This is a genomic window from Streptomyces altiplanensis (assembly GCF_053591575.1).
Genome location: NZ_JBSFUB010000003.1, coordinates 1 through 57341, shown reverse-complemented (window position 1 = coordinate 57341; position 57341 = coordinate 1). Strand labels below are relative to the sequence as shown.

Sequence of the window (57341 nt, the reverse complement as noted above, 5' to 3'; positions counted from 1 at the left end):
TCGGCGAGGGCCGCACCGCCGAGGACGTCCTGGGCGTCGCCGTCTACTGCGCCCTCGTCGGCGAGGACGTCCGCCACGGCCTGTGCCTCGCCGTCAACCACGGCGGAGCCTCCGAGGCGACCGGCGCGCTGTGCGGCAGCCTGCTCGGCGCCCTGCACGGCGAGACCGCGCTGCCGCCGGGGTGGCTCGCCGAGCTGGAGGGGCGCGGCACGGTCCTCGAACTCGCCGACGACTTCGCGATGGAGATGACCCAGGGCCCCGCCCTGCACGGCCCCGCGGTCAGCGCCCCCGGCTGGCTGATCCGCTACCCGAGGGCCTGAGCACGTCCGCACTCCGGCCCCCGGGTCCCGGGCCCGCCCCTGCTCCCTGCCTCAGTCGGCCGCCCCTTCGCGTGCCTTCGCGTCCCCGGCGGACGCCGGAGCCGGGACCGCCGCGCCCGCGACCGGACCGTCGCCGTCGCCGTCCGAGTTGATGCGCGCGAGCACCGCGTCGCGCTCGGGGGTGTCCTCCGGCTTGACGAAGCCGATCAGGATGTACAGGACCAGGGAGACCGCGAGGGGCACCGACACCTGGTACTGCGTCGCGACGCCGTCCATCCCGTAGTTCAGCAGCCAGAAGGCGAACAGCCCGCACGCCCAGGAGACCAGCGCCGCCGTCGGCCCGGACCTGCGGAACCGGGGCAGCAGCCCCAGCATGAACGGGATCGCGATCGGTCCCATCAGTCCCGCGACCCACTTGATGACGACCGTGATGATGTCCTTGAACGCCGGCGAGTTCACCTGCGTCGCGATCGCCATCGACAGGGCCAGGAACGCCACGGTCGACAGCCGCGCGGCCACCAGACCGGTCCGCTGCGACCAGCCGCGCGCCTTCTGCGACAGGGCGGGCGCGATGTCGCGGGTGAAGACCGCCGCGATGGCGTTGGCGTCCGAGGAGCACATGGCCATGGTGTGCGAGAAGAACCCGACGATGACCAGGCCCAGCAGGCCGTGCGGGAGCAGTTGCTCGGTCATCAGGGCGTACGAGTCGGACGCGTCCGGCTTCTGCGCCTCGACCAGCAGCGGCGCGCACCACATGGGGAAGAAGAGGACCAGCGGCCACACCAGCCACAGGATCGCGGAGAGCCGGGCGGAGCGGGTGGCCTCACGGGCGGTCGCCGTGGCCATGTAGCGCTGGGCCTGGTTCCACATGCCGCCCGAGTACTCGAAGGTCTTGATGAAGAGATAGGCCAGCAGGAACATCAGGGTGAAGTCGCCGGTCAGCGGGTCGTTGTGGCTCTCGGGGAGCTTGTCCCACACGGTCCACAGCGAGCTGAACCCGCCGAGCTCGGCCATCACCGCGAACAGCATCGCGAGACCCGCGAAGAGCTGGATGATGAACTGCCCGAGCTCGGTGAGGGCGTCGGCCCACAGCCCGCCCACGGTGCAGTAGATACCGGTGACGACGCCGGTGATGAGGATGCCCTGGTTGAGCGAGAGGCCGGTGAAGACCGACAGGAGGGTGGCGATCGCCGCCCACTTGGCGCCCACGTCGACGATCTTCAGCAGGACACCGGACCAGGCGAGAGCCTGCTGGGTCGAGATGTTGTAACGGGTCTTGAGGTACTCCAGCGGCGAGGCGACATGCAGCTTCGACCTGAGCCGGTTGAGCCGGGGAGCGAACAGGCTCGCCCCGATCGCGATGCCGATCGCGATGGGGAACGACCACGTCACGAAGGACGTGACGCCGTACTTGTACGCGATGCCCGCGTAGCCGGTGAACATGACCGCGCTGTAGCCGGACATGTGGTGCGAGATGCCGGAGAGCCACCACGGCATCTTTCCGCCGGCGGTGAAGAAGTCGCTGACGGTCTCCACGCGTTTGTGGGACCAGACGCCGATCGCGACCATGACGCCGAAGTAGCCGATGAGCACGGCCCAGTCGAGACTGTTCATGCCCCCTCCAGGGGTCCGCCTTATGCTGCATGCTGCGTTCAACTGAATGAACCGGATCGTGCTTCGTCAGTACGTTCCATTGGCGGAGTCCCCGTGCGGGAGCGGGGACTTCGGGGATTGAACCGCTCGTCGCGGGGGCCGGTCAAGACTTTCTTCGGTCAGGAATGTGAACGCAGGACACAAAGCAGAACGTCTTTACCTTCCCTTGACCCTCCGGGCCGTTGTCGTGAACGCGGCGGCGGCCACACCATGGGCGGGCGCTTCGTCAGGCGCCGTACACAGAGCCCGGATACGCGAACGACCGCACGGGATGCGGGTCCCGTGCGGTCGGAAGAGGGAGGAGGGGGAGGAGGGGGAGAAGAGGGAGGAGACGCGTGACTGCTGCTCCGGCGTGCCCGGAGGCGAGCGGGTACGCCAGAGCCCCCTCGGCCAGGACGGCGAACCGGTCGAGAGGGCTCACTGCGGTCTTGCTCCGCGCGCCTTGACGGCGCGTCGTGACGTGCGCGGGCCGGTCAGCCGAGGTCGAACGTCCCCTGGCCGACGCCGCCCACGAACGTGGTCCAGGACCCGGGGGCGAAGGTGATCGACGGGCCCTCGGGCACCTTCGAGTCCCGCACCGCGACGGCGTGCGTGACGGGGGACTTGACCTCTACGCACGCGCCGTTGCCCCCGGAGTACGAGGACTTCGTCCAGGTGTCCGTAGCGCCCTGATGGATTGCCATGTTCGCTCCGATTTTGCTGGTCGTGGAGTGAGACACCAGCGTTCTTGCCGGCGGGAGCGACGCTACTCGCGAACGCCCCCGCCCGAAGCGGCCGTTCACTCGACCGGATGGCATATCCCATGAGGGCCTTCCGCTGCGGGACGGCCAAGGTGTACCGTTCCGATTCCTCCGGCGGGCCCCCTGGTTCAGCGGGCGTACTCCTTCGCGATGTCCGCGATGAACTGCCGCGAGGCCTCGACGTTCAGCGCCTGGGCGCGCAGATGCTCGTACATCACGCTGTACTTCTGGACGTCGTTCGCCTTCTCCAGGTAGAGGTCGCTCGTGACCCCCTCGATGTAGACCACGCTGGAGTCCGCCGCGTCCGGGAACTCCAGGATCGCGTAATGACCGCTGATGCCGGGGTGCGCGCCCATGTCGAACGGGAGTATCTGGACCGTCACATGGGGGAACTGGGACTGCTCCACCAGGTGCTCCAGCTGCTCCCGCATCAGCTGCCTGTCCCCGACGACGCGGCGCAGCGCGGCCTCGTCGATGACGGCCCACAGGCGCAGCGGCTGCTCGGCGGAGAGGACGCGCTCCTGCCGGCGCAGTCTGACGTTGACCCGCTTCTCGACGTCGCCGGCCGCCGTCTCGGGCAGCGCGCCGGTGATGAGCGCCTCGGCGTACCGGGGGGTCTGGAGCAGGCCGGGAACGATCTGGGGGTCGTACACGCGCAGTGAGGCGGCGTCCGTCTCCAGACCGATGTAGACGCTGTACGGGATGTCGCCGAAGGCGTGCCACCAGCCCTGCTGGCGGGAGTCCTTGGCCATCTGCATCAGCGAGTCGACGATCCGGTGGTCCTCGACCTCGTACACCCCGCACAGGTCGCGCACGTCGCGCTGGCTGATGGAGCGGCGACCGTTCTCGAGGCGGCTGATCTTCGACTGGGAGACCAGCAGGCGCTCCGCGACCTCCTCGGCCGTCATGCCCTTCAGCTCGCGGAGCCGGCGGAGCTCCTGGCCCAATCGGCGTCGCCTGACGGTGGGATTGACGTTGGACGCCACGGGAACTGCACCTCCGGCTGAGTGCGTTGTGCGTATGTACGGCTGTACCGCTTGCACGCTCTACTGCTCAGCAGACTGCCACCATTGCTCGCCGCCGCGCTGGGAAATGACCACAAGCGGTGCCGACGCGAACGCGCGGGGTGGCGGCCCGTCCGGTCCAGGAAGGTCTGGACGGCCGGCCCACCACCCCGCGCGCTTCGGTGCGGCTCCCGAACCGGGTCTTGGGGACGTCGGTGCGGCATCGGTGCTGGTCTTGCGGGTGCTGCCCGGGCGGTGCTGGTACTGCGGCCCGGCTCAGTGCGCCGCGAGGCGCGTCATGCCGTCGCGGCGCGACTGCGCATGCGGCGGAGACTGCGATTGCATCGGTACGGACGGCTGTGGCCGGCCTCCCGCTGCGGGTGCTCGGCGGGGCTGTGCGGCCGCACCGTTCTGGACGTCCATCACGGCGTGCGCCACGAGTCCGCCCATGGGGTCGTGCCTGATCAGATCCCGGAGGCGGGAGCGTGATGAGCGCCCCTCGTTGCCGGGGTAGAGGTGCTTGCCGAGTCCCACTGCGTGAGCGAGCGCGGCGAGCGCCGCGGTCCGCGGGTCCGGCGGTACGCCGGTGCGGATCGCGTTGTCCAGCCGGGTCCTGATCTCCCGGCAGATCACCGATTCCGTCGCCTGGTAGCGAGTCGTCGGCAGCACCCCGCACATCTGCCCCGCCACGGCATGCACCATGCCGCACCGTTCCAGATGCGAGAGATACGTCTGGCGGAGCCCCAGCCGGGGCCCGCCTATCCAGTGGACCGCCCGGACCGGGCTGCCGCGCCTGCGCAGCAGCTCCAGTGCGGAGTCCAGTGTCGGATCTCCTGTCGGCCGTGCCATCACCACGGCGATACGATCCCCGTCTGGGGCTATCCGTCCTGCCAGAGCCAGCTCTACTAGCTGTGCCCCGGCCAGGCCGAGGTCGAGCGACTGCGGCTGCGCTGTGGTACCCGTGGTCGGGTCCAGAGCGAGCAGCAGAAGCTCCTCCGGAAGTGTTCTGCGGCTCCTGCCCATCCATGCCTCCCCGCGTGGATGAATGACAGGGTGACCCCTCTCACATTCATCTGTCGAGAGCGCCTGGGTGCTATGTACGGGAACCGGAAGGTATGTCGTTCTCGTCTAGCGAGGAAGTCCGGGTCTCAGACAGGACACTGGTACATGGTTCGGACATCGGACAGCGGGCGTATGCGCAAGCGCGTATGAAGGAGGCATCGGTGGCGGGCGAGTCCCCCGACAAGTCGGAGCAGCGGAAGTCGTCGGTGGGTACGGCCCCGGGCGAGCACGATCCGCGGCTCGCCGTTTTCCGGGAACCGGCCGGTCCGGCCGAACCGGCTGCGAAGCCGGAGCCGGAAGGCCGCGGCCGCGTGGACCAGCCGACGGCGGTCTTCAAGATGCCCACGAAAACGGAACCGGAGGAGCCGAAGGCTCCTGAGGAGGCCGGAAAGGTTTCCGCGGAGGTCGAGGAGACCTCCGAGGAGGCCCCGGGCAAGGCCCTGAAGGGGGCGGAGGGCGCGTCGGACGCGCCGGGCGGCCCAGAGGTGCCGGACGCCTCGCCGGACGCGCCGGAGGGCGACGCACGCCTTCGGGCGGCGGTGGCGGCGTGGGTGGCGACCGAGGACGCGGAGGACAAGGACCCGTCGGGTGCGGCCCCGGCCGCCGACGAGGCCGAGGCCGAGGGGGAAGCCGAAGCTGAGAGCGAGGCCGAGGCCGAGGCCGAGGTCCACGGTGGCGAGGCGGCCGACGCGGACGAAGCGGTCGCGGCAGCAGGCGGCGACGAGCCGTCGCGGGCCGAGGCCGAGGGTGACGCCGGCGAGGGCGACGAGGGCGACGCCGACGAGCCGCCGGTGGACGAGGGCGCGCGGGCCGGTGTGGACGCCGACGAGCCCACGGCCGACTCCTCCGAATCCGACACACCCGACACACCCGACACACCCGACACACCCGACAAGGACGGTAAAGGCGATAAGGCCGTTAAGGCCGGTAAGTCCGGAGAGGTCGAGCGGGACCGGGCGCCGGAAGGAGCCGAGGGCGGTTCCGGCGACGGGACGGACCAGGCGACGGCGGTGTTCAAGGCCGTGCGGCCGCGCCAGGCCGTGGACCAGCCGACCACCGCGCTGAAGACCGTCAGCAGGCCCGAGTCCGCCGCCGAGCGCACCAGCAAGTTCGTGCCGCTGAAGCCGGACACCGTCCGGCCGCCGGCCGGACGGCCGCGCAGCACCCCGGCCGCGCCGGCTGCCTCCGCCGCGCCCGCCGCACCCACCACGCCCGCCGCGACCGCGCCCCTTCCGGAGGCCGAGCGCACCCGGCAGCAGCCGTTGCCGCCCAGGCCGCCGCTCGACCTGCTCGCCGAGCTGACGAACACCCCGCCACCGCCGGAGACGCCGGTCAGGGTCGCCGTGCGGCGGGTCAAGATCTGGACGCCGCTGGTCCTCCTGCTGGTGGTCGTCTTCGCCGTCGTGCAGGCCGTGCGCCCGCTGCCGGAGCCGCAGCTGACCATGACCGCGGAGCAGACGTACACGTTCGACGGCGAGAAGCCCTCGCTGCCGTGGCCCGAGAAGGGCCAGGCGTTCATGGCGGCGTCGGGGGCGGGCTCCCTGGGCTCGTCCGGCGAGCAGACGCCCGTACCGATCGCCAGTGTGACGAAGGCCATGACGGCGTACGTCATCCTCAAGGAGCACCCGCTGAAGAGGGGCGAGAACGGCCCGTCGATCGAGATCGACGCGAAGGGCGAGTCCGAGGGGCAGCTGGACAAGACGGACAACGAGTCCACGCTCAACACCGTCAAGGAGGGTGACAAGCTCACCCTGCGCGACGCGCTCGCGGCCATCATGATTCCGTCCGCGAACAACATCGCGCGCCAGCTCGCGCGCTGGGACGCGGGTTCCGAGGAGGCGTTCGTCGAGAAGATGAACGACGCCGCCAAGGACCTCAAGATGACGAACACCACGTACACCGACCCGTCCGGTCTCAACGCGACGACGGTGAGCACGGCCGAGGACCAGGTGAAGCTCGGTCTGAAGCTGGTGGAGATCCCGGCGCTCATGGACATCACCAAGCTGCCGTCCTGGACGGACCCCTCGGGCAAGAGCTGGCCCAACTGGAACGGTCTCGTTCCGTACGACGGCGCGCTCGGCATCAAGACCGGCAGCACGACGAAGGCCGGCGGCAACCTGCTGTTCGCCGCGCACAAGATGGTCGGTGAGACCGACCAGCTGATCGTCGGTGCGGTCCTCGCCCAGCACACCCCGTCGATCCTCGACACCGCCATCGCGGCGAGCAAGGAACTGATGCTCGCCACGCAGGACGCGCTGACCTCGCGCACGCTCGTGAAGAAGGGCGACGTGGTCGGCACGGTCGACGACGGGCTGGGCGGTACGACGCCGGTCGTCGCGGCCAAGGACGTCAAGGCGGTCGGCTGGGCGGGCCTGGAGGTGAAGCTCGAACTGTCCGACGGCGGATCGGCCGTTCCCCACTCGGCCGCGGCCGGGACCGAGGTCGGCATGCTGACCGTGGGCGAGGGGGCCAGCCAGGTGAAGGTCCCGGTCGAGCTCCAGAAGGACCTGGCCGAGCCGGACTTCGGCGCCAGGCTGACCCGCGTCGGCTGACGCCCGGGCCATGAGTGAAGCGCTGCCGCCGGTCGCGGGAACCGGCGGCAGCGCCACGTGCGCTCCGTGTTAGCGTCCGGGCAACTGCGGGACGCGGGGACGGCGTCCTTGTGCACGTCGGGGGTTTTCGGTACCCGGGAAGACTGGGGAGAGCAGTAATGACCACCGCTGAGCCCACGCGCGCCATGGGCGAGGACGAGGACAGCAGAAACTCCGGCCCGCGGAGCGGCGGTACACGGAGCGGCACACCGGACGGTGCGGCACCACGCCGCACACCGGTGTCCACGCCCCGGAGCACCGGCCCCGGCCCCGGCCCCGGTCCCGGTCCCGGACCCGGGCCCGCGTCCCCCGCCCGGGACGACGACCGCCTCCGCCACGTCCTCCGGCACCCCGTGACGATCGCGACGGCCGCCGCCGCTGTGGCCCACGTCGTCTGGTTCTTCTTCTTCGCGAACAGCGGCGGCGACCTCGCCGCGCAGGACGCCTGGGCCGAGTTCGTCGGCCGTCACCCCGACTCCGCGTACAACCTCGCCTGGTACGGCGGGATGCACCCCGTGTCGTACAGCGTGGTCTCGCCGTACCTGATGTCGGTCCTCGGCGTCCGTACGACGATGATGATCGTCGGCACCGTGTCGGCCGCCCTGACCGCGCTGATCCTGGTCCGCGTCAAGGCGGTCCGCAACCCCCTGTGGTGCTCGCTCGCCGGGGTCTTCGCCTTCCTCTGCAACGCCCTGTCGGGGCGCGTCACCTTCGGCCTCGGCATGATGTTCGCGCTCGGCGCGGTCGCCGCGGTGTTCTGCTGGCCGCGCCGCTGGGCCGCGAACCGGTGGGCGAAGGCGGCCGTCGCCGCGCCGCTGGCCGGTCTCGCGACGGCGAGCAGCCCGGTCGCGGGCCTGTTCCTCGGTGTCGTCGCGGCGGCGCTGTTCCTCAACAAGCGGCGCCCCGGTGCCTACGCGCTCGGCCTCGCGCCGGTCGCCGTCGTCGCCCTGTCGTCCTGGCTGTTCCCGTTCTCCGGTACGCAGCCGATGTCCTTCGGGACGGCTTCGCTGCCGTTCCTGTGCGGCGTGCTGGTCCTCGTGCTCGTGCCCGAGGACTGGAAGACGGTACGGACGGGAGCCGCCGTCTACTCCGTCGGAGTGCTCCTGACCTGGCTGATCGACTCGCAGATCGGCAGCAACGTGTCGCGCCTGGCGATGGTGTTCGGGGGCGTCGTCCTGCTGGCGGCGCTGCCGTTCGCCGTGCCCCGCACCGCCAAGTGGTACGCCCTCGTGGTCGCCTTCGCCGGCTTCAACGCCTGGATCGGCTTCAAGAGCGTCGACGACATCGTCCGTACCGCCCCGACGGCGTCCTGGGCGCGGGAACTCGCGCCGCTGGTCAACCAGTTGCAGGAGGCCGGCGCGGAGAAGGGCCGGGTCGAGGTGGTCCCGGCCAGCAGCCACCGGGAGGCCTCCGCGCTCGCCCCGTACGTCAATCTCGCGCGCGGCTGGAACCGGCAGGCCGACATGGAGCGCAACCCCCTCTTCTACGACGACACGCTCCGCTCCGACACCTACCGGGAGTGGCTGTACCGCTGGGCCGTGCACTACGTCGTACTGCCCGAGGGCGCCCCGGACCGGAGCGGAGCCACCCAGGAGTACGAGCTCGTGCGCTCCGGCCTGCCCTACCTGAAGCAGGTCTGGGGCGACGCCAACTGGCGGCTCTTCCGGGTCGAGGACCCGACGCCGCTGGCCGACCCGCCCGCGACGGTGGACCGCGCGGGCGCGGGCGAGCTGACGATCCGGGTGAAGAGCGCGGGCCGGGTGCTGATCCGTATCCCGTACTCGCCGTGGCTGGGCCTGGTCGACGCCGAGGGCGAGCGCGTCGAACCGCCGGCCGAGACCCCGGAGTCGAAGGCCCGGGGAGATGCGGCGGACCGGACGTTCACCAACCCGAACGGCTGCCTGATGAAGGCGGACGAGGACGCGGCGGGGGACGAGTGGACACAGCTCCTCGCCCCCGCTCCCGGCGTGTACCGGCTGGCGGCCCCCTACGGGCTGACGCGGGGCACGGCCTGTCCGGAGGAGCTGCGCTGAGCGCCGCCGGAGGAGCCGCGCCGGGCGCCGGAGGAGGAGCCGAGCCGGGCGCGGACCGGGCCCGCCCCTAGACGCGCTTCGCGCTGCGCAGCGTGCTCGCGTAGTAGCCGTTGCCGTCCAGGCGCGACGTGCCGCCCTTGTCACCGATGGTCGGCCCGTTGACCTCTTCGCGGCTCGACACGAAGATCTTGTGCCCGTCGGTGTCGTGGCCCATGAAGATGCCGACGTGGTCGAGCCGGTCCTTGGTGCGCTCGTCGAGCTTGAAGAAGACCAGGTCGCCCGGTTGCAGGACGTCGATGGACTTCGGCCGGGACCCGGCGTCCACACCCTTCAGTCCGATGACGTCCGCACCCAGCTCGGAACGGGCCATGCCGTTGGCGGTGCGCGGCAGGCCGTCGCCGAGCTTGTCGGTGGCCATCAGCGGGAAACGGCCCCGGTAGCCGAAGACGGTACGGATGAAGCCCGAGCAGTCCATGGAACGGGCCCGCATCGCTTCGGGCTGCATCGTGGTGCCGTTGCGGAAGGTGTACGGGATGCCGAGGTAGTCGTAGAAGTCGGACTCCTCCAGGCGGTAGTCGTTGCCCGGGGTGCCTTCGGGGTTGATCGGGCCGAAGCTGGCGTCACCGGCGTACGAGATGCCCTCGGAGTCCTTCTTCACGGGGGCCTGGTCGACGTACTGGAAGGCGATCGCGAAGAGGTCGTCCTCCTTGCTGCCGAAGAACTCCTTGAACCAGTCCTTGAACCACTGCTCCTTCTCGGCGCCCTTGTGCCACGGCTCCGGCATCAGCCGCACCCAGTCCTCGGTGACGATCCGGGACTTGGTGGTCGTGGGCTCGGTGAAGGTGCGGCTGGGGCCGGTGAGCGTGGCGGTGCGGGCGTCGTCGGTGAAGGTGGCCAGGACCGCGCCGGCCTCCCCGCGCAGGACCGTGCGCGCGGGGCTCTGCAGCCGTTCCCAGGTCTGCTTGCCCGACGACGTCAGGCCCGCGCCCGACGACTTCAGCGCCGGTGTGTCGGTGACCGCCTGGACGGCGGGGGCCTTGGCCTGCTCCTCCTTGCGGAGCTCCACGGTGAGGTACGCGCTGCCGGCGAGCAGCGCGATCACGGTGGCGGCGTGCAGCACCCGACGGGGGCCGCGCTTGGTCTTGGCACTCATGAGGTTCAGCTCCGAGGGGGGCGGGGGCGGCGGTCAGACGGACGGCAGCGCGCCGAGGAGGATTCCGGCGGTGAGGACGACGTACGCCATGAGCGTCACCGAACCGGTGGCGAGCAGGGTCGCGCCCTTGGGCTGGCGGACGAGCTGATAGGCGATCAGGCCGGGGACGATGAAGCCGAGCGTCTGATTGGTGTACATCAGCGGGAATTCCATCGACAGGATGATCATCAAGGTGCCCTGGAAGAGGACGCCGGTGAGGACGACGGTGGAGAACAGCCGCTTTCCGTAGAGGATGACGACGCGCTGGACTCCGAGGGTGGCGACGTACGTCAGGACGGTGACGCCGACGACCATGGCCGCGCGCTGGAGGTCCTCGACGAGCGTCAGGGCCAGCCAGCCCGGGGTGATCATGCCACCGGGGGAGAGGTTGGTCGTCAGGTAGCAGACCAGCGAGAACATCAGGCCCAGCGCGATGCCGATCGCGGCGATCTCAGGCGTGAGTACGGACGGGATCAACGGGGTTCTCCTGGGTTCTGCTGCTGGGCCTCGGTCACCGGCCGGACCGGCTCGAACATGCCGCGCTGGGGTTGTGGCCGCGGTGTGGTGGGTGGTGCGGTGGGCGCGGGAAGGCCCGGCGTGCCGTCGTCGTCGCCGTCGGGGCGGCGCCGCTGCGGTACGGGCCGCTGGTGCGTGGGCTCCGGCGGCGCGGACTGGTACAGGGCGGACTGCCGCGGCTCGGACGGGTGCGACCCGCCCGCCGGGTACTGCTCCGGCGGATACGGCCCGGACGGGTACTGCTCGGACTGGTACGGGACGGGCGGCAGCTGCTGCTGCTGGTAGCGCGCCTCGTACGCCTCCGAGTAGGGCTGGTAGGGGTCGATGTACGGCTGGTACTGCTGGAGGGCCAGCGTCTCGTCGTCCCGGACCGGCTGCTGCCGCGCGGGCGTCCGGGCGGCGGCCGGCGTACCGGCGGAGGGGCCGGCGGGCGTACCGGCGGAGGGGTCGGCCGGCGTCTCGTCCGCCGGGAGCTCGGCGAGGTGCTCCAGGAGCACCTCGCCCTGCCCGTGGATGTTGCCGATCGCGACCAGCGAGGAATCCGGGCCGAGCTCACCGAGCAACTGGCCCATGAACTCGTCCGCCGCACGCCGGTCACCGCCGAGGTCGACCGCCCGGTCGCGCCACTGCGCGGGGATCGCGTCGATGGCGCTCTTCGCCGGGTGGCCGATCACGAAGACCTTGTCCGGCTGGAGGTCCGGGATGATCGCGCCCATCTGGCCGTTGCGCTCGACCCGGTCGGGCCGGCAGTTGATGACCACGTTCAGCGGCCGGCTGATGGCGTCGAGGTCCAGCAGCTGGTTGATGTTCATCAGCGTCGACTCGGGGTCGTTCGCCGCGAAGACGTTCGCGAACCGCAGCCGCTTGCCGTCGGGGGTGACGTACCGCTCGACGGAGAGGACACCCGGGTCCGGCGGCGCGTCGTACATGCCCTTGAGCGCCGTCTCGCGCTCCACGCCCAGCAGCTCGGCGACGGTCAGCGCGATCGCGACGTTCTCCTTGAAGGTGAACCAGCTGAAGCCGCGCAGCTCCTCGTCGGAGACCGTCTCCGGGTCGGCGTAGACCAGCTTGCAGTCACGCGCGTCCGCCTCCTCCTGGAGGATGTGGAAGCGGTCCTGCTCGGCCGTGACGCAGATGCCGCCCTCCGGCATGGAGCGCGACAGCGAGCGCGCCACGTCGTCGAGGGTGGGGCCCATCTCGGCCAGGTGGTCCTCACGGACGTTGCACAGCACGCCGATGGTGGACCGGATCAGCTTGGACTGGTTGATCTCCTGGAGGGCCGGCATGACGGCCATGCACTCGATCACCAGGGCGTCCGGGTTGTACGCCGCGGCGCGCCGCACGATGCCGATCTGCTCCACCACGTTCGCGATCCCGAACTTGCGGTAGACGGGCTCCTCGGTGGCGTCCGGGTGGATGAACCGGGCCGCGGTGCCGGTGGTCTTGGCGACGGTGACGAGGTCGCCGCCGCGCAGCGCGCCCGCGCACAGGCGGGTGATGGAGCTCTTGCCGCGGATGCCGTTGACCAGCACCCGGGACGGTATGCGCTCCAGGTTGATGAAGTGGCGCCGCTGCTCGACGATGCCGGCGACCAGCAGGACGCCGCAGCACACCAGCAGGACGGTGTAGAGGAAGAGCACGCCGATCAGTTCCTTCCGGCGGTGGTAGTCGCGGTCGCCGTGGTGGCGGCGCCGTCCCGCTTGCGCTGCTCCTGGAGCTGCTGGCGCAGGAGTTCCAGGCTGCGGACGACCGCGCCCACCTCGTCGTGGTGGCGCGGGTAGAGGACGGTGCGGCGGTCCCCGCCGGCGAGTGCCTCGGACTGCCGGGCGAGCTCCCGCAGCGGCCGTACGACCACGATGTGCAGCCAGCCCAGGCAGGCCGCGGCCGCGGTGAGGCCGAGCAGTCCGGCCAGGACGGTGCGGTTCTGGAGGCTGTACTCGGGGATGGCCAGGCCGGAGGCGGGCTGCCAGCTGACGACGGTCCAGCCGAGCGACTTCGCCGCTCCGCCGCCCACGAACGGCGCGGCCGCGGCGAGCTCCACGCCGTCACCGCCGCCGTCGCGGAAGAGGACACCGCTGGCGCGGGCGCTCAGCCCGGCCTTCTGGTTGGCACCCGCCACGAACGAGTCGAGCCGGTCCTCGGGGAGCTCGTCGAAGGCGCGGTACCCGGTGTTGCCACCGATGATCCGCCGCTTCTCGTCGACGACCCTGACCTGGCCGAGACCGGGCCGCTTGAGCAGGGAGTTGATGAAGTCGATACGGAACTCACCGACCACGCGCGCGCCGTCACGGCCCGGGATCTCGGCCTGTCCGGCGACGACGGGTTCCTTGCCCGAGTCGTTGAGCACGCCGAGCTGCTGCTCGGCGAGGCCCTTGGTGGACTCCGCCCGCGGCTCCTCGCCGGCACTGGTGAGGACCTTGCCGTCGGCGGACAGGACGTACAGCGACTCGTAACGGAGGTGCTCGGTGCGGGTGCGCTCCAGGACCTTCCTCATGTCCTCGGGCGAGGTGCGGTCACCGATCAGGGACGCCACGGACACGAGGTCCGCGTGGCCCTCGTTGAGCGCGCGCCGCACCCGGTCGGTCAGGGTCTCGGTGCGCTCGCGCTGGTCGCTGACCATCTGTTCGGGTACGACGACGGTGGAGCCGGCGCGGTTGAGCAGCAGCAGCATCGGGCCGGACCAGACCAGCAGCAGCACGGCGCAGACCGCGATGAGCGCCCGGCTGCCGAACCGGCCGCGCCTGCCCGGGCGCTGGTCGGCGGTGGAGTCGGCGGTCTCGCCGAGGAGCTGGCGCCGTATCCGCTCCAGGGAGTGGCCGATGCGGGAGGCCTCACCGTGCGACGGGACGGTCACCGGCCGGGTCAGGTCGCCGCGCGTCAGGCGGCGGCTCTCCAGGAACAGCCGGATCAGAGGCCGCTGGACCGTACCGAGGAGAAGGGCCACCGCCAGGGCGCCGATCACGAACAGCGCGCCGGCGGCGAGCAGGCCGAACAGCGGTCCGGCGGAACGGGTCGGGTCCTCGGCCACCTCGACCATGGCGACGACGGTGAGGCCGAGGCCGGTGGCGACGGTGCTCTCACCGGCCTCGGGGCCGGCCAGCGTCGCGTACCCGGCCACGGCGCGTTCGCCCTGGAAGGACGAGCCGCTCATGCTGCCGCTGACACCGAGGAAGCCCCCGGAACCGGGTTCCTTGGCCTTGAGCGGATGCTGCGCCGAGCGGAGGGCGGCGGTCTTCGCGAAGGACTCCAGCTGGTTGTTGGACCGCTTCACGCCGTCGCGCTGGAGGTCGGTCAGGACCTGCTCGGGCTCCGGGATGCCGTCGCTGCTGAGGATGCGACCCTCGGTGTCCACGACGGCGATGGCACGGAACTGGCCGAGCGCGATGCCGGGGAAGCGCAGGCTGTTGGAGGCGATCAGCAGCTGCTGGGGCTTGCCCTCCCAGGACAGCAGCGCGAAGGAGAGCAGCCGCGTCTCGCCGTTGCGCAGCCGGATCATGCGGGGGCTGAGCCCGTCCTTCTCGCGGAGCTTGGACGTGTCGATCGCGGTGACCGGCACGTTCTCACCGCGGGCGGCGAGCAGCTTGCCGGACTTGATCTCCAGTACGGCCGTGCCCGTCCACTTCTGGTAGACGTTGCCGATCTTGTCGAGTACGGCGTCGGGCGATACCGGCTCCGAGGCGCTGAAGAGCCCGGCGGTCCGGTTGAGGTCCGTGACGCTCTCGTCGATCGAGGCGCGCAGCGCGACGGCGCCGTCCTCGGCGAAGTGCTTCTGGGACGTCAGTACGGCCTTGGGCACGCGGTCCTGGTCGGTGTTGCCGAGTCCCAGGGCGGTGATGCCCGCCAAGGTGAGCAGCAGGGCCGAGAGGGCCGCGATGGGCGGGCGTATGCCTCCCAGGAGCGACATGTCGGCCCGGCGACGGACCTTGCGCCGCCGCGTCGCGGGCGAAGCGGCCATGAGTGTTCACCTTCAGATTCTGGGCAACAGCGGGTACAGGGGAGAGCTGGGTGTGCTGGGCGCGACACGTGGGTCAGGCGTGACGCCGTACAGTCCCAGCCGAAGCGTCATGACCCATGAGGCCATGCGGAGGTTGTACGAAATCCGCCCAGTGTGATGCGCGTTACGTCTGCGTTTCGTCAGCCGGGCAGTTCCTGGAGTGCTCTCAGGCCGTCCTTGGAGGCGCCCCGGTTGAGCATGGTGCCCTGGGTGCGCTCGAACGCGAGCCGGTAGCGGGCCCGTTCCTCGTCCGACAGGTCCTTGCCGTCGCGCAGCGCCTGGGCGACGTCGACCAGGCGGTGGTCCTTCACGCCGGGGACCTCACCGGCGCCCTCGGCCGCCTCCGTGCCGGCTCCGGCCGACTCGTCGGGGTCCGGCGGGATGGTCACGAACGTCGGCACGTAGCGCGCCTGCACGTCCCAGTCACCGTCCTTCTTGCGGAACTCGAACCAGCCGATGGCGCCTTCCTCGGTGAGGCCGCTGGGCACGTCGTGGCGCGCGAGCTGATTGCCGAGGCCGTACGCGACCCAGGTGCCGTCGACCTTCTCCATCGGCTGCACCACATGCGCGTGGTGGCCGATGACGAGGTTGATGCCCGTCTCCCGGGCGAGCCTGCGGGCCAGCTTCAGCTGCGGGGCGCTCGGGTCCGGGTGGTGCTCACGGCCCCAGTGGATGCTGAGGATCACCACCTCGGCGCCGGCCTCGCGGGCCGCCTTCTCCGCAGCCGCGATCTCCTTGAACGAGTTCTGGTTGACGATCCACGGTTTGTCCGCGGGCACTTCACGGCCGTTGAAGCCGAACGCGTACGACAGCTGCGCGACCTTGACGCCCTTCACGTCGAGGACGAGGGGCTTCTCGCCCTCCTCGCGGTTGCGCGCGGACCCGGTGTGCTTGAGGCCGGCCGCGTCGAGAGCGTCCAGCGTGCGCTTCACGCCGGCGGGGCCGTGGTCGAGCGTGTGGTTCGACGCGGTCGAGCAGGTGTCGTAGCCCGCGTTCTTGACCGCGGTGGTGATCTGCGGCGGTACGAGGAAGTCCGGATAGCTCTGGAACGGCCCGTCCGGCTTGCTCACGACGGGTTCGAAGTGACAGATGCCCAGGTCGGCCTTGCTGATGACGGGCTTGATCCCGGCCATGATCGGGTCGAAGTCGATACTGCCCTTGCCGCCCGCTTCCTTGGCGTCCTTGCGGGCCTGGTCCGTCAGCTGCGGGTGGATGAGGATGTCACCCGCCGCGGCGACGGTGAACGCGGGCGGGCCCGCCGGCCCGGCGGCGTCGTCCGTGTCCAGGAGGCCGCACCCCGCCGCTGTCGCCGCCAGGAGGCCAAGAGCGACAGCGCGGGTTATGCCGGGCAAGTGGGGATGTCTCATCACGATGGTATTTTCGCCGCCCTATGACACGGATCCCGACCATGAAGCTAACGATTCTGGTAACTCTGCTGGTCGCAGCCGCGGCTGTGACGGTTGTCACCATGAATACTTCCTCGCAAAAGGGCAATTCCGGCGCCGTCGAGAGGGACTCCCCCCGATCGCCGCGGACCGGGATCGACCTGGAGCGCCGGATCGGCACCTTCGCCTCGGACGTCGTCGCGGACTCCGGCTACCGCCCGCCGAACCGGGTGGAGCGGCGCACCGTGGCCGAGGGCGTCGGCCTCCTCGTCGACGGGCGGCACGCGGAGGCGGACCGCAAGCTCGCCGAGGTCGATTTCGCAGTCCGTACGCTCACCGACAGGGCCACCGGGCGGCGGTACGCCGAGGTCGCGGACGCGGCGGGGGAGGCGAACCGGGGCTGGGGCCGCGTGTACGTCGGCCTCGGCGCCCCGGCCCGCTGGTCGGTGCAGGTTCCGCACCCCGTGGCGGACCTGGGCACCGAGCGGCTCGGGGCGGCCGTGCTGACCGGGCAGCCCGGCGGCGTGCTCGTGGTCGCGGGTGCGCACCGGGACGCGGGCCGGGGCGACGCGGCGGATGTCGCGCACCGGCGGGACACGGTCTTCCACGCGGTCTGCTCCGAACTCGCGGAGCGCCGCCTGCCGGGCGTCCAGCTGCACGGTTTCGCGAACAGCACGGAACCGGACTACGACGTGATCGTCTCCACGGGCAGGGGCACGGACCAGGAGGACCACGAGACCGGACGCCGCCTGGCGCGGGCGCTGGGAGACCGGGACTTCGAGGTGTGCCGGGCCTGGGCGCGCACCTGTGTGCTGGAGGGCCGGACGAACATGCAGGGGCGCAGGGCGGGCGAACTGGACGTGCCGTTCCTGCACGTGGAGTTCGCCCGCTCGGTACGGTCCGACGCGGCGAAGGCGGACCGGGCGGTGGCGGCGGTGCGCGGCACGGTGGCGGCCTGGCGATAGGACCACGCCCGCGGCGGGCCCGCCTCCCGCCGGCCCCCTCCGCCGGGCCCTTCCCGGGCTTCCCCGGGCCCTCCCCGGTCCGGGGTCAGGAGCCGCCCCCCACCGGTGCCGCGCACACCGACGGGACCCACGGGGTGTTCTGGGCGTGGTGGCGCTCCGTCTCGTCGTCGAGCTGTTCCAGCAGGCCCTCCAGCAGGCCGTGGTCCGCCGGTGCCGCGAGGAATTCCAGTACGGCGCGGTGGAAGGCTCCCCGCAGCTCCGGCGGCATGACGTCCGAGGCGTCCGTGCACAGCCGCTTCGCGCCCGTCAGGGTCTCGTCGACGGCCCGGTTCGCCCAGGCGTCGCCGTACGCGCCGGCGGAGACCGGGAAGAACGGCCGGTTGCGCTCGGGCACCGCACGCGCCCAGGTGGCCCGTGCCGCGTCCCCGGTGAGGAAGGTGATCAGCGACCGCGAGCCCTCGGTGTCGCGGAACAGGGCGGCCATGTCACCGGCCACCTCGTACGCGTTGCGGTCGTTGGCGAGCTCCGGGACGGCCTCGGTGGTGGGGACGAACGCGACGTCCTTGCCGTACAGCCGCCGGATGAAACTGCCCTGGTGTTCGCGGGCGCAGCCCCGGCCGTCCGCCGTGAGCAGGCCCTTGCCGTCGTTGCCCTGGAAGTCGTTGGCGAGGGCGGCGGCGGCCTGCGCGCCGCTGCCGCCGGGGGCGATGAGCCGGCCCCAGGTCTTCCACGCCCCGCGGACCTCCGGGCTGCGCCACGGCAGCTCGCCGGTCGCCCACTGCTCGTACACCGCCGGGCCCGACCGCTGGAGCAGGATGTCCTCGATCCAGTCGCTGCCCGGCCACCCCGAGGTCGCGCCGGAACCCATGCCGAGGCACCAGTCGCCCCGCCGGGCCGAGCGGCCCGGGTAGTGCCAGACGACGCTCTTGAGGTCGACCTTCACCGGGGTCCAGTACGTGTTCTTGCGGTGGCCGACGGTGAGTTCGGGAGCCCACGGCTGCGGGGAACGCTCGCGCACCTCGTCGGGGAGCGGCACCAGTTCGCCGTCGTGCGCGTACTCGGTGAGCTCGCCGAGGCTGTTCAGCACGGCGATGTCGGGCGGCGATCCGGCCTGCACCTGGGCGAGGAGCGTCTCGCGCAGCGACGTCGTGCCCTGGTAGTCGACCTCGATCCCGTACTTCTTCCTGAACCGGTCGAGCACCGCCTCGAAGCTCTCCTCCTCGTCGCCGGTCCAGGGGCCGAGGACGCTCACGGCGGGGCGGGGCTCCTCGGCGCACGCGGCGGAGGACAGCGCGAGCCCGGCGAGGAGGCAGGAGGCCAGCAGCAGCCGCAGGCCCGTCCGGCGGCGGGGGCGGCGGGAGCGGTTCACCGGTGACCTCCTGCGGGGCGCCGGGGGACGGCGTACTCGACGAGGAGCGGCTGGAGCGTCCCCACGACGACCCCCGCCAGCAGTACGGCCGCGAGCGGGACGAAGCCCGCGCCCGGGGCCCAGGCGTCGGCGTTCCCCTCCCGTGCCGCCTTCTCCATGCCGGACTCGGCGGCGGCGACGGCCGCCGCCTGCTGAGCGGGGGTGCCGTCCGGCGTCAGCAGCCCGGCCGCGTCCTGCGCCAGCGTCTGGCTCCGGTGCGCCTGCCACGTCCCGAACGCCAGCACGGGAACGGCGGTCAGCAGCACCGTCACCGCCGCCAGCGGGACGCTCAGCCGCAGCCGGAAGCGCCGGCGCAGGAACACCTGCGTGCCGACCAGCCGTACGCCGAGCAGCAGGCAGGCCGCGACCGCCACCGGCCAGGCCAGCAGCGGCGCGGCGCCCCAGTCCTGCCGGCGGTCCAGCGCGGCGCTCTGCCGGTCCTGGAGGGCGGAGATCCGGGCGAGGATCCCCGACGTGCGGGCGTGCATCATCGTCTGCGCGTACGAGAGATTGGCGAGGCTCAGGTGCGCCTTGTCCGACTGGGTCCACGCCCCGTCGATGCGCAGGGCGTAGCTGTCGACGAGCCCGGACGCGATGCGCAGGGTCTGCTGGTCCTCGCGGTTCAGGGCGCCCGTCGCGGCGGCCCGGGCGAGGCTGCTCCTGGCCTCGGCGAGCTGGGTCCGGTACTCCTCGCCGCGCGCCAGGATGTCCGGCCACCTGTGGTCGCGGGCCCGGTGGCGCAGGTGGTCGCGCGCCGTGGCGTCGGCCTGCCGGAGGGAGGTGTGGGCCCTGGCGAGTTCGACGACGGCGGGCCCGGTGCGGTCCCGGATCGCCGCGGAGTCGCTGTGGACCTCGTCGTACGCGCCGAAGAGCGTCGCGCCGCCGACGGCGGTCAGCGTGAGCAGCCACAGGAGCTGGCGGTGCAGGTAGCCGACGGTGGTGACGCCGTCGGCCCCGGTGGCCGAGCGCCAGAACCGGCGCGCGAGGCCCCTCACGCGGGGTCCCGCGGCGTGTCCGGCGACGTGCCCCGCGGCTTTCGCTGCGGCGGCAGCATCGTGCTGTGGGAGCGCAGCACCATCGCCGAGTTGATGTCGAGGGGGCGGATGTCGGGGCGGATCTCCACCTCGCCGGCCGCCGCGTCGATGATCCGTACGACATCGCCGAGGCGTTGCAGCATGGGCTCGTTGCCCATGGCGTGGGCGCGGCGCACCGCCTCGCCCCAGGCGGCGCGCGCCCGCGCCGCGTCACCGGCGCGCTGGGCGGCGCGGCCCTCTTCGAGGCCGCGGACGAGGGCGTCGTGGTGGGCGTAGTGCGCCACCTTGGGGTCGTACCTGCTGTAGAGGTCGCGGTGGTGCGTCCAGCGGACCAGCAGGGGCCGCGCGGGCGGCAGCTGCGGCGACGGGCCCTCGGCCCGCGGATCCCGCACCACCTTCAGGTCGGCCAGCCACAGCTCCCGGTCGACGGGCTCCTGCGGCGTACGGGAGGCGGCGACGCACACCAGGTACTCGCGGGTCTCCTCGCCCCACGGCGGCAGGGGGAACTCCAGGCACCGGTCCCCGGCCGTCACGCGGTCCGGCAGCAGGTCGCGGCGGGTGGGATGGACCTGCTGGACGGTCAGCGGGGCGCTGCCGGGGCGGTGGGCGAGACGCAGGCGCAGGCCGGTGACCCGGCGGGCCGCCGACTCGACGGCCAGGGCACGGAACTCGCCGGGCAGCGCGTCGAGATCGCGTACGGCGTCGGCCCTGCCGTTGAGGCTGCCGGCGACCAGCTGGAGCTCGTCGGGGTCCCAGTCCTCGCCGATGCCGAGGGCGTCACAGGTGAACAGGGGCGAGCAGGCGGCGAGTTCGGCGGCGAGGGCGTCGTGCTGTTCGTGTTCGTTGCGGCCGTCACTGAGCAGCAGCGCGTGCCGGACGGCGGAGCCGGGGAGCCGCCCGAACAGTTCGCGGGCGAGGGCGAGCCAGCTGCCGATGGCCGTACCGCCGCTCGGCGCGAGGCGGCCCATGGCCTCCTGCGCCTCCTCGCGGGTGGTGGCGTCGGCGCGTACGAGACCCGGGGAGGCGCCGGTCCTCGTGGGGTAGACCGGCTCCGCGGTGTGGCGTCCGGCGACGATCGCGAAGTACGTGCCGTCGGGCAGCGCGCGTACCGCCTCCGCCGCCGCGTCCTGGGCGGCCCAGAGCTTCTCGCGCGGATAACCCATGGACGCGGAGCAGTCGAGGAGCAGGACCTCGGCCCTGGCGGGGGAGGGGACGGGGGCGGCCGCTTTCGCCGCGGAACCGTCGCCCGCGCCGTCCCCCGGGGCCACCGTCACGGTCACCACGGCGCACATGCGCGTCCCGCCCTCGGCTCCGCGTTCCACCGAGACGCAGGGCTGCTGGCTCACTTCGAGGGAGACGGCTCCTGCGGGTCCCGCTGCCCCCGCTGCTCCTGCGTCTTCCGGGCCTGGGACACCTGCCACGCCTCCCGTACCTCTCGGATCTCCCGCACCTTCTGTGCCGTCCTGAGCCATGCGTGCTCCTTGTATGTCCAGCGCAGCGGCCGTATCCCGTTGGCCAGGTCGAGGAGCGCGTGCGCCCGCACGTCGCCCGCCTGCTGGGAGAGGCCCCGGTACGCCTCCTCCAGGCGCCTGCGCAGCCTGTTCTCGGTGAGTTCCCCGTCCTGCACGCGCTCGCGGAGTTCCGCCAGCCGCTCCGCCCTGCCGCCCTCGCCGCCGGGCGCGCCGCAGACCCAGTCGAGGACGACCTCCCGGATGTGCGTCTCCAGCCGCAGCACCGCGTGCCGGTCCGTCAGCCCCTCCTCCTCCCGCAGCTGCGTGACCCGGGCGAGCGCGGTGACGAGGGACTCCAGGGGCGGCGGCGCGCCGTCCGGGAACCGCCGCCCCGCCAGGATCCGTACGACCGCGGTCCGCGCGGCCGTCCGGTGACGGGAGTCCTTGGGCACGCGCTCCAGGATCTCCAGGGCCTCCTCCCGCTTCTCCGCGGCGAGGTGGATCCGGGCGAGCCCGAAGGCCGCGCTGCCCAGGGAGTGGTTGCGCAGCCACACCGCCTCGTAGTAGGCCCTGGCGCGGTCCGGCAGGCCGAGCCGTTCGTAGCAGTAGCCGAGGGCGAGCTTGGGGGCGTACTCGCCGGGGAGCGAGTCGTAGACGTGGTCGAACTCCTCGCGGGCCTCGTCGATCCGGTCGTCGCCCAGGTGCAGCAGCCCGGCGTGCCAGTGCAGGCGCCAGTCGTGCGGTGCCATGGCGCCGACGAGGCCGCCGGCCAGGCCGAGTTCGGCGCGCGCCGCGTCGTGGTGGGCGCGCTGCCGGGTGCGGCGGGCGAGACCGAGGTGCAGGCGGCAGCGCAGCAGGTGCAGTTCCACGGACGGCTTCCAGCCCGCGAGCAGTTGCAGCAGCCCCGGCGCGTCGTACGAGATGCGGGCGAGCGACGCCGCGTGGAGGTCGTCGGGGTCGGTCCTGGGCACGGGCAGGCCCGCCGCGACCTCGTCGGGGGACGGCCGCGCGGCGTTCAGCGGGAGGCGCTGGGTGCCGTACGCCCAGCGGTCGAGGACGGGGGCCTCGCCGAGGCCGCCGTCGAGCGCGGCCGACGCCGGTTCGAAGAGGAGGGAGGGCTCGAAGGTCTCCTTGCGCAGCCGCAGCGACCGCAGCTCGCGGATGACGCCGCGCAGCTGGAGCGACATCTCGGCGGCCGTGGCGAACCGTCTGCGCGGCTCCTCGTCGGTGGCGCGGGCGAGCGCGCGGCGCAGGGACTCGGCGCCGAGCCCGGGGGCGGGGTGACGGGCGGAGTCGGTGAGTTCGCGCAGGGTCCTGCCGACGCTGTAGAGGTCGGACTGGGGGCGTGCCCTGCCGTCCTGCTCGACCTCGGGCGCCTTGTAGAGGTCGGTGTACGGTCCCGGGGCGTCGAACTCCCGCACGCCCCCCACGTCGATGATCTTTATGCCGTCGCCGCAGTGCATGACGTTGTCCGGCTTCATGTCGCCGTACACCTTGCCCTCGTGCGTGTGCAGGTAGCCGAGCGCGTCGAGGATCCGGATCCCGTAACTGACGATGAACTCGTGCACGCGCGAGCCGGCGAAGGGCTCCTTGTCGCGTCTGATGCGTTCGGCGATCTGGTGCAGCGCCATCCCGCCCGCGAACTCCATCACGATGTAGTCGGTGCCGGTGGGGCGGTGCGTCGCGTAGTTGATGACGCGGATGATGTCCTTGTGGTTGAGGTCGGTCAGGTGCCGGCGCTCGCGCAGCGCGACCTCGCGCGCCAGTGAACTGTGCGGGTTGCGCAGGCCCTTGAGGGCGACCGGCCGGTTGTAGAGCTGGACGTCCTCGGCGAGGTACACCCAGCCGAGGCCGCCGTGGGCGATGGGCCCGACGACCCGGTACTGGTCGGCGAGTACGTCGTCGCCGGACAGCTGGGGCTGGAGCGCGTACGGCGTACCGCAGGCGCAGCGCCCCTCGGAGGCCGCGAAGCCGATGAGCTCCATGCAGTCGGGGTTGCCGCACCGCATGACGCGGGAGGAGGACCGGTCCTCGGCGGGCTCGACGAGGAGGGCGGGATCGGGGACCTCGACGCGGGGGAGGTCCATGAGGCCGTCACCGGCGCGGGAGAGCACGAACTGCTCGGCGGGCACCGGACGCTGGGCCCCCGCCGGGCCCCCGGAACCGCCGGGCCCGGTGCCCGCGCCGCTGCCGCCCGCGCCCCGCCCGCCCGTTCCCCGTCCGCCCGCGCCCGCACCGCCCGCGCTCCCGCCGTCCTCGGCTTCGACGGGCAGGCCGGTGATGTCGCAGAAGCCGGTTTCCGTGACCTGCCCGGTGCACTCGGGGTGCGGACACGCCCTCACGGCTGCTCCTCCGGCCCGGTCTCCGGCCCGGCCCCGGTCCCCGCCCCCGGGCGCGCTTCGAGCGCCGTGCGGGCCTCCCGTACGAACCGGTCGACCGCCGCCTCCGCCACCGCCGGCTCGCACGGCCCGCCGGTCAGCAGCCGCTGCGCGTCCTGGTGCAGCGAGGCCGCGGCCTCGGTGATGCCGTGGGCGGCGAGGCGCGCCTGGTACCCGTCGAGAAGGCCCCGCAGCTCCTGGTGGCGGGCGAGCTGCCGGGTCAGCAGCCGGTGGACGGCCTCCGCCTCCAGCAGGGCGGTTTCCGCGGTCCTCTCGACGTACGACAGCTTGACGAGGAAGCCGGTGGTGCCCTGCCGGGGGTCGGCTTCGAGGCGGGCCGCCTTGAGCTCCAGGTCCGGGGCGTACCGGGGGAGTCGCGGCAGCGGACTGACGCAGCTCGCCGCGCGCCGGCGCAGGTCCCGGGCGTCCTCCTCCGTACGGGCGAGCACGTCGATCCGGCGGCCGATGCGCTCCAGCCAGCGCCGGGGGCACGCCGGATCGAGGAGGAGTTCGTGCGTACGGCGCAGGGCGGGCGAGTCGAGCTGCCGGAAGACGAGCAGCAGCCGTCCGCCGCGCCGTACCAGCGTGTGCAGCAGCTCCACGGTCTCCACCGGCCGGGCGGCCTCGTCCACGCCGCGGACCACGGTGGTCAGCGGCAGGGCGTCGGCCGCGACGCGGGCGGACGGGGGGAGGGGGCCGGGGCCGTCGAGGCCCATGCCCTCGGCGATCTCCTCGGCGACCTGCGCGGGGGTCTTGTCGCTGACGACGAGGGCCAGGTCGATGCTGCCGGCGCGCGGGGCCGGGCCGGTGTCGTCGCGGCCGTACGTCGCGGAGGAGGTGCGGGGAGAGCGTTCGCGGTCGGCGAGGGTGAGGGTGGTGCGCAGGGCGAGGTCGGCCTCCGCGTCCTCGTGCCGTACGAACGTGATCTCCACGTCGGCCATGTCGTCCTCGCCCGCCAGCCAGCGGGTGAGCCAGCGCGCGAATCCGCGGTCGGGGGCGAGGGGGGCGGCGGCGGGGTCGGCGGGATCGGCGATGAGGGGGTCGGGGACCGGCCGCCGGCCGCCGATGTAGCGCTCGGGCTCGGCCTCGCGCACCCGTTTGAGGTGCTTGACGATCGTGCCGGTCGGGATCATGTAGCCGTGCCTGTGGTGTGCGCCCTCGCGCTCCGATTCGAGCTTGCTGACGACGATCCCGATGACGTGACCGGTGCGGTTGTCGACCACTCCGGCGCCGCTGAAGCGCCGGAGGATGGTGTCGGCCTCGGTGACCGGATCGATCTGCACCCACTCGTCACCGGGCCCTCCCGGTCCCTTGATGAGTGCCTCGGCCCACTTGCCGCCCGTGAGACGGGAGGGGTAACCGGCGAAGTGGACGCGGTGGTTCCAGAGGGTGGGCAGCCGGTGGAGGGTGGCGTACGAGGCGACGGGGGGCGGCCCGGCGAGCTGGAGGAGGGCGAGATCGCCGGTGTGGTCGTCGGCGCGGGGGACCCAGTGGCCGGGAACGACGGTGGCGCGCAGGCCGTCGGAGCCGGCGCCGCCGGAACCCGGGAACTCGACGACCACGGACGGCTTGTGCCCGTCGGTTCCGGCGGTCTGGATGACATGGGCGCAGGTCAGAACGAGCCCGTCCCGCAGCAGCACCCCGGCCCCGAGCACTCGGCCGCGCGGGTCGTCGGTGCGCAGCCGTACACGCCAAGTCTCTTGATCGGTAGAGAAGTTGGTCTCACTGATCAGCGCCCCCATGCTGTACCACCATAGTCGCGACAGGTGACAATGGGGCCTCGGCGTCAGTGGGGGGATGTGGGCAAGGTGAACGCGGAAGACGCGACACAGGGCGTGGAACTGGCCGACGTGATCAGCCGGGTACGGGAAGAACTCGAGGTGGCCCAGCGCCGGGGAAGAGCGAGCGGCATGCGCTTCCGGGTGGAAAGGGTGAACCTGGAGTTCGAGGTCCAGGTCCGCCGGGAGACCGGCGGCAAGGGCGGCCTGCGCATCGGAGTGGTCACGGCGGAGGCGGGCAGGACGAAGGCCAACGACACGACCCACCGCATCCAGGTGGAACTGCAGCCCTGGAGCCGGGACGACGGCGGCCCGGTGGACGTGGGGGGCGAGCCGGACGAGGGCTGAGCCCGGCCGGCCGGCCGCCGCCGCTGCGCGGCGGCGGCCGGGGGACGTCAGTTGGCGAGGACGTCACCGAAGTACGACAGCCCGGAGGGCCCGCCGACCGAGGCGGCTCCGAACGACGTCGAACCGGTGGCGGTGACACCGCTCGTGCCGGACTTGAGGAGCCAGACCGAACCCGCCCCGCTGTTCTCGGCGGGGGCGCCGGCGATCAGCTCCGCCCGCCCGTCCGCGTTGCTGTCGGTGAGATGCACGGAGCTGCCGAAGTGGTCGCGGGCCTCGGCGGTTCCGGGCACCCCCGCGGTGTCCTGCGAGAAGCTCTTGGCCCCGGTGCCGGTCAGCCCCGTGGCGGAACCCCGCAGCACGGTGACGGCACCGGCCGCCGTCTTGCTCCCGAGGGCCTCGCTCTCCGCGCCGACCACGACATCGGCGTAGCCGTCGCCGTTGGTGTCGCCCGCGGACAGGCTCCAGCCGAAGCGGTCGCCCTTCTCGGCGGCTCCCGGGACGCCGGAGGTGTCCTGGGTGATGCGGACCGGGGTGCGGGTGGACAGGCCGGCGGAGCTGCCGTACGTCACGGTGACCGCGCCACCGGGGCCGCCGTTCGGCTCGTCGGCGGACTTCTCCATGAAGTTGCCGGTGACGATGTCGCCGTAACCGTCCTTGTTGACGTCGGCGATGGCCGCCGCGTAGCCGCCCGCGACCTTGCCCGACGCCTTGAGGCCGGTGGCCCCGCCCTTGTAGAGGACGCTGCGGGTGGCGTACGCGCCGCCGCTCTCCTGCTGGCCCATGACCAGGAGGTCGGTCGCGCCGTCGCCGTTGACGTTGCCCGCGAAGATCCTGTCCGCGTTGATGCCGGTCCCGTTCGTCGTGTCGATGCCGACGCGGGAAGCGGCCTTGCCGGTCCGGGAGACCGGCCCCTTGAAGATGTTCAGCTCGGGCGCGGCGGCGTTGGCGGCGGCCAGGTCGGTGTGGCCGTCCCCGTCGAAGTCACCGGTGGCGACGTCCCAGCCGAGCTCGTTCCGGTACTCGGGCAGCGGTGACGAGATGTCGGTGGCGGACGTGAGGCCGCCGGCGCCGCCCCAGACGACGGTGAGGACACCGGACGAGTCGGTACTCCCGATGCGCTCGGCGTGCACGCCGACCACCAGGTCGGTGTAGCCGTCGCCGTCGAGGTCCCCGGCGGTGAGGCGGTCGCCGAAGTAGTCCTGTGTCTCCGGGACTCCCGGAATGCCGCTGGTGGCCTGGCTGATGAGAGTGCGCCTGGACTTGTCGAGGCCCGTCCTGGTGCCGTAGACGACGGCGACGTAGCCTGCCGCCCGCTTGCCGCCGACCGTGGCGGTGGGCGCGGCTATCGCGAGGTCGCGGTAGCCGTCGCCGTTGAAGTCGCCCTGCAGCCCGGAGGGCGCGGCGGCGGCGCTGCCCGCTCCGGCGACGAGCAGGCCGCCGGTGAGGGCGGCCGCGGCGGCGGTGGCGAGGACGGTACGAAGGTGTTGCTGCACGCGGGGCTTCTCCTGTGGCATGCCGGATACCGGTCGGGCATCCGAAGTCGGTGAGCCGAATCGACCGCGTACCAGGGGCTCGCCCCTGCCGACACGTGTCGCTCGGTGCACAGAGGACTGCCGGAGGGGCCCAAGGGTTGTACGGGGATCAGCGGCAAGCTCGCACGGACGGAGCGCGCCGGGCGGAAGGACGGGCGCCCGCCCGGCGCGCGGCCGAAGGGATCACGCGGAGCACAGAAGAAATCCGGGCCCCGCCTGTCACTGGCATGTCATACGCTGACCCCTCTCGGCAGCGCTCCACGCGCCCGTCGTCGGCGCGAGGGGGACCGCGCGGCCTTCTCCTGTTCACCCGGTGATCGCCGGGTTCCTTCTGTGGGGGTTCACATCACTGTGCGCAGGCGCAGCATTTCGACCGCGACGGCGCTCGCGGTCCTCTTCAGCTCCGCGGCGCTCGTCGCGGGCACAGCGGGTCCGGCAGCGGCCGACTCCGCGAAGACCCTGTCGGTGAAGTCGGTCGGCGACCTCGTCGTGGACGGGGCCCACCAGCGGGTCTACGTCTCCGACCCGGCCGACGGGAAGATCGTCGTCACCGACTACGCGGGCACCGTCAAGGCGACCCTCACCGGCCTGCCCGGTGTGACCGGCCTCGCACTGTCCGCCGACTCCGGCCAGGTGTACGCGGCCGTCAAGGACACCGACCGGATCGTCTCGGTGGAGACGGGGACGTACACGCAGACGGCGAGCTACGACCTGACCGGCGCCGACGCCCCGGCCGCCCTGGAGACCGTGGACGGCCGCCTGTGGTTCGGCTACGGGTCGGGCATCGGGTCGCTCGACGTCTCCGGCGCCGAGCCCCTCGTGAAGCTCGACCAGAACGCGGGCGCCGAATTCTCCGGCGCCGCACCGCTGCTCGGCGCCGACCCGGCCGTGCCGGGCGTCCTGGTGGCGGGGGCCGGTGGCCGGCTCGCCGTGTACGACGTCTCCGCCGAGGGGGCGGTGCTGCGGGTCCGGGGCAGCATGGACACCGGCGTCAAGCAGCTCGACCTGACGCCCGACGGCACGCAGGTCCTCACCTCCTGGGACGGCAGCGGGTACGGGTACGGCTTCCCCGCCTACTCCACCACCAGCCTGGAGGAGGTGGCGAGCTACCCGACCGAGGCGTACCCGAACGCGATCGCCATCGCTCCCGACGGCACCGTCGCGGGCGGCACCTCCTCCTCGTACGCCCCCGACGTCCACATCCACCGGGCGGGCGACCCGAAGCCGACGCGGCAGTACGAGTTCCCCAACACCGGCAACAGCAGCGGCGGCGACCTCCTGGTCCCCGGCGCGCTGGCCTGGGCGCCCGACCGCAGCCGGGTGTTCGCGGTGTCGGAGAACACCTACGGCACGTTCACCCTGCGCGTCCTGACCGACCCCGCCAAGGAGCTTCCCGCTCTGAAGGTGTCGGCTCCCGCCCGTGCCGAGCGCGCCCAGAAGCTCACCGTCACCGGGAAGCTGACCTCGAAGACGGCGCTCCCGGCGGGCACGGCCCTCAAGGTGACCCGTACGGACGCCGAGTCCCCGAGCGGCAAGGCCCTGCCCGCCGCCAGGACGAAGGCCGACGGCACCTTCTCCCTCACGGACACACCGCCCGCCGGCGGCAAGGTCACCTACAAGGTGGCGTACGCGGGCGACGCCACGCACGCCCCCGCCTCCGGCTCCGGCACGGTGCAGGTCTCGCGCAAGGCGGCCTCGCTGGCCCTGAACCGCAACGGCAACGTCTACACCTACGGCACCGACGTGTCCTTCACGGCGCACCTCGGCACGACGTACAAGAACCGCGTCGTCGAGATCTACGCCAACCCCTACGGCTCCGACAGGCCGAACAAGCTGCTGAAGAAGGCCCAGGTCAACTCGCAGGGCAACCTGTCGGCGACCGTGGACATGACGCGCGACACCGTCGTCACCGCCGTCTTCGCGGGCGACGCCCGCTACGCCCCCAAGACCGTGAAGTCCACCGCGTACGCCAGGGCGAAGGTGTCCGTGAGCGTCTCCAAGCACTACAGGACGGGCAAGATCGGCTCCACGACGTACCACTACTTCCGCAAGAACACCGACCCGGTGTTCACCACGGCCATGAACTACTACGCGGGCCGCAAGCAGCGGTTCGAGCTGGAGATCTACCACCAGGGCGCCTGGTACGCCTCCACGTCCGAGTACTTCGGCCTGGGCACCGACGGCAAGTCCGCCGTCAGGCTGGAGGCGCCGGGCCAGTCCGGCATCCGCGCCCGGATGCGCTCGTCGTACGTCAACGGCTCCTCCGGCGACAACGTCAACAGCACGGCGCACGCGGCCTGGAAGTACTTCACCTTCACCAACTAGCCGTCCCCGAACCGCCGATCGACTGCGGCCCCCGCACCTCGCGGGGGCCGCAGCCGCGTTCCCAGGCCCGCCGGCGCCTCCCGGCGGGCCGTGCGAAGCCCACCGCACGGCCCGCCGGAACGCCGCGGGAGCACTCTGCCGGCCGTTTGCCCGCGCGCCGCTCGTCGCCCTGCCGAACTCGGACCACGCCTCGTATCCGACGCCGCGGCCACTGCTGTCCTGCCGGCATACGGGGCGGACCCCGAGCAGCCCTCAAGGGACGGCCTCACGCCCTGCCACCTTGCGTTCCAGTCCCACCATGAGATGGCCGTCCGGCTGCTCGAAGCGCATACAGCCGGCCGCCGGACCGCAGGCTGAGCACACGAGGCCGGTGGAGAGGCTGCCTGAAGCCGTGGAACCCGGCCGGTGCCGGATCTAGGCTGACCGCATGTTCGGCCACGCGAGAACCTCTTACGTCTGCCTGCCCTGCCGGGCTTCGTACAAGCAGGCTTACCCGACGGCGTCCAACGCTCACGAGCGCCGCTGTTCCCGCTGCGCCGGGCCGCTGATCCACGCGGGCTCCGCCTTCGCCCCGCCTCCGAGGCGGGACAGCGAGGGGTGGCGGGTCCTCTCCGTGCTCCTGAACGCCGGCATCCGCTTCCACAAGAGCTGTTGCGGTGGCCCCGGTTACCGGCCGCGCACGCTGCGCGAGGTCAAGGAGCGGCTGGCGTACGCGGAAACCACCGGCGAGCCGATCGCCACAGTGCTCGTGCGCCCCGTACTGCACTGACCCGCCACAGGCGGCGCCCGCCTTCTCCTCGACGGCGAACCAATGGCGAATCGAGGGCGGGTCAAGGGCGAACGACCGCTGCTGCTGACGTCAAAAGCGCCGGGCGGCCGGCCCGGGAACTGCTGTGCGATTATGCGGTGGACGACGGCCCGGGGGGTGCCGAGCAATGGGCGACGCGAGGAGTTCAGCGTGAACGCGGGTGGGGACCAGGGCGGTTCGTCCGTGTCCGACGAGGAGTGGGAGCGGTTCCTCCGGGAGTCGGCGGACGGCGTGCCGGACGCGCCCGAAGAGCCCTCGGCGCGGGCGCGGGCCGTGGCGCGGCGGCTGCGCGAGGAGCCCGCGCGGGCGGAGCCGTGGCGCACGTACACGCCGGCCCGGCCGAGGCGGCTGAAGGGCTGGTACGTGGTCGCGCTGCTGGCCGCACTCGCCCTGCTGGCCGTGGCGCTGATCCCGGGGCGGGTGACCGGATGGTTCGGCGCCGGCGGCGGGACCGGCGGGCCGCTCGCCACGGAGTCGGAGCGCCCGGACCAGCCGCCCCCCACGGAGGCGGCCCAGCGGCCCACGCTGGACGAACCGTTCAGAGGATCGCCCGCGGCGCGCTGGGCGAGCGGCACGGCCGGGATCACGGTGCCCGCGGCCAGGGCGACCGGGTGGATGAGCACGGCGCAGGTCGAGCGGGCTCTCGGCCGCACCCGGGACTTCCTCGCCGCGTCCCATCTGGATCCGGGCGTACTGCGGGGCGATCGCCCCGAACGGGCGATCGCGCTGATCAACCCGCACCAGCAGGACGTCCAGGACTTCCTCGCGACCGCGTTCCGGAAGCCGAGCAGGGAGAACGACCCGCTGATGCTCTTCAGCCGGTTCGACGAGGCGCACGTGCGCCTCGTCGGGGACGTGGTCAAGACCCGGGGCCGGATCACGTACCGGGAGGGCGAGCAGGGTGCCCTCCGGGTGACCGCGGACGTCACGTACGTGTACCCGGTCACGCGGGCGGCGGCGGACAGCGACGAGGTCGCGCGCACGGTCGTGCGGCGCGAGCTGGTGCTGGACTGGGACGACCCCGCGAAGGTGATCACCAAGCCGGGAACCTTCTCCTTCGTCTCGTACAAGGCCGACACGACCAACGGCGGCTGCGACACGGTCACCGGCTACTTCACCCCGAAGTTCGCCGCCGAACAGCCGGCCGCGGAGCCGGGCGACGGCCCCGGGGTCGACCCGTACGACCGCAGTACCTCGATGGCCGAGCGGATGCGCGAGGCCGCGGACGAGGAGTGCGGGACCGCGACGCGGTCGTGAGCGGGGTCAGGGGCGTCGGCCCGTCGTCCAGGGCCGCAGCTTCTCGGGGTTGCGCACGCCCCAGATGTTTTTGATCCGGTCGCCGGTCACGTCGAACGACATCACCGCCACGGTGACGTCGTCCAGCTGAAGCACCAGACCGGGCTGACCGTTGACCGTACGTTCCAGGAGCGCCAGGCCGGGCGCCCTGCCGGAGAGATCGACGAGGTAGCGCGCGACCTGCTCGCTACCTTCGACCGGGTGGAGCGCGGCTCTGACGAGGCCGCCACCGTCGCTGACCGCCGTGACGCCGGGGTCGAGGAGACCGATGAGGGCGTCGATGTCCTTGGCGTCCCATGCCTGCTTGAAGCGCCGGACGACGTCGGCGCGCTGGGCGGCCGGAGTCGCCGGAGCCCGCGACGCGCGGAGGCGGCGGCGGGCCGATGAGGCCAGCTGTCGGCATGCCGCCGGCGTACGGCCGACGATCTCGGCCACTTCGGCGAAGGAGTACCGGAAGACGTCGTGAAGGACGAACGCGACGCGTTCGGCCGGGGTCATCGATTCGAGCACGATGAGGAAGGCCATGGTGATCGACTCGTCGAGAGTGACGTGGTCGGCCGGGTCGGCCGTCCTGCCGCCCGGCCGCCCGCCGGCCCACTCCGTGGAGTCGGGCAGCGGCTCCGGGATCCATTCGCCCACGTAGCGCTCGCGCCGGGCCCGCGCCGAGCCGAGCTGGTCGAGGCAGATACGGCTTGCGACCTTCGTCAGCCAGCCGCCGGGGGCTTCGATGGCCTTCTGCTGCTGCGGCGACATGGCGTACCAGCGGGTGTACGTCTCCTGTACGACGTCCTCGGCGTCGGCCAGGGAGCCGAGGAGCCGGTACGCGAGATTGATCAGCTGCCGCCGCTCGCTCATGATCGCGCCCAGGCCCGGATCGAGCGGGCCGTCTCCTGGCTCGGACTGGGTCTTCATGGTGTCGCCGCTCCCTTGGCTGCGTCTGCTGTCACCGGTACGACGAAGCAGCCCTCCGGAATGTGAGGTGGGCGCGTCACCTCACATCCCGAGGTGCTGCCTCGTCGTACCGGTGGGACGAACCCGATCCCGCGCACCACTGTTCCGTCCCTGCGGCGGAACGGCCAAGCAGGAAAAGGAGATCACTGTGAACACCCGTTTCGACTTCTTCGCCAACCCGGTCTCGGCCGCATCCCTGAAGCACATCGTCTCGGCGGGCAAGGCGGTCGCGGGCTCGACGCTGCCGCCCGCGACGCGGGAACTGGTACTGCTCCGCGTCAGCCAGATCAACGGCTGCGGTTTCTGCGTCGACATGCACACCAAGGACGCCGTGCACGCCGGGGAGACCCCGCAGCGCGTCAACCTGGTCGCCGTCTGGCGGGAGGCCACGGTGTTCACCGACGCCGAGCGCGCGGCCCTTGAGCTGGCGGAGCAGGGCACCCGTATCGCCGACGCGGCCGGCGGCGTCACCGACGAGGTCTGGGCGAACGCGGCCAAGCATTACGACGAGGACCAGCTCGCCGCCTTGATCTCGATCATCGCGATCATCAACGCCATCAACCGCCTGAACGTCATCACCCAGCGGCCCGCAGGTGACTACCAGCCCGGTCAGTTCGGGTGACCGGCAACCCTGGCCGCCCCTGAACGGTCCCGTCGGAGACGGCGGGGCACGGGCGGCCAGGGTGAGCCGGACAGACGGAAACGACGATGCCGGACACCCGGACTCCGGGGCCCGGGGTCCGAGGCCCGGGGTCCGGGGCCCGGGGTCCGGCCGTCGTGGTGCGGACGCGTCACCTCACCCACTTCTTCACGCACACCTCCAGGAGCGACCAAGCATGTCGGCCACCACCAGGCTCAGCGATCTGACCGGCGACTACGTCCTCGACACCGCCCACACCCACATCGGGTTCGTCGCCCGGCACACGATGGCCACCAGGGTGCGCGGGCAGTTCGACGAGTTCGAGGGCGGCGCGCACCTGGACGGCGACCACCCGTCGAAGTCCAGCGCACGGCTCCTGATCCAGGCGAAGAGCATCCAGACCCGCAACCGGCAGCGCGACGACCTGCTGCGCGGCATGTTCCTGGACACGGACAGCCACCCGGCCATCACCTTCACCTCGGCCGAGGTGGAGCAGGTCGACGAGACGAACTACAAGGTCATCGGTGACCTGACCCTCCACGGGACGACCAGACCGGTCACCGTGGACGTCGAGCTGACCGGCGGCGGGAGCGGCCCGCAGGGTGACTTCCGGGTCGGCTTCAAGGGCAGCGTCACGATCGACCGCAACGACTGGGGCGTGAACTGGAACGCCGCGACCGCCGTCCTGGTCAGCCCGAAGGTGGTGCTGGAGTTCGACGTCACCGCGATCCGGCGGCAGCCCTGACAGGACAGGTCTCTTCAGCGGCTCGGCATTCCCCTGCCCGCCGGGGCCGACCGGCAACCGGAACCGACCGGCGGTCGGCGCCACCGGGCCGGCGCCGTACGAAGCCGTCCTCACGGCTTCCCCGGCCCAGCAACCGTCCGGAGACGGACACCCCGGTGGCAACAGGCCCGGGAGGACACACGGAGAGGAACCTGATGGCGACGAGACTGCGCGTCGTGACGTTGAACGTATGGAACACCCGGGGTGACGCCCCGGCACGGACGGCACTGATCAATGCCGAACTGCGGCGGCTCGAACCGGATCTCGTCGCATTGCAGGAGGTCCTGCCGGGCCAACTGCCCGGCCTGGTCGAGGGGACCGGGCTGCACGGCACCCACCAGTCGCAGACGGCCGCGACGGCACCGCCCTACGCGGACCGGTACGGCGGAACCGCGATCGCTACGCGATGGCCGCACCGCATCGTCGAAGTCCTCGATCAGCGCGGAACGAACGCGCCCGACATCCCGTGGCTCACCCTGGCGGCGCTGGTGCCGCTGCCCGGGCTGGGCGAAGCGTTGTTCATCGCGCCGGCGACGTCGTTCCGCCTCGGCGCGGAAGCACAACGGGAGCGCCAGGTACTGGCCTTGAGCGATCTGGACGCCCGGCACCGGACAGCCCTGCCCACGATCATGGCCGGTGATTTCAACGCGGATCCCGATGCGGCCAGTATCCGGTACCTGACCGGCCGGCAGTCACTCTCGGGACGCAGCACGCATTTCCACGACGCATGGGAGATCGCGGGCTCCGGCCCCGGACACACCTGGTCCGCCGACAACCCCAACGCGACCGAGGACATCGAGGTCCTGGTCCGCCAGCCCGGCCACCGCCGCCGGTTCGACTACGTCTTCGCCGGCTCACCGCACGCCCACCCGAACGCCTTCGCTCGTGTCCGCAGCGCCCGACTCGCATTCGACGAGCCGGCCGACGGCCTGTGGGCGAGCGATCACTACGGTGTCGTCGCCGACCTGGAAGTGGGCCTGCTCGCCACCGGGTAGCACCGCGGCCGCCGCGCACCGGGGCCGGTCTCGCCGTCACCGACCCGTCCGCTCACGCAAACGGCCCCGGACGGGGAGTCCGAGGCCGACTGAAAGCCCCTCCTTGGAGAGAACCCCAGGTCAGAGCGGTAATGCGCTGTGCCCCCGGCAGGATTCGAACCTGCGACACCCGCTTTAGGAGAGCGGTGCTCTATCCCCTGAGCTACGGAGGCGTGGCCGTGGTGCTGGGTGGCCGAGGGCTAGCGTACCGGGTCGGGGGGCTCGTGTGGGAATGGGTTCCGCGGCGGGGTGGCGGTGGGGTCGCGGAGGGGCGGCGGGAGAAAGATGGCTGGTGCACGAATCTTGACTGGCGGCGGGGGCGGGCATAGCGTCCAAGTGCTGAGCAAGCGCTTAGAGAGGTTCGTCCGTGCCGAACAATGATCCGTTGCGCGCCGCCGAAGCCGCGCTGACCGCCCCCGGGGCGCCCTTCGAGGTCGTACGGGCGGAGGACGGGAGTCCGCTGTACGCCGACGGGCCCCGGACGCTGCGGGAGTTCGTCGAGGTGACCTGGGCGTACGGGGACCGGCCGTTCCTGGTCGCGGAGAGCGGGACGTACACGTACGGCGAGTTCTTCGCCGCCGCCTGCGCGCTGGCCCGGCGGTTCGCCGGGGAGTACGGGCTCCTGCCGGGGGACCGGGCCGTCATCGCCATGCGCAATCATCCCGAGTGGCAAGTCGCTTTCTGGGCCGCGCAGTTGGCGGGGCTTGTCGCCGTGCCGCTCAATGGCTGGTGGACCGGGGCCGAGTTCGCGTACGCGCTCGACGACTGCGAGCCCGGTGTGCTGCTCGTCGACGGGGAGCGGCTGCCGCAGGTCGAGCCGTGGCTCGCGGGGCGGACGGGGCGGAAGCGACGGCCCCGGGTTGTCGTGTTCCACAGGGACGCGGGGGAGTTGGGCGGGGCGCACGAGGCGTACGAGGCGTACGAAGGGATCCGGCAGGCCGATCCGCTTCTCGGGCCGCCCGATGTCGATGTACGGGCCGAGGACGACGCCACCATCATCTACACGTCCGGGACCACCGGGCGGCCCAAGGGCGCCGTCGCCACCCACCTCGCCCAGGCCGGCGCCGCCACGCACCCCCGCTTCCACGCCGCGCTGGCCGCGCTCGCGCGCGGGGAGGTGCCGGGGCAGGGGCCCGCTCCCGTGACGCTCATGACGTTTCCGTTCTTCCACGTCGCCGCCTTCACCGCCGTGTACGCCGCCATGGCGGCCGGCGGCTCCCTCGTCCTCATGCGCAAGTGGGACGCCGGGCGCGCGCTCGCGCTGATCCGCGAGCACCGCGTCACGCACTACGCCGGTGTGCCGGCCACCGCCCTCCAGCTGCTGGACGCGGCGGAGGCGGCCGGGGACGGGCTGGAGAGCCTCACCATGCTCAACACCGGCGGAGCCGCCGCGCCCGCCGGCCTCGTCGGGCGGCTCACGGCCCGGCACGGCGAGCGCATCGAGCCCCGCAACGGTTACGGACTGACCGAGACCAGCGGCGGCGTGCTGGCCACCTCCGGCGCGGCGTACCGCGCGGACCCCGGCAGTGCCGGGCGGCCCGCACCGGCCGTCGAGGTGCGGATCGCGGGGCCGGACGGGCAGGCATCGGCCGAGGGCGAGGTCGGCGAGCTGTGGCTGCGCGGGCAGTCGCTGGTCAGGGGGTACTGGAACGACCCCGGCGCGACCTCGCGCGCCTTCGCCGAGGGCGGGTGGTTCCGGACCGGGGACCTCGCGACCGTGCGGGACGGCGGGTGCGTCAGCATCGTCGACCGCATCAAGGACATGGTCATCCGCGGCGGCGAGAACGTGTACTGCGTCGAGGTCGAGAGCGTGCTGCACGACCATCCGGAGGTGCTGGACGCGGCGGTACTCGGCGTTCCGCACCCCGTACTCGGGGAGGAAGTCGCCGCCGTCGTGCAGCTGCGGGCCGGAGCCGGGACCGGTGCGGAGGAGCTGCGGGCGCATGTGGGCAGGAGCCTCGCCGCGTTCAAGGTGCCCGCCCATGTGCTCGTACGGGAGGAGCCGCTGCCCCGCAACGCCACCGGGAAGGTCCTCAAGAGGGAGCTGAGGGGAGAGGTGGGAGGCGGTCCGGGCGTCAGCGGCGGGTGACGCGGACCCGGAAATCACCGTCCGCCGTCCTGTCGGTCACCGAGATCCGGACTCCGTACTGGCGGTCCTTGAAGGTCTGGCCCTCCTCGAACGGCGCGTCCGACAGCTCGGCGTGCACATTGGGCCGCCGGGTGCAGCCCCCGCTGTCGCGCTCGCTGTCGGCGACCGTCACCGGGCCGTGGCCCGTGTCGACGTCGGCGTCGACGCGGTAGATCAGCACGCCCGGCTTGCAGACGGCCTCGTCGTTGCCCGCCCGGGTGCGCACCTCCACCGCGTAACCCGTCTTCTCCGTCAGGGGGATGAAGACGAGTTTCGCCCCGGTGTCCCCGTCCCCGTCCCGGACTTCGGTGCCCCCGTCCCTCTCCCCATTTCCGTCCCCGTCCTCGTCCTCGTCCCGCGAGGCGAGCGGTGTCAGGAGGTGTTCGGTGGTGCCGGGCGCGGCCGCGCAGCGGATCTGCGCGCTGTCGAGCCAGCCGAGCTTCCACTTGTGCCAGGCCAGCAGATCGTTGTTGGCCCCCCAGTCCTCGGACATGATGTCCCAGTGCCCGACCGACCCCCCGCCGTCCATGGTGTAGAGGTCCGGCAGCCCGAAGACATGGCCGTTCTCGTGCGGCAGGACCCGGAAGCCGGTCTCGCCGTAGGAACCCGACCCGTCGTCCTGGCGGCTGTAGACGAACGACGTGTTGGCGAGCGGGACGCCGTCGGCGCGCGGCGCGTCCTCGTTGCCGGAGAAGGTGACGGACAGGACGGTGTCCAGGGCCGAGGGCCCGGCATTGGGTGTGACCAGGACGTTGACCAGGTCGTACGAGCGGAAGTCCACCCGGGCGTCGGTCGCGGCGACGATGTCCTGGACGAGGCGGCGGTAGCCGGGTTCGTACGGTGAGCCGCGGTCTATCCCGTACGCCGCGAAGGGCATCGGCATCCGTATCCACTCGGTGAACGGGGTGACGGGCCGGTAGCGCAGGCGCCCGTACGAACTCGTCTCGAACCACTTCGTCGTCTGCGGGAAGAACTCCTCCAACCGGTCGCGCGCCGAGCCCTTCCCCGGCGCGTCCGAGAAGTCGATCATGAGGGTCAGGGCGTGGACGTCACCGGTGGAGCGGGCGAATCCGGGTGGCGTCGGCATTCCCTCCGACATCTGCACGCCCAGGGTGCCCGTGATCCTGCACGGTTCGAGCGCGGCCTCACCGGTCACGGACACCGCCGGGTCGCCGGAGCCCACCGGGCCCGCCGACGCGCTGGTCCCGGTGGCGAGCGGGGACCCGGCGGAGGTCACGGACGCGAGGGCGAGACCGGTGAGAACGGCGACGCTCACCAGGTGGCGGGGTCTGCGTATCCGGGGGCGGGTCTGCCGCATGGAGGCGCCTTCGGGGTCCGCGGCAGCCGGCCGTCCCTGACTGCTCTCGTTCGCTCACCCTGTGCCGGGCGCTCGCCGGGCGCTCGCCGGGCGGACCTCCGGATAGGCCGATCGTGCGGAATTTCTCGCTCCGTTTGTGATCAGGGTCACATGTGGTAGTTCGGGAAATAACCGGGGATGGACTCCCCGTTTACACCTGTGTTCGCCGAACCGGGGACCGACTCCCCGGTTGCCGGCTCTCGCGCGGGAAGGTCTTCGCGCGGGGAGGCTTTCACACGAGAAGGTACGAGAAGGAGCGCCGTGGCCACCGACACCGGAACCGACATCGACGCCGACACCGGAAGCGACATCGGCACCGGAACCGACATCGAGGCCGGCACCGGCATCCGCACCGAAGCCGCCCGGCCCCGCGCCCAGCGGCCCCGGGCCGACGCCCTGCGCAACCGGGAGCGGATCGTCTCGGCCGCGCGCGAGATGTTCGTCGAGTCCGGACCCGAGGTGCCGCTCGACGAGATCGCCCGCCGTGCGGGCGTCGGCAACGCGACGCTGTACCGGCACTTCCCGGACCGTACCGAACTGATCCACCACGTGGTCGTCTCCGTCCTGTCCCGCACCGCGGACCGGGCCCGGGCGGCGATCGCCGAGGAGGCCGACCCCTTCGACGCGCTGCGCCGCTTCGTCCACGCGGCCGCCGACGAGCGGGTCGGCGCGCTGTGCCCGATGCTCGCCGACGGCTTCGACAAGGAACACCCGGAACTGCTCGCCGGGCGCGAGCGTCTCGAAGGGGCCGTCGACAGCCTCATGAGGCGCGCGCGGCAGGCCGGGCGGCTCCGTGACGACGTGGCCGTCGGCGATCTGCTGGTCGCCCTCTCCCAGCTCACCCGGCCGCTGCCGGGCAGTGCGTGCATGAACTTCGACCAGTTCGTCCACCGTCACCTGCAACTCTTCCTCGACGGCCTGGAGGCACCGGCGCGTTCCGTCCTCCCCGGCACTCCCGCGACGTGGGAGGGCCTGCGCCGGGATTCGTGACCCCCGCCCGACCTCCGCTTCCGCTCACATAGTTACGTACCTTTTTCTCCTCTTCGCACCCTTAGGCGGATACCTCCATGCCAAAAACAGCCGACACCCTCCTCCCCGACCCGGGCCGCTGGAAAGCACTGGTCTTCATCGCCCTCGCCCAGCTGATGGTGGTCCTCGACGCGACGATCGTGAACATCGCGCTGCCGTCGGCCCAGCAGGACCTGGGGATCTCGGACGCGAACCGCCAGTGGGTCATCACGGCGTACGCCCTGGCCTTCGGCGGACTGCTGCTCTTCGGCGGCCGTATAGCCGACCTGTGGGGCCGCAAGCGCACCTTCGTCGTCGGTCTGCTCGGTTTCGCGGCGGCCTCCGCCCTCGGCGGCGCGGCCACCAACGAGGCGCTGATGCTGGGCTCGCGCGCCCTCCAGGGCGCCTTCGGCGCGCTGCTCGCGCCGGCCGCGCTCTCGCTGCTCGCGGTGACCTTCACCGACGTGCGCGAACGCGCCAAGGCCTTCGGCATCTTCGGTGCGATCGCGGGCGGCGGCGGCGCGGTCGGCCTGATCCTGGGCGGCTTCCTCACCGAGTACCTGAACTGGCGCTGGACGTTCTTCGTCAACATCCCCTTCGCGGTCGTCGCGGCGGCGGGCGCCTACTTCGTGATCCGTGAGCCGGCCGGCGGCCGCAACCGCTCGCCGCTCGACATCCCGGGCGTCGTCCTCTCCACCCTCGGCCTGGTCGCGCTGGTGTACGGCTTCACGCGCGCCGAGACCGACGGCTGGGCGTCGGGTGCGACGATCGGCCTCTTCGTCGCCTCCGCCGTACTGCTCGCCGTCTTCGTGGCCGTCGAGTCGAAGGTCAAGTCGCCGCTGCTGCCGCTGCGCGTTCTGATGGAGCGCAACCGCGGCGGTGTCTACGCGTCGCTGGGTCTCGCCGTCATCGCGATGTTCGGGCTCTTCCTCTTCCTCACCTACTACCTCCAGATCGTGAAGGGCTACTCGCCCGTCATGACCGGCTTCGCCTTCCTGCCGATGATCGCGGGCATGATCACGGGCTCGACCCAGATCGGCGCCCGTCTGATGACGCGGGTCGCGCCCCGCTACCTGATGGGCCCCGGCTTCCTGGTCGCGGCGCTCGGCATGCTGCTGCTGACGCAGCTGGAGATCGGTTCCTCGTACGCCGGACTCATCCTGCCCGCGCAGCTGCTGCTGGGTCTGGGCATGGGTACGGCGTTCATGCCGGCCATGTCGCTGGCGACGCACGGCATCGAGCCGCGCGACGCGGGCGTGGCCTCGGCCATGGTCAACACCTCGCAGCAGGTGGGCGGCGCGATCGGTACGGCGCTGCTGAACACCATCGCGGCCAGCGCCACCACGGCGTACATCACCTCGCACGCCGCCGGCGCCACCAACGAGCAGCTGCTCCAGGCGCAGGCGATGGTGCACGGCTACGCGAGCGCCATCTGGTGGGCGGTCGGCATCCTGGCCGTCTCCGCGGCGATCGCGCTGACGCTGATCAACACCGGCCGTCCGGGTGCGACGACGGTCGCGGGTTCGGGCGACGGCGCGGGCTCGGGCGCGGAGGACGAGGTGCGGATCCCCGTCATCGCGCACTGACGTCCCCGGCCGGGCCCGCCCCGGCCGGCCCGGCTGCCCTGGTTCCGCTCCGGATTCGGTTCCGGCTTCAGCGGAGCCAGGGCAGGTCCGCGCCCGCGCCCGTCGGCTGGAGCCCCTCCGCCATGACCCGCATGATCTCGCCGAGCTGACGCACCTGCTCGGGGGTGAGCCGGTCGAACATCGCCTGGCGGACGGTGGCGACGTGGCCGGGCGCGGTCTGCCTCAGGACCGCGTACCCCTCGTCCGTCAGTACGGCGTTCTGCCCGCGCCGGTCGGACGGGCACTCCTCGCGGCGCACCCAGCCGTTGCGCTCCAGGCGGGAGACGGCGTGCGAGAGCCGGGAGCGGGTGATCTTCGCGGTCTCGGCCAGCTCGGTCATCCTCAGCCGCCGCTCCGGTGCCTGGGAGAGCTGCACGAGCAGGCCGTAGTAGACGTGCGGCATGCCGGCGTCGCGCTGGAGCTGGCGGTCCAGGTGGTCCTCCAGAAGGGTGGTGGCCTGGAGGTACGCGCGCCAGGTGCGCTGCTCCTCTTCGCTGAGCCAGCGGGGTGCCGTCGTCATGGGCACCACTCTACGGGCCCTCTTCTTGAAACTTAAACTAGCTGGCGTTAGGGTTGTTTCCACAAGCCTGCTTGAAGTTTCAAGGAAAGGTTGCGGCCGTGGAGCGTATGCCCGCCCTCTATCTGAGCCACGGAGCTCCGCCGCTGGCCGACGACCCCGTCTGGCCCGGCCAGCTCGCGTCCTGGTCCGCCGGTCTTCCCCGGCCGCGCGCGATCCTGATGGTCTCCGCCCACTGGGAGGAGGCCCCGCTCGCACTCGGCGCCACTGAGACGGTGCCGCTCGTCCACGACTTCTGGGGCTTCCCCGAGCACTACTACCGCGTCCGCTACGCCGCGCCCGGCGCCCCCGGACTCGCCGATTCCGTACGGAAGCTGCTGCGCGGCGCCGGTACGCCCGTCCAGGACATCCCGGACCGCGGGCTCGACCACGGGGCGTACGTCCCGCTGGTCGAGATGTTCCCGGCGGCCGACATCCCCGTACTCCAGATCTCCATGCCCACCCTCGACCCGCAGGGGCTGATGGACATCGGGCGCAAGCTCGCGCCCCTGCGCGACGAGGGCGTACTGATCGTCGGCAGCGGCTTCTTCACCCACAACCTGGCCGCCCTGCGGCACCCGGGCGGGGGAGTGCCCGGCTGGTCGGCGGAGTTCGACGCGTGGGGGCGCGAGGCGCTGGCGGCGGCGGACGTGGACGCGCTGCTCGACTTCGCGCACACGTCCCCGGCCGGCCGGCTCGCCCACCCGCGCACCGAGCACTTCGCGCCGCTGTTCGTGACGCTGGGCGCGTCCGAGGGAGAGCTGGAAACGCAGCGCGAGGTGATCGACGGCTTCTGGATGGGGCTGGCGAAGCGGTCGGTGCAGTTCGGCTGACGGCTCCTCAGGACCCCGGAGTTCCAAGGCTTCCGGGCCTCCGGGCCTCGGGCGCCTCAGGACTCCGGGGCCTGCCTCAGGGATCCAGGGCCTCAGGTCAGCGGCTCGCTGAGTTCGATCGCGCGCAGGGCGGACGCCAGCGACCGCTCGTCGCCGATGTCGAGCGCGGTGTCGGTGAACTTGATGACGTGCTCGTCGCCGTGCGCCGCCGCCCGCTCGAAGACCTCCTCGGGGGTGACGGAGCCCGGCGCGGCGTACGGGAGGGGCTCGTCCGGGGCGTACATCGAGGTGACCGCCGCCGAGGCCGCCCAGGCGGCGTGCAGGCTCGGCACCCACAGGGTGCGGGGGAGCGCGGGGAGGGTGCGCAGGACGGCGTTGGGGGCCGTCGCCGCGTGGACCAGCATGGTCTCGTCGCCGTGCCCGTGCGTGGCGTACCGGTGGGTGGCGGCCCGTACCAGCTCGGCCAGCCGCCGCCGCGCCTCGTCCGGGTCCGTGGCGGCGAGCGCCTCCGCCCACACCGGGAGCCGCGTGACGCGGCCGAGGCGGTCGGGGAAGCTCCCTTGGCGTACGTCGACGGGCGGTACGGCGTCCAGCGCCTCGGCGGCGGTGGGGGCGGCGGGCAGCGGGACGGGCGGCTCCACGGGGCGGTAGCGGGCGGCCCAGTAGCCGAGGCCGTGGGCGAGCTCGGTGCGGCGGGGGGCGTTCTCGCCGTCCGTCAGGAGGGTGCGTACCGCGTGGCCCACCCGGATCACCGGATGCGCGGCGCCGCCGTACACGCCCGGCAGCAGCCTGGGCCACCACGTGGCGAGCACTTCGCGCCACGGCTGTCCCGCTTCCGTGAGGCGGTGCGCGAAGTACGCGATCCAGTCGGCGGCCCGGCGCGGATCGCCCAGCGCCTCCTGCCAGTTGCCGTCGGTCACCGGAGTGTGGCGGGAAGGGAAGTCTTCCAGCCGCGCGGCGTAAAGATCCAGCCAGCGGTGGACGGATCCGGCCCGGCCGTGCGCGGCGAGGGACTCGACGGCCATGGGGGCGTGGTTGGTGAGGCGGCCCAGACGCTCGGGACCGTGGGTGTGGAGGCGTTCGAGGGCTTCGTCGAGGATGCCTGTGGTGTCCATGCGCCGGAGACTAGGCGCGGGGCGGGCGGAGGGTAACGGGCTGCGGACCTACACCGGGGCCTAGGCCGCAGGGCCGAGACCAGGGGCGGGGCGGGGAGGGCGGTCGTACCGGGCGACGTCCCGGTGGCGGCCGAACTCCCGGCCTACTTCCCGGTACGTACCGGCATGGCGGGAGCCGAAGCGGGCGTGGAGCCGTGGAGCCGGGCGGACGCCTCGCTGGGCCGGGCCACGCCGGCGTACGCGCGGGGGAGGCACGCGCCCTGTCCGCGCCCGCCAGCGCCTCGAAGAGCGCCTCGTGCGGCAGCGTGCCGATGCCGCGGCCGCCGGCGCCGGGCGCGCAGGAGACGCCGACTCCGACGTTCGGCGTTCGGCGGAGGTGCCGTAGGCGGTTTTCGGGCGGGAGAGGTTACTCGTCGCGTAACCGAGAACACGGCCGGAGAGGCCGGAACGGGCGCCGCGGGCAACCAGCAGACCGTGCGGGCCGTCTTCAGGGGGGGAGCGGCCACGGGCGGCGCTGCCCGGGCGTGAAGAGAAGACGGTGGTGCCGAAGGCGATCGCCGTCTCGCGGACGCTCGCGGACGCAGTGGTTGCGGATGCCCGTGAGGCAGCCGAGGCCGGCTTCGGCGCCCGTGCTGACCTGCGCTTCCGGGTGCGCGAGTTCCATGCGGCTCCCCCGGAAAGCGGACAGGGTACTGCAAGATCACGAAAATGAATGCATGCCATGGGAATTCTGTCCGGATTCCAGTCGTTGTTTCCAGTGGAAGCGGGGCACCCGAAGAGGAGTCCGGCAGCCAACACATCGCGACCTACTCAGCAAGGGAGCACGCATGGCAACCCGTGCCGTCGCCCGTCAGCAGACCGCCACTGGCGGATCCGGCGGGGTACGCAGCGTTCGCGCCGTAGGCGGGGAGATCGCCGACCGCGACCTGGTCGGTATGTACCTCGACGAGATCGCACGGACGCCGCTGCTCGACGCCGCCAAGGAAGTCGACCTCTCACAGACCATCGAGGCAGGTGTGTACGCGCAGCAGATCCTCGACAAGGAAGTGGAGAGCGACGCGGGCGGCGCCTCCCGCGAGGAACTGGAAGCGCTGGTCGCACAGGCCGAGCGTGCCAAGGACCTGTTCATCCGTGCCAACCTCCGTCTCGTCGTGGCGGTCGCGCGCCGCTACCCGCGCAGCGGCCTCCCCCTGCTCGACCTGATCCAGGAGGGGAACGCGGGCCTGGTGCGTGCGGTCGAGAAGTTCGACTACACGAAGGGCTTCAAGTTCTCCACGTACGCCACCTGGTGGATCCGGCAGGCCATCACCCGGTCCATCGCGGACCAGTCCCGCACCATCCGGCTCCCCGTCCACCTGGTGGAGGAGCTGGGCCGCATCCGGCGCGTGCAGCGCGAGTTCAACCGTGAGCACGGGCGCGAGCCCGAGCACGCGGAGATCGCGGCCGAGCTGGACGCCAAGCCCGAGCGCGTCAGCGACGTCCTGGACTGGGCGCGCGACCCGGTCTCGCTCAACATGCCCGTCGACGACGCGGGGGAGACGCAGTTCGGCGACCTGCTGGAGGACACGTCGGCGGTCTCGCCCGAGCAGTCGGTGCTCTCGCTGCTGCGCAGCGAGGGGCTGGAGGACCTCATAGGCCGGCTCGACGAGCGGACGGCCTCGATCATCCGTATGCGGTACGGCATCGAGGACGGCCGGGAGCGGACCCTGACCGAGGTCGGCAAGCAGCACGGACTGACGCGTGAGCGGATCCGGCAGATAGAGAAGCACGCTCTGATGGACCTGAAGCGCATGGCGCACGACACAGGCTTCGACGCGGTCGCATAAACGGCCCCGATCGAGGTACGTGTCTTTCCAGGGCCGAGCCCCGGCGCACTCCCCCCGGCGCCGGGGCTCCCCTGTGTCCGCCGCTCTCTGCGCTGCTCCCGCGGTGCGGTCCCGTCCCTGCTGCCTCCGCGAGTTCTACTGCTCCCGCGGGGCGGTCGCGCGGGTGAGCCTGCCGCCGAGCCCGGCCAGGTAGTCGACCAGTTCCTGCGGCTCGGACACCGTGAACTCGCAGTCCACCAGCGCGAGCCGGAGCCCCAGCCACTCCACCGAGTCGGTGGCCGTCACGTCGAGCCGGCAGCGGCCGTCGTCGCCCCCGACCGGCTCCGGTGTGCCGAGCGAGCCCGGCAGCCGGGCCGCGACGAACTCGGCGGGCGCCTCGAACGTCGCCACCACCCGGTACTGGGGCTGGAGCCGCTTCATGGAGTGCCGGATGAATTCGGCGGCGTCCCCGCTCGGCAGTCCCCGCGGAGTGAAGCGCGCCCCCGTGGCGAACGGCTCACTGACCCGGTCCACGCGGAACGTACGCCAGGCGTCCCGGTCCAGGTCGTACGCGACGAGGTACCAGCGCCGCCCCGTGCTCACCAGCCGGTGCGGCTCGACGAGACGCCTGGTCCGCGACCCGTCCCCCGAGCGGTAGGCGAACCGCAGCCGCTCCTGCCCGGTCGCCGCGCCCGCCATCACCGTGAGCGTACGGGGATCGATGGTCGCCCCGTCGCCGCTGGTCAGCGGGATGGTGGCGGCCTGGAGGGTGGAGACCTGCCGGCGCAGCCTGGACGGCAGCACCTGCTCCAGCTTCGCCAGCGCCCGCACCGACGCCTCCTCGATGCCCTCGACCGCGTGGCCCGCGCCGGCCCGCAGCCCCACCGCGATGGCGACGGCCTCCTCGTCGTCGAGCACCAGTGGCGGCATCGCCTTGCCCGCCACGAGCCGGTAGCCGCCGTCCGCGCCCATCGTCGCCTGCACGGGATAGCCGAGCTCGCGCAGCCGGTCGATGTCGCGCCGCACGGTGCGGCGGCTGACGCGCAGGCGTTCGGAGAGCTCGCTGCCGGGCCATTCGCGGGGTGTCTGGAGCAGCGAGAGCAGTTGCAGCAGCCGGGCCGGCGTATCGGTCGTCATGTCTTCAGGATGCCGTCCCAGTGGGACACAACCTGTCCTACATCGGCCCTAGTCTCGCTCGTATGACTTCAACACCCCTGCAGTCCGAGCAGACGGACGGGACCGGGACGAGCACGCCCGACCGCCGCCGGTGGTTCGCGCTCGCCATCGTGATGACCGCCGCCTTCATGGACCTGGTCGACGTCACGATCGTCAACATCGCGGTCCCGAGCATCCGGCAGGACCTGGGCGCCACCTTCGGAGCGATCCAGTGGATCACCGCGGGGTACGCCCTGGCCTTCGCCGCCGGGCTGATCACCGGCGGCAGGCTGGGCGACATCTACGGCCGCAAGCGGCTCTTCCTGATCGGCATCGCCGGCTTCACGCTCGCCTCCGCGCTCTGCGGTTTCGCCACCGGCCCGGAGATGCTCGTGGCCTCCCGCATCCTCCAGGGCGGGATGGCGGCGCTCATGGTGCCGCAGGTCCTGTCGATCGTCCACGCCACCTTCCCCGCGCACGAGCGCGGCAAGGTCTTCGGCCTCTTCGGCGCGATCGTCGGCCTGGGCGCCGTGTCGGGCCCGATGCTGGGCGCGCTGCTCACCGAGTGGAACCTGTTCGGCCTGGAGTGGCGGCCGATCTTCCTCATCAACCTGCCCGTCGGCATCGTGGGACTGGTCCTGGGCGTCCGCTTCATCGGCGAGTCCAGGGCCCCCAGGGCACTGCGCCTCGACCTGGTCGGCGTAGCGCTCGCGACCCTCGGCCTTCTCATGCTGATCTACCCGCTCATCCGCGGCGAGGAGCTGGGCTGGCCGCTGTGGGGCCACCTCGCCATGACCGGCAGCCTGGCCGTCTTCGCCCTCTTCGTCGCGTACGAGCGCTACAAGACCCGCAAGGACGGCTCGCCCCTGGTCGAACTCTCCCTCTTCCGGGTCAAGAGCTTCGCCGCCGGCATCGCGGTGCAGCTGACCTTCGGCGTGGCGCTGGGCATCTTCTTCCTGGTCTGGACGCTCTACATGCAGATGGGCCTCGGCTGGAGCGCGCTGCGCGCCGGCACGACGGGCATCCCGTTCTCCATAGCGGTCTCACTCGCCGCGGGCATCTCCGTGCAGAAGCTGGTCCCGCGCTTCGGCAGGAAGGTCCTCCAGGCGGGCGCGCTGACGATGGTGGCCGGGCTGCTGCTCTACATCTGGGAGGCCGACCGGTACGGCACGGCCATCCACCCCTGGCAGATGGCGCTGCCCCTCGTCGTGATGGGGCTCGGCATGGGCCTGATCGTGGCGCCGCTGACGGACGCGGTGCTGTCCGAGGTGCCGCGCGAGCACGCCGGTTCGGCCTCCGGCCTGATCAACACGGTGCAGCAGATGGGCAACGCGCTGGGCCTCGGCCTGGTGTCGGTCGTCTTCTTCGGTGTCATGGACGACCACCTGACGCCGGACACCGTCGGCATGGCCTTCGTCGACGCGTTCCAGAACGCGCTGTGGTGGGCGACCGCGGTGCTGGTGGCCATCTTCTGCCTGATGTTCGCGCTGCCGGCGCGGCCGCGGGCGGGGATGGAAGGCGCGGCGGCCGCGGCCCCGGAAGCCTCCCCGGTGAAGGAGCCGGCGCTCACCCCCTGATCCACGACCGCCGACCGACGGCGCCCGTGTCTCCGGACACGGGCGCCGTCTCCGTCCGGGCCCGAATATGTCCGCCCGATGCCCGAATCTGTTTACATCCGCGAAACCTGGTCGTACTCTGCGAGAGAAACCACAGGTTCGGGCATCGAACGGAAGTAACCCCACATGTACGCACCGGAGCGCCAGCAGGAGATCCTGCGCCTCGCCCGCGAGAGCGGGCGGGTGGACGTGCTCTCTCTCGCCGAGACCTTCCAGGTCACCGCCGAGACCGTCCGCCGCGACCTCAAGTCCCTGGACCGCGCGGGTCTCCTCCGGCGGGTGCACGGCGGCGCGATCCCCGCGGGCCGCCTCGGCTTCGAGCCGGACCTCGCCGAGCGCGAGTCCACCGCCGCCGACGAGAAGGACCGCATCGCGCGGGCGGCCCTCGCCGAACTGCCCGACGACGGCAGCGTCATCCTCGACGCCGGCTCGACCGTCGCCCGCCTCGCCGCCGACGTACCGCTGGAGTGCGGGTTCACCGTCGTCACCCACGCGCTGCCCGTCGCCGCCCGCCTCGCCGACCACCCCGGCATCGACCTGCACCTCGTCGGGGGGCGGGTCCGCCACCGTACGCGCGCCGCCGTCGACGCCTGGGCGCTGCGTGCGTACGGCGAGATCCGCGCCGACGTCGCCTTCCTCGCCACCAACGGCTTCTCGCCCGACGGCGGCCTCACCACCCCCGACCTCGCCGAGGCGGCCGTGAAGCGCGCGGTCGTCGCGGCCGCCCGCCGGGTCGTCCTGCTGGCCGACTCCACCAAGCACGGGCAGGAGCACTTCGCCCGCTTCGGCGACCTGACCGACGTGGACCTGCTCATCACCGACGCCGGTCTGAGCCCCGAAGACGCCGCCGCCATCGAGGCCGGCGGCACCGAAGTGCAGTGTGTCTAGGAACGAGTGCCCATGATCCTCACCATCACCCCCAACCCCAGCCTCGACCGGACGTACGAAGTCCCCGTCCTCCAGCGGGGTGGGGTGCTGCGCGCCACCGCCGACCGGATGGACCCGGGCGGCAAGGGCGTCAACGTCTCGCGCGCCGTGGCCGCGGCCGGACACCGCACCCTCGCCGTCATGCCGCTGGGCGGGGCGCCGGGCGCGCTCGTCGCCGAACTCCTCGGGGCCGAGGGCATCGAGGTCGTGCCGTTCGAAGCGGCGGGCGACACCCGCTCCAACATCACCCTCGTGGAGCCGGACGGCACCCTCACCAAGATCAACGCACCGGGCCCCGAACTCTCCGCCACCGACTCCGAGTCGCTCCTGGAGGCCGTACGCACGCACTCGGCCGGCGCCGACTGGATCGCCTGCTGCGGCAGCCTGCCGCGCGGCCTGGCCCCCGAGTGGTACGCCGAACTGGTGGCCCGCGCGCACGAGGCGGGCGCCCGCATCGCACTCGACACCTCGGGCCCGTCCCTCCTCGCGGCACTCCGCGAACGCCCGGACGTGGTCAAGCCCAACGCCGAAGAACTCGCCCAGGCCGTCGGCCGCCCCCTGGCCACGGTCGGCGACGCGCTGAAGGCGGCGCGGGAACTCCGCGACGCGGGGGCGCGCACGGTACTCGCCAGCCTCGGGGCCGACGGACAACTGCTGGTCGGCGAAGAGGGCACGTACTACGCCACCGCGAAGGTCACCCTCGTACGCAGCAACGTCGGCGCGGGCGACGCCTCGCTCGCCGGCTTCCTGACGGCGGGCGGCGAGGGCCCCCGGGCCCTGGCCTCAGCAGCCGCACACGGCGCGGCAGCCGTCCAGCTGCCCGGCAGCGTCATGCCGGCACCGGCCGACCTGAACCCCTCCTCGGTCGCCGTGACGGCCGACGTCCCCCTGGACCGCGCGCTGGCGGAGCCGGCCGCATGATCCGCATACCCCCGTACTCCCGTAGGAGCCCGCGATGAGCCAGATGATCACCGCGGACCTGGTCGACCTCGACCTGGCCGCCGGTACGAAGGAAGAGGCGGCGCGCGCGCTCGCCGAACGCATGGTGGCGCTCGGCCGCGTGACCGGCCTCGACGGCTTCCTCGCCGACGTCGCGGCGCGCGAGGCGCAGATGCCGACCGGCCTGGACGGAGGCATCGGCATCCCGCACTGCCGCAGCGAACACGTCACCGAGCCGACGCTCGCCTTCGGGCGCAGCGCACGCGGCATCGACTTCGGCGCCCCGGACGGCCCGGCCGACCTCGTCTTCCTCATCGCGGCCCCGGCGGGCGCGGACGACGCGCACCTGACGATCCTCTCCAGCCTGGCCCGCCACCTGATGGACGCCGACTTCACCGCCGCCCTCCGCGCGGCCGGGGACCCGGCGTCGGCGGCGGCCCTGATCCGCGGCGACGCCCCGCAGGACGCGCCCGGCGCCGTCGCGGAACCCGCGGCGTCGGGAGGGGACGCGCCGGGACGCTCCCCGCAGGACACCGAACGCGACCACCCCGAACAGACCGGTGTACCCGGACGTTCGGCACCCGGGGAGACGCCCCGGCGCGGCGCCGACTCCGACTCGGACGCCCCCGCCCCTGAGCGCACCGCCGCCGACGCCCCCGCCCCGCCCGCCGTCCCGTTCAAGATCGTCGCTGTCACCTCCTGCCCCACCGGCATCGCACACACCTACATGGCTGCCGAAGCACTCGAACAGGCAGGAAACAACGCCGACACGGAACTGACCGTGGAGACCCAGGGCTCCGCCGGTTTCACGCGTCTGGACCCCGCCGTGATCGCCGCAGCGGACGGCGTGATCTTCGCCCACGACGTGCCCGTACGGGAGAAGGAGCGCTTCGCGGGCAAGCCGACCGTCGACGTGAACGTCAAGGCCGGCATCAACCGCCCCGCCGAGCTCATCGCGGAAGTCCGCGCCAAGGCCGCACGCGGCGAGGTCACTTCGTCCGCGGCCAAGGGCTCCCCGGTCGAGGAAGCGGGCGAGCCGGGCGAAGGCTACGGAACGAAGCTCCGCAAATGGCTCATGTCCGGCGTCAGTTACATGGTGCCGTTCGTCGCCGCGGGCGGCCTGCTCATCGCCCTGGGCTTCGCCATCGGCGGCTACGAGATCAACAAGGCCCCTTCCGTCATCGAGCACTTCGCCTGGACGGACACCACCAGCTGGGCCGCCCTGATGTTCCAGATCGGCGGCCTCGCCTTCGGCTTCCTGGTGCCCGTCCTGGCCGGCTACATCGCGTACGGAATGGCCGACAGGCCGGGACTCGTCCCCGGCTTCGTCGGCGGCGCGATCGCCGTCGCCATCGACGCTGGCTTCCTCGGCGGCCTGGTCGCCGGTCTCCTCGCCGGCGCGGTGGTGATGGCGATCCAGAAGCCCGAGGTCCCCGCCCCCCTCCGCGGCATCATGCCGGTGGTGGTGATCCCCCTGGTCTCCTCCGCCGTCGTCGGCTTCCTGATGTTCCTGGTGGTCGGCGAGCCGATCGCGAAGCTCCAGAGCGCGCTCACCGACTGGCTGTCCGGCCTCTCCGGTGCCAACGCGATCATCCTCGGCGTCGTCCTCGGCCTGATGATGTGCTTCGACCTGGGCGGCCCGCTCAACAAGGTCGCGTACGCCTTCGCCGTCGGCGGTCTCGCCAACCCCAACGAGGGCAGCCTCAAGGCCATGGCCGCCGTCATGGCCGCGGGCATGGTCCCGCCGCTGGCGATGGCCCTGGCCACGACCGTACGCGGCCGGCTCTTCACCAAGACCGAGCGTGAGAACGGCAAGGCGGCCTGGGTGCTGGGCGCGTCGTTCATCACCGAGGGCGCGATTCCGTTCGCCGCGGCCGACCCGCTGCGCGTGATCCCGTCGGCGATGGCGGGCGGCGCGGTCACCGGCGCCCTGTCGATGGCCTTCGAGTGCACGCTGCGGGCCCCGCACGGAGGCGTCTTCGTGGTCCCGCTGATCGGCAACCCGTTCCTCTACCTGGTCGCCGTCCTGGCCGGTACGGCGGTCAGCACGGGCCTGGTCGTCCTCCTCAAGGGACTGCGGAGGACGGCGGGGCCGGCGAAGGCCGGGGACGCGGCCACGGAGACCGGCGACGCCAAGGTGGCAGTAGCCGCCTGACGCACGGCTGCCGCCCAGCCGGCGCACGCCGGGCCCGCACAGGACGACGCGGGCCCGGCGGCGCTGCGGTCCGGCGGCGCTGCGGCCTTGTGGCGCTACGACCCGGTGGCGCGACGGCCCGGTCAGCGCACCCGCGCGCGGAGTTCCATCGCCTCGCGCGCGGTGCGCTCCGTCTCGTACACCTCGCACATGTGACGGCCGTCCGGCGTAGCCGTGTGCTCGACCTCCCACAGACTCACCTCGCTGCCGTCGCGCAGCAGGAACGCGTGCTCGTACAGCGTGAACCCGGCGTCCCGGCCCTCCACGCTGCACTGGCGGCCGAAGGCCTGGGTGATCTGGTGGGCGACGGCGTCGCCCAGGCGCAGCGCGGTGTCCCGCCCCGGGCGGCCGGCGTTCTCGGCGCGGCGGAGCACACGGCGCGCGTGGTCGGCGGAGTTGTCCGGGATGAAGATGCGGCGGGCGGGCGGTCGCACGGCCATGAGCGCGGCAAGGATTTCGAGGTCGGCGTCCAGGTCGGTGTCCGGATCGCGGTCGGGGCAGTCCGCGTCGAGCCCCGTGGCGCCGTCCCCGCCGGGGAAGCCGGAGGCACCCGTACCGCCCGGGCGAGGCAGCCGGGACACGGCCAGCCGGACCCCGTCCGCCTCCGTGTACAGCTCGTGCTGCGTGGCGCCGTCGCGGGTCGCGTTGTGCGCCAGCTCCCACAGGACGAGGGAGCTGCCGTCGGAGAGCAGGAACGCGTGCTTGAACGTCTCGCGGTGCAGCCCCGCGCTGTGGTGCGAGGAGTGCAGGGACGTGCTGTGGGCCAGCGCGGATTCGAGCCGCTCCACGGTCGTGTCGGGCAGGTCGAACGAGTTGAGTGCGCGCCCCAGGAGTCGCTCGAGGTGCTCCTCGGTTGTCTCGTACGGATCGCTCAAGGGTCTCTCCAGGCCGTCGCCGCTTGTCACTTGCCGAGTGCTCAACGTAGCCCCTGGGTCTGACAACGTCGCCGGGTTGAGGAAAACGAAGGAGGAGCAAGTACGGTTCCCGTCCTTCCGGCCGGCCGGTCCGCCGTGTCGGTCCGTCGCTCCGTCAGTAGAGATCCCGGTACGCCGGGTAAACGCCCCCGGGCCCCTCGACCCCCTCCGCCGCCAGCACGGCCTTCACCACCGCCCGGGCCAGCGCGTCCGCCCCGGCCCCCAGGACCTCGTTGAGAGCGGTCACGTCCCCGCCCGCGTACGCCGCGAACCCGGACCCGGGGGAGTCGGCCGGCAGCGGCCTCGCCCCCGTCGCCAGGGCGAAGACGATGTCGCCGTCGGTGAGCAGGTGTACGGGACGCAGGGCCCGCGCGAGGCCGTCGTGCGCCGTCCCGGCGAGCTTCTGCGCCTGCGCCCGGGACAGTTCCGCGTCGGTAGCGACGACCGCGAGGGTGGTGTTCAGCACCGGACGCACGGGGGTCACCGAGCGCCGCCGCGTCTCCTCCCGCGCTTCGGCCAGCCTGCGCTGCGCCGCCTCGTGGACCTCCGCCGCAGGGCGGTCGGCCCACCCCTGTACGCCATCGCCGTACAGGACGCCGGTCAGCGGATCGACGGCCGAACCCGCGGCGTTGACGACCGCGAGCGCCCCCACCGTGATGCCCGAGCCGAGTACGACGGAGGCCGTGCCGACGCCGCCCTTCATCGCGCCCGCGACCGCGCCCGTCCCCGCGCCCACCCCGCCCTGCGCCACGGGCGCCCCGATGTCCGTACGGGAGGCCTCCTCGACGGCGGCCCGTCCCGTCGCGGCGCCGGGCCTGGCCCGCCAGTCGCCGCCGCGCCCCAGGTCGAAGAGGCAGGCGGCCGGCACGACGGGCACCACCTGCGCCGGGCCGGGCCCGACCCGGACCCCCCGGCCCCGCTCCTCCAGCCAGGCCATCACCCCGGAAGCGGCGTCCAGGCCGTACGCGCTGCCGCCCGTCAGGACGACGGCGTCGATGCGCTGCACCAGGTTGCGCGGGTCGAGGGCGTCCGTCTCGCGCGTGCCCGGAGCCCCGCCCCGCACCTCCACGGCGGCCACCGCCCCGCCCTCCGGCGCCAGTACGACGGTGGTGCCGCTCAGCGCGCGGTCGCCCGGCACACGTGCGTGGCCCACCCGCAGCCCGGCCACATCGGTCAGGGCGTCCGCTCTCGTCCGGTGTCCCATGGCATCCTGCGTATCACGGGACGGCCCGCGTGAGGGCGGAGCCGCCAAGACTGCCGGGACCACCGAGGCCGCAAAGGCCTCAGAGGCCGCCGAACCGTCCGTCCGCCGTACCCTGGAACCATGAGCACCGCCCCCGCCCACGGACCGCGCGATCCGGAGCAGACGTCCGAGCAGCAGGCCGAGCGAAAGCCGCGGCCGAAGCCGGCGCTGGACTTCGGCGATCCGCTGGACCAGCAGTCAGCGGACGATACGGACCGAGGGTGGGGCGAGCGGCCTCCGGGCAGCGGCGGCAGCACGGCAGACCTCGCCCGGTTCCTGGACGAGAAGCCGCCGCACCATCTCTGAGCGACCCGGGTCACGGCGAGTTGCCGTGGCCCGGGCCGCGCTGTGCGACCAGGGCGTCCCTGATCTCCTTCAGCAGTTCGATCTCGGTGACCTCCATGACCTCCACGGTGGCTTCCTGCGCCTTGTCCCGTGCCGCCCGCCGCGCCAGGTACTTGGCCATGGGCAGCACCATGAGGAAGTAGACGACCGCCGCGGTGATCAGGAAGCTGAGGACCGCGCTGAGAACCAGCCCCCAGTTGATCGGGATGCCCTGCATCACGCCGTTCTTGTCCGGCGTGCACGGCTGCTTCAGACAGGAGCTGTACTTCTCCAGGTCCTGCGTGCCGAACGCGCCGACCACCGGGTTGATCACCCCCTTGACGATCGAGTTCACGACGTTGGTGAACGCGGCGCCGATGACCACCGCGACAGCCAGGTCGATCACGTTGCCGCGCATCAGGAAGGCTTTGAAGCCCGCCAGAACGCTCTGCTTCTTCTCCTCGCTCACGAATGAGCCTCTTTTCGCATGTACGGGGGGCGGAGCAAACAGTTCCGAAACCTACGTCAGCAGGTGAAGGGCCTGTCCAATCGCCGTCCACGGACCAGTGACATGAGGGCTCGTCAGTTCTGGTCAGCACACCGTCACCGCCAGCCGGGACGTCGCCCCCACACCGGCCAGTGCGGCGGCCGTGGCGCGCGGTACGGACAGAACGACCAGCGCTCCCTCGCCCCCGCCCGCGGAGGTCTCGCGCACCTTCGGCACCTCGGCCACACGGGCACCGGCAGCCACCACCCGGGCGTCCGGCGGCTCCCCGCCCACCCCCTGGGGGCCGGCCGCCGCAGCGATCACATCGACACGGTCTCCGCGGCGCAGCAGCCGCACGGTCGCGGCGTCCGCGATCCGCACCGGCGCGGACACCATCTCCACCGGCCGGCGCTCACGCTGCCGCGCCCCGGCCGCCCCGGCCGCCCCGGCCCCGGCCCGTTCCTCAGCCTGAGCCCCGGTCTGTGCCCCGCCGCCCGTACGTCCCGCGTCACGCGCGCCCGAAGCGGCCAGCGCGGCGGCTGCCATCGCGAGCCCGGCCGCCATCGCCCGCCTCCTGCGCCGCACCGCGCGCCGCAGCCGGTGCCTGCCGCCGCGCACCCGCAGCGGAGAGAAGTCGGGCACACCGCACGGCTCCGGTCCGGGAACGGACGCGGGAGGGGTGGGGGCGTAGGGATAGAGGGACACGGTGGTCACCGCCTGCCATGAGGAGTTCCGGCTGAACGCTCCTCACGATCCACGGCCCGCCCGGATCCTGCCGGAGCCTGTGGACGGCCCCCGGACTGTGGACAACCCGCTCACCCGCTCACCCACGCCCGCTCCGGTCAAGGCAGCGCAAGGCGGCGGCCCGCTCCGGTCAAGGCAGCGTGATCCCCGTGTCGATCCCGTCCAGTGCGTGCGCGCACAGGCAGTCCCGCGTCTCGTCCGCCGGCAGCGCCGCCACCGCGTCGAAGAGCACGTCGCGCAGCCGGCCCACATTCGCCCCGAACACCTTGAGCACCTCTTCGTGGGAGACGCCCTCGCCCGTCTCGGCCCCGGCGTCCAGATCCGTCACCAGCGTCAGTGACGTGTAGCAGAGCCCCAGCTCCCTGGCGAGCACGGCCTCCGGGTGCCCGGTCATGCCGACCACCGACCAGCCCGCCGCCGCGTGCCACCGCGACTCCGCCCGCGTCGAGAACCGCGGCCCCTCTATGACGACCAGCGTCCCGCCGTCCACCGGCTCCCACTCGCGCCCGCGCGCCGCCCCGAGCGCCGCCGCGCGCCCCTCGGGGCAGTACGGGTCGGCGAACGTCACGTGAACGACCTTCGGCAGCTTCCCGTCCACCGGCGTCTCACCGTCGTAGAACGTCTGCGTGCGCGCCTTCGTACGGTCCACCAGCTGGTCCGGTACGAGCAGGGTGCCCGGCCCGTACTCGGCCCGCAGCCCGCCCACCGCGCACGGCCCGAGCACCTGGCGCGCGCCGACGGACCGCAGCGCCCACAGGTTGGCGCGGTAGTTGATGCGGTGCGGCGGCAGGTGGTGACCCCGCCCGTGGCGGGGGAGGAAGGCCACCCGCCGCCCCGCTATCTCACCGAGGAAGAGCGAGTCGCTCGGCTTCCCGTAGGGCGTGTCCACCTCGACCTCGGTGACGTCCTCCAGGAAGGAGTAGAAGCCCGAGCCGCCAATCACGCCGATCTCTGCGTTCGCCATGGCGGTCACAGTAGCCGGGCGTGAAAACGCCGAGGACCCCGCCGTCGGAAACGGCGGGGTCCTCGCGCGCACTGCGCAGAAACAGGCGGCCTAGGGCGTGTTGCGAAAGTGGATCTTGTTCGTTCATGATCGTGTCCTGTGGGACGTGGGGATCTGACGAACGGCCAGTGGTCCCGGCTTGAGCC

At 72.3% G+C, this 57341-nt stretch carries 47 protein-coding genes and 1 tRNA gene (1 of these 48 running past the window's edge); 22 read left to right on the top strand and 26 right to left on the bottom strand.

Annotated features, from left to right (window positions below; genetic code table 11):
* On the top strand, positions 1-320 hold the 3' portion of the coding sequence (locus tag ACWD0Y_RS01980) for an ADP-ribosylglycohydrolase family protein (protein WP_450258537.1). It extends 796 nt beyond the left edge of the window; the window shows 320 of its 1116 coding nt (coding positions 797-1116); its start codon lies off the left edge, out of view; the stop codon is at positions 318-320.
* Between the two features lie 51 nt (positions 321-371).
* Here ACWD0Y_RS01980 and ACWD0Y_RS01975 read toward each other — a convergent pair whose 3' ends face one another.
* From ACWD0Y_RS01975 to ACWD0Y_RS01960, 4 genes are all read right to left on the bottom strand, one after another.
* Positions 372-1934, bottom strand: coding sequence for a sodium:solute symporter family protein (locus ACWD0Y_RS01975; RefSeq protein WP_450258536.1), 1563 nt, complete (start codon positions 1932-1934; stop codon positions 372-374).
* 512 nt (positions 1935-2446) lie between these two features.
* Complete coding sequence (locus ACWD0Y_RS01970; protein ID WP_093800403.1) at positions 2447-2656, bottom strand: DUF397 domain-containing protein; 210 nt, start codon at positions 2654-2656, stop codon at positions 2447-2449.
* 185 nt (positions 2657-2841) lie between these two features.
* Positions 2842-3699, bottom strand: coding sequence for a helix-turn-helix domain-containing protein (locus tag ACWD0Y_RS01965; RefSeq protein WP_450258535.1), 858 nt, complete (start codon positions 3697-3699; stop codon positions 2842-2844).
* 294 nt (positions 3700-3993) lie between these two features.
* A complete protein-coding gene (locus ACWD0Y_RS01960; protein WP_450258534.1) occupies positions 3994-4740 on the bottom strand; it encodes a GOLPH3/VPS74 family protein in 747 nt (248 codons plus the stop codon).
* A 200-nt stretch (positions 4741-4940) separates the two neighbouring features.
* Between ACWD0Y_RS01960 and ACWD0Y_RS01955 the strand changes: the two genes are divergently transcribed.
* Together ACWD0Y_RS01955 and ACWD0Y_RS01950 are read left to right on the top strand one after the other, a co-directional pair.
* Positions 4941-7331, top strand: coding sequence for a hypothetical protein (locus ACWD0Y_RS01955; RefSeq protein ID WP_450258533.1), 2391 nt, complete (start codon positions 4941-4943; stop codon positions 7329-7331).
* A 158-nt stretch (positions 7332-7489) separates the two neighbouring features.
* Positions 7490-9403 carry an MFS transporter gene (locus tag ACWD0Y_RS01950; RefSeq protein ID WP_450258532.1) on the top strand — a complete coding sequence of 638 codons (1914 nt, stop codon included), beginning with the start codon at positions 7490-7492 and terminating at the stop codon, positions 9401-9403.
* Between the two features lie 67 nt (positions 9404-9470).
* On the opposite strand, the gene ACWD0Y_RS01945 is transcribed toward ACWD0Y_RS01950, so the two are convergent.
* From ACWD0Y_RS01945 to ACWD0Y_RS01925, 5 genes are all read right to left on the bottom strand, one after another.
* On the bottom strand, positions 9471-10556 hold the full coding sequence (locus tag ACWD0Y_RS01945; protein ID WP_450258531.1) for a C40 family peptidase: 1086 nt from the start codon (positions 10554-10556) through the stop codon (positions 9471-9473).
* A 33-nt stretch (positions 10557-10589) separates the two neighbouring features.
* On the bottom strand, positions 10590-11072 hold the full coding sequence (locus ACWD0Y_RS01940; RefSeq protein ID WP_344496825.1) for a poly-gamma-glutamate biosynthesis protein PgsC/CapC: 483 nt from the start codon (positions 11070-11072) through the stop codon (positions 10590-10592).
* Positions 11069-12751 (bottom strand): poly-gamma-glutamate synthase PgsB, encoded by a 1683-nt coding sequence (gene pgsB, locus ACWD0Y_RS01935; protein ID WP_450258530.1) that lies wholly within the window; start codon positions 12749-12751, stop codon positions 11069-11071. Before pgsB ends, ACWD0Y_RS01940 begins: the two co-directional genes overlap by 4 nt.
* 5 nt (positions 12752-12756) lie before the next feature.
* Positions 12757-15066 (bottom strand): HAMP domain-containing protein, encoded by a 2310-nt coding sequence (locus tag ACWD0Y_RS01930; protein WP_450258529.1) that lies wholly within the window; start codon positions 15064-15066, stop codon positions 12757-12759.
* Positions 15067-15245: 179 nt separating this feature from the next.
* Positions 15246-16472, bottom strand: a complete 1227-nt coding sequence (locus ACWD0Y_RS01925) for a CapA family protein (protein ID WP_450258528.1) — start codon at positions 16470-16472, stop codon at positions 15246-15248.
* Positions 16473-16573: 101 nt separating this feature from the next.
* On the opposite strand from ACWD0Y_RS01925, the gene ACWD0Y_RS01920 reads away from it, so the two are divergent.
* On the top strand, positions 16574-17455 hold the full coding sequence (locus ACWD0Y_RS01920) for a hypothetical protein (RefSeq protein ID WP_450258527.1): 882 nt from the start codon (positions 16574-16576) through the stop codon (positions 17453-17455).
* A gap of 85 nt (positions 17456-17540) precedes the next feature.
* Here ACWD0Y_RS01920 and ACWD0Y_RS01915 read toward each other — a convergent pair whose 3' ends face one another.
* From ACWD0Y_RS01915 to ACWD0Y_RS01895, 5 genes are read right to left on the bottom strand one after another with little or no spacing between them, the layout of a single operon-like run.
* The gene (locus tag ACWD0Y_RS01915; RefSeq protein ID WP_450258526.1) at positions 17541-18824 is read right to left on the bottom strand and encodes an extracellular solute-binding protein; all 1284 of its coding nucleotides are present in this window, start codon (positions 18822-18824) and stop codon (positions 17541-17543) included.
* Positions 18821-19858, bottom strand: coding sequence for a hypothetical protein (locus tag ACWD0Y_RS01910; RefSeq protein ID WP_450258525.1), 1038 nt, complete (start codon positions 19856-19858; stop codon positions 18821-18823). The genes ACWD0Y_RS01915 and ACWD0Y_RS01910 overlap by 4 nt, the downstream gene beginning before the upstream one ends.
* Positions 19855-21243, bottom strand: coding sequence for a VWA domain-containing protein (locus ACWD0Y_RS01905; protein WP_450258524.1), 1389 nt, complete (start codon positions 21241-21243; stop codon positions 19855-19857). Before ACWD0Y_RS01905 ends, ACWD0Y_RS01910 begins: the two co-directional genes overlap by 4 nt.
* On the bottom strand, positions 21240-23690 hold the full coding sequence (locus ACWD0Y_RS01900) for a tetratricopeptide repeat protein (protein WP_450258523.1): 2451 nt from the start codon (positions 23688-23690) through the stop codon (positions 21240-21242). Before ACWD0Y_RS01900 ends, ACWD0Y_RS01905 begins: the two co-directional genes overlap by 4 nt.
* Positions 23687-25468, bottom strand: a complete 1782-nt coding sequence (locus ACWD0Y_RS01895; RefSeq protein WP_450258522.1) for a trypsin-like peptidase domain-containing protein — start codon at positions 25466-25468, stop codon at positions 23687-23689. The genes ACWD0Y_RS01900 and ACWD0Y_RS01895 overlap by 4 nt, the downstream gene beginning before the upstream one ends.
* A 66-nt stretch (positions 25469-25534) precedes the next feature.
* Here ACWD0Y_RS01895 and ACWD0Y_RS01890 point away from each other — a divergent pair, with 66 nt between their 5' ends.
* Positions 25535-25852, top strand: coding sequence for a trypco2 family protein (locus ACWD0Y_RS01890; RefSeq protein ID WP_450258521.1), 318 nt, complete (start codon positions 25535-25537; stop codon positions 25850-25852).
* Between the two features lie 47 nt (positions 25853-25899).
* Here ACWD0Y_RS01890 and ACWD0Y_RS01885 read toward each other — a convergent pair whose 3' ends face one another.
* Entirely contained in the window at positions 25900-27345 is a 1446-nt protein-coding gene (locus tag ACWD0Y_RS01885; protein ID WP_450258520.1) for an FG-GAP and VCBS repeat-containing protein, read from the bottom strand.
* Between the two features lie 390 nt (positions 27346-27735).
* Here ACWD0Y_RS01885 and ACWD0Y_RS01880 point away from each other — a divergent pair, with 390 nt between their 5' ends.
* The 3 genes from ACWD0Y_RS01880 to ACWD0Y_RS01870 all read left to right on the top strand — a co-directional run bounded on the left by ACWD0Y_RS01880 (position 27736) and on the right by ACWD0Y_RS01870 (position 31774).
* The gene (locus ACWD0Y_RS01880) at positions 27736-29709 is read left to right on the top strand and encodes an Ig-like domain repeat protein (RefSeq protein ID WP_450258519.1); all 1974 of its coding nucleotides are present in this window, start codon (positions 27736-27738) and stop codon (positions 29707-29709) included.
* 427 nt (positions 29710-30136) lie between these two features.
* Positions 30137-30478, top strand: coding sequence for a deoxyxylulose-5-phosphate synthase (locus ACWD0Y_RS01875; RefSeq protein ID WP_450258518.1), 342 nt, complete (start codon positions 30137-30139; stop codon positions 30476-30478).
* 189 nt (positions 30479-30667) lie between these two features.
* Positions 30668-31774 carry a hypothetical protein gene (locus ACWD0Y_RS01870; RefSeq protein WP_450258517.1) on the top strand — a complete coding sequence of 369 codons (1107 nt, stop codon included), beginning with the start codon at positions 30668-30670 and terminating at the stop codon, positions 31772-31774.
* A 6-nt stretch (positions 31775-31780) separates the two neighbouring features.
* Here the strand turns inward: ACWD0Y_RS01870 and sigJ are convergent, their stop codons facing one another.
* Positions 31781-32725: an RNA polymerase sigma factor SigJ gene (gene sigJ / locus ACWD0Y_RS01865; RefSeq protein WP_450258516.1), complete on the bottom strand. Its 945-nt coding sequence runs from the start codon at positions 32723-32725 to the stop codon at positions 31781-31783.
* A gap of 187 nt (positions 32726-32912) precedes the next feature.
* Between sigJ and ACWD0Y_RS01860 the strand changes: the two genes are divergently transcribed.
* From ACWD0Y_RS01860 to ACWD0Y_RS01850, 3 genes are all read left to right on the top strand, one after another.
* Positions 32913-33386: a carboxymuconolactone decarboxylase family protein gene (locus tag ACWD0Y_RS01860; protein WP_450258515.1), complete on the top strand. Its 474-nt coding sequence runs from the start codon at positions 32913-32915 to the stop codon at positions 33384-33386.
* Between the two features lie 214 nt (positions 33387-33600).
* The gene (locus ACWD0Y_RS01855) at positions 33601-34149 is read left to right on the top strand and encodes a YceI family protein (RefSeq protein ID WP_450258514.1); all 549 of its coding nucleotides are present in this window, start codon (positions 33601-33603) and stop codon (positions 34147-34149) included.
* Positions 34150-34364: 215 nt separating this feature from the next.
* Positions 34365-35183, top strand: coding sequence for an endonuclease/exonuclease/phosphatase family protein (locus ACWD0Y_RS01850; protein ID WP_450258513.1), 819 nt, complete (start codon positions 34365-34367; stop codon positions 35181-35183).
* Between the two features lie 139 nt (positions 35184-35322).
* Here the strand turns inward: ACWD0Y_RS01850 and ACWD0Y_RS01845 are convergent.
* Positions 35323-35395 (bottom strand) — tRNA-Arg (locus ACWD0Y_RS01845).
* 194 nt (positions 35396-35589) lie between these two features.
* On the opposite strand from ACWD0Y_RS01845, the gene ACWD0Y_RS01840 reads away from it, so the two are divergent.
* The gene (locus ACWD0Y_RS01840) at positions 35590-37311 is read left to right on the top strand and encodes a class I adenylate-forming enzyme family protein (RefSeq protein WP_450258512.1); all 1722 of its coding nucleotides are present in this window, start codon (positions 35590-35592) and stop codon (positions 37309-37311) included.
* On the opposite strand, the gene ACWD0Y_RS01835 is transcribed toward ACWD0Y_RS01840, so the two are convergent.
* Entirely contained in the window at positions 37298-38668 is a 1371-nt protein-coding gene (locus tag ACWD0Y_RS01835) for a M6 family metalloprotease domain-containing protein (protein WP_450258511.1), read from the bottom strand. The genes ACWD0Y_RS01840 and ACWD0Y_RS01835 overlap by 14 nt on opposite strands.
* A 366-nt stretch (positions 38669-39034) precedes the next feature.
* On the opposite strand from ACWD0Y_RS01835, the gene ACWD0Y_RS01830 reads away from it, so the two are divergent.
* Both ACWD0Y_RS01830 and ACWD0Y_RS01825 read left to right on the top strand, forming a co-directional pair.
* Positions 39035-39697, top strand: coding sequence for a TetR/AcrR family transcriptional regulator (locus ACWD0Y_RS01830; protein ID WP_450258637.1), 663 nt, complete (start codon positions 39035-39037; stop codon positions 39695-39697).
* 77 nt (positions 39698-39774) lie between these two features.
* A complete protein-coding gene (locus tag ACWD0Y_RS01825) occupies positions 39775-41301 on the top strand; it encodes an MFS transporter (protein WP_450258510.1) in 1527 nt (508 codons plus the stop codon).
* Between the two features lie 67 nt (positions 41302-41368).
* Here the strand turns inward: ACWD0Y_RS01825 and ACWD0Y_RS01820 are convergent, their stop codons facing one another.
* Complete coding sequence (locus ACWD0Y_RS01820; RefSeq protein ID WP_450258509.1) at positions 41369-41860, bottom strand: MarR family winged helix-turn-helix transcriptional regulator; 492 nt, start codon at positions 41858-41860, stop codon at positions 41369-41371.
* A 107-nt stretch (positions 41861-41967) separates the two neighbouring features.
* Between ACWD0Y_RS01820 and ACWD0Y_RS01815 the strand changes: the two genes are divergently transcribed.
* Positions 41968-42729 (top strand): dioxygenase family protein, encoded by a 762-nt coding sequence (locus tag ACWD0Y_RS01815; protein ID WP_450258636.1) that lies wholly within the window; start codon positions 41968-41970, stop codon positions 42727-42729.
* A gap of 92 nt (positions 42730-42821) precedes the next feature.
* Here ACWD0Y_RS01815 and ACWD0Y_RS01810 read toward each other — a convergent pair whose 3' ends face one another.
* A complete protein-coding gene (locus tag ACWD0Y_RS01810) occupies positions 42822-43844 on the bottom strand; it encodes a questin oxidase family protein (protein ID WP_450258508.1) in 1023 nt (340 codons plus the stop codon).
* 541 nt (positions 43845-44385) lie between these two features.
* Between ACWD0Y_RS01810 and ACWD0Y_RS01805 the strand changes: the two genes are divergently transcribed.
* Both ACWD0Y_RS01805 and ACWD0Y_RS01800 read left to right on the top strand, forming a co-directional pair.
* Positions 44386-44556, top strand: a complete 171-nt coding sequence (locus tag ACWD0Y_RS01805; protein WP_450258507.1) for a hypothetical protein — start codon at positions 44386-44388, stop codon at positions 44554-44556.
* A 115-nt stretch (positions 44557-44671) separates the two neighbouring features.
* Positions 44672-45670 carry a sigma-70 family RNA polymerase sigma factor gene (locus ACWD0Y_RS01800; protein ID WP_093800440.1) on the top strand — a complete coding sequence of 333 codons (999 nt, stop codon included), beginning with the start codon at positions 44672-44674 and terminating at the stop codon, positions 45668-45670.
* A gap of 135 nt (positions 45671-45805) precedes the next feature.
* Here ACWD0Y_RS01800 and ACWD0Y_RS01795 read toward each other — a convergent pair whose 3' ends face one another.
* Positions 45806-46786 carry a helix-turn-helix transcriptional regulator gene (locus ACWD0Y_RS01795; RefSeq protein ID WP_450258506.1) on the bottom strand — a complete coding sequence of 327 codons (981 nt, stop codon included), beginning with the start codon at positions 46784-46786 and terminating at the stop codon, positions 45806-45808.
* A 62-nt stretch (positions 46787-46848) separates the two neighbouring features.
* Between ACWD0Y_RS01795 and ACWD0Y_RS01790 the strand changes: the two genes are divergently transcribed.
* The 4 genes from ACWD0Y_RS01790 to ACWD0Y_RS01775 all read left to right on the top strand — a co-directional run bounded on the left by ACWD0Y_RS01790 (position 46849) and on the right by ACWD0Y_RS01775 (position 52441).
* Positions 46849-48381 (top strand): MFS transporter, encoded by a 1533-nt coding sequence (locus ACWD0Y_RS01790; protein WP_450258505.1) that lies wholly within the window; start codon positions 46849-46851, stop codon positions 48379-48381.
* A gap of 165 nt (positions 48382-48546) precedes the next feature.
* Positions 48547-49308, top strand: a complete 762-nt coding sequence (locus ACWD0Y_RS01785; RefSeq protein ID WP_450258504.1) for a DeoR/GlpR family DNA-binding transcription regulator — start codon at positions 48547-48549, stop codon at positions 49306-49308.
* A gap of 12 nt (positions 49309-49320) precedes the next feature.
* Entirely contained in the window at positions 49321-50268 is a 948-nt protein-coding gene (gene pfkB / locus ACWD0Y_RS01780) for a 1-phosphofructokinase (protein WP_450258503.1), read from the top strand.
* Between the two features lie 34 nt (positions 50269-50302).
* Complete coding sequence (locus tag ACWD0Y_RS01775) at positions 50303-52441, top strand: PTS fructose transporter subunit IIABC (RefSeq protein WP_450258502.1); 2139 nt, start codon at positions 50303-50305, stop codon at positions 52439-52441.
* A 122-nt stretch (positions 52442-52563) separates the two neighbouring features.
* Here the strand turns inward: ACWD0Y_RS01775 and ACWD0Y_RS01770 are convergent, their stop codons facing one another.
* On the bottom strand, positions 52564-53355 hold the full coding sequence (locus ACWD0Y_RS01770; protein WP_450258501.1) for a DUF6227 family protein: 792 nt from the start codon (positions 53353-53355) through the stop codon (positions 52564-52566).
* A 154-nt stretch (positions 53356-53509) separates the two neighbouring features.
* Positions 53510-54598: a P1 family peptidase gene (locus ACWD0Y_RS01765; protein ID WP_450258500.1), complete on the bottom strand. Its 1089-nt coding sequence runs from the start codon at positions 54596-54598 to the stop codon at positions 53510-53512.
* 120 nt (positions 54599-54718) lie between these two features.
* Here ACWD0Y_RS01765 and ACWD0Y_RS01760 point away from each other — a divergent pair, with 120 nt between their 5' ends.
* Positions 54719-54943, top strand: a complete 225-nt coding sequence (locus tag ACWD0Y_RS01760) for a hypothetical protein (RefSeq protein ID WP_450258499.1) — start codon at positions 54719-54721, stop codon at positions 54941-54943.
* Between the two features lie 10 nt (positions 54944-54953).
* Here the strand turns inward: ACWD0Y_RS01760 and mscL are convergent, their stop codons facing one another.
* The 3 genes from mscL to ACWD0Y_RS01745 all read right to left on the bottom strand — a co-directional run bounded on the left by mscL (position 54954) and on the right by ACWD0Y_RS01745 (position 57156).
* Positions 54954-55430 (bottom strand): large conductance mechanosensitive channel protein MscL, encoded by a 477-nt coding sequence (gene mscL, locus ACWD0Y_RS01755; protein ID WP_450258498.1) that lies wholly within the window; start codon positions 55428-55430, stop codon positions 54954-54956.
* 123 nt (positions 55431-55553) lie between these two features.
* Complete coding sequence (locus ACWD0Y_RS01750; RefSeq protein ID WP_450258497.1) at positions 55554-56162, bottom strand: hypothetical protein; 609 nt, start codon at positions 56160-56162, stop codon at positions 55554-55556.
* A gap of 160 nt (positions 56163-56322) precedes the next feature.
* Complete coding sequence (locus ACWD0Y_RS01745) at positions 56323-57156, bottom strand: S-methyl-5'-thioadenosine phosphorylase (RefSeq protein ID WP_450258496.1); 834 nt, start codon at positions 57154-57156, stop codon at positions 56323-56325.
* Positions 57157-57341 lie beyond the last annotated feature (185 nt).

Bases quoted from the DNA above. Each gene is read 5' to 3' on its own strand.
- ACWD0Y_RS01810 (WP_450258508.1), bottom strand. From the start codon at position 43,844: ATGGACACCACAGGCATCCTCGACGAAGCCCTCGAACGCCTCCACACC.
- ACWD0Y_RS01790 (WP_450258505.1), top strand. From the start codon at position 46,849: ATGACTTCAACACCCCTGCAGTCCGAGCAGACGGACGGGACCGGGACG.
- ACWD0Y_RS01975 (WP_450258536.1), bottom strand. From the start codon at position 1,934: ATGAACAGTCTCGACTGGGCCGTGCTCATCGGCTACTTCGGCGTCATG.
- ACWD0Y_RS01875 (WP_450258518.1), top strand. From the start codon at position 30,137: ATGTTCGGCCACGCGAGAACCTCTTACGTCTGCCTGCCCTGCCGGGCT.
- ACWD0Y_RS01800 (WP_093800440.1), top strand. From the start codon at position 44,672: ATGGCAACCCGTGCCGTCGCCCGTCAGCAGACCGCCACTGGCGGATCC.
- pfkB (WP_450258503.1), top strand. From the start codon at position 49,321: ATGATCCTCACCATCACCCCCAACCCCAGCCTCGACCGGACGTACGAA.
- ACWD0Y_RS01895 (WP_450258522.1), bottom strand. From the start codon at position 25,468: ATGGGGGCGCTGATCAGTGAGACCAACTTCTCTACCGATCAAGAGACT.
- ACWD0Y_RS01950 (WP_450258532.1), top strand. From the start codon at position 7,490: ATGACCACCGCTGAGCCCACGCGCGCCATGGGCGAGGACGAGGACAGC.
- sigJ (WP_450258516.1), bottom strand. From the start codon at position 32,725: ATGAAGACCCAGTCCGAGCCAGGAGACGGCCCGCTCGATCCGGGCCTG.
- ACWD0Y_RS01765 (WP_450258500.1), bottom strand. From the start codon at position 54,598: ATGGGACACCGGACGAGAGCGGACGCCCTGACCGATGTGGCCGGGCTG.
- ACWD0Y_RS01945 (WP_450258531.1), bottom strand. From the start codon at position 10,556: ATGAGTGCCAAGACCAAGCGCGGCCCCCGTCGGGTGCTGCACGCCGCC.
- ACWD0Y_RS01820 (WP_450258509.1), bottom strand. From the start codon at position 41,860: ATGACGACGGCACCCCGCTGGCTCAGCGAAGAGGAGCAGCGCACCTGG.
- ACWD0Y_RS01815 (WP_450258636.1), top strand. From the start codon at position 41,968: ATGCCCGCCCTCTATCTGAGCCACGGAGCTCCGCCGCTGGCCGACGAC.
- ACWD0Y_RS01835 (WP_450258511.1), bottom strand. From the start codon at position 38,668: ATGCGGCAGACCCGCCCCCGGATACGCAGACCCCGCCACCTGGTGAGC.
- ACWD0Y_RS01855 (WP_450258514.1), top strand. From the start codon at position 33,601: ATGTCGGCCACCACCAGGCTCAGCGATCTGACCGGCGACTACGTCCTC.
- ACWD0Y_RS01795 (WP_450258506.1), bottom strand. From the start codon at position 46,786: ATGACGACCGATACGCCGGCCCGGCTGCTGCAACTGCTCTCGCTGCTC.
- ACWD0Y_RS01825 (WP_450258510.1), top strand. From the start codon at position 39,775: ATGCCAAAAACAGCCGACACCCTCCTCCCCGACCCGGGCCGCTGGAAA.
- ACWD0Y_RS01930 (WP_450258529.1), bottom strand. From the start codon at position 15,066: ATGGCCGCTTCGCCCGCGACGCGGCGGCGCAAGGTCCGTCGCCGGGCC.
- ACWD0Y_RS01925 (WP_450258528.1), bottom strand. From the start codon at position 16,472: ATGAGACATCCCCACTTGCCCGGCATAACCCGCGCTGTCGCTCTTGGC.
- ACWD0Y_RS01960 (WP_450258534.1), bottom strand. From the start codon at position 4,740: ATGGGCAGGAGCCGCAGAACACTTCCGGAGGAGCTTCTGCTGCTCGCT.
- ACWD0Y_RS01775 (WP_450258502.1), top strand. From the start codon at position 50,303: ATGAGCCAGATGATCACCGCGGACCTGGTCGACCTCGACCTGGCCGCC.
- ACWD0Y_RS01745 (WP_450258496.1), bottom strand. From the start codon at position 57,156: ATGGCGAACGCAGAGATCGGCGTGATTGGCGGCTCGGGCTTCTACTCC.
- ACWD0Y_RS01970 (WP_093800403.1), bottom strand. From the start codon at position 2,656: ATGGCAATCCATCAGGGCGCTACGGACACCTGGACGAAGTCCTCGTAC.
- ACWD0Y_RS01785 (WP_450258504.1), top strand. From the start codon at position 48,547: ATGTACGCACCGGAGCGCCAGCAGGAGATCCTGCGCCTCGCCCGCGAG.
- ACWD0Y_RS01920 (WP_450258527.1), top strand. From the start codon at position 16,574: ATGAATACTTCCTCGCAAAAGGGCAATTCCGGCGCCGTCGAGAGGGAC.
- ACWD0Y_RS01760 (WP_450258499.1), top strand. From the start codon at position 54,719: ATGAGCACCGCCCCCGCCCACGGACCGCGCGATCCGGAGCAGACGTCC.